52 protein-coding genes and 11 pseudogenes (2 of these 63 only partly in view) are annotated in these 55,996 nt (G+C 59.9%); 36 read left to right on the forward strand and 27 right to left on the reverse strand.

All coding sequences use genetic code 11. The features are described from left to right. From ACTGJ9_RS16965 to ACTGJ9_RS17015, 11 genes and pseudogenes are all read left to right on the forward strand, one after another. A protein-coding gene (locus ACTGJ9_RS16965) for a (2Fe-2S)-binding protein (protein ID WP_038950124.1) crosses the window boundary here: on the forward strand, positions 1-195 show its 3' end. The gene continues 294 nt to the left of window position 1, outside the view; the window shows 195 of its 489 coding nt (coding positions 295-489); its start codon lies beyond the left edge, outside the window; it ends in the stop codon at positions 193-195. Between the two features lie 37 nt (positions 196-232). Continuing rightward, entirely contained in the window at positions 233-1,444 is a 1,212-nt protein-coding gene (locus ACTGJ9_RS16970; RefSeq protein ID WP_456677973.1) for an FAD-dependent monooxygenase, read from the forward strand. Between the two features lie 63 nt (positions 1,445-1,507). Next, positions 1,508-2,194, forward strand: a complete 687-nt coding sequence (locus ACTGJ9_RS16975) for an isochorismatase family protein (protein ID WP_283017173.1) — start codon at positions 1,508-1,510, stop codon at positions 2,192-2,194. Next, positions 2,191-3,081 carry an alpha/beta fold hydrolase gene (locus ACTGJ9_RS16980; protein WP_456677974.1) on the forward strand — a complete coding sequence of 297 codons (891 nt, stop codon included), beginning with the start codon at positions 2,191-2,193 and terminating at the stop codon, positions 3,079-3,081. The genes ACTGJ9_RS16975 and ACTGJ9_RS16980 overlap by 4 nt, the downstream gene beginning before the upstream one ends. Positions 3,082-3,196: 115 nt before the next feature. Then, on the forward strand, positions 3,197-4,114 hold the full coding sequence (locus ACTGJ9_RS16985) for a leucyl aminopeptidase (protein WP_456677975.1): 918 nt from the start codon (positions 3,197-3,199) through the stop codon (positions 4,112-4,114). A gap of 114 nt (positions 4,115-4,228) precedes the next feature. Continuing rightward, positions 4,229-5,578, forward strand: coding sequence for an MFS transporter (locus ACTGJ9_RS16990; protein WP_247495136.1), 1,350 nt, complete (start codon positions 4,229-4,231; stop codon positions 5,576-5,578). Between the two features lie 225 nt (positions 5,579-5,803). Next, positions 5,804-7,492: a methyl-accepting chemotaxis protein gene (locus tag ACTGJ9_RS16995; protein WP_456677976.1), complete on the forward strand. Its 1,689-nt coding sequence runs from the start codon at positions 5,804-5,806 to the stop codon at positions 7,490-7,492. A gap of 261 nt (positions 7,493-7,753) precedes the next feature. Continuing rightward, positions 7,754-8,209: an aspartate 1-decarboxylase gene (gene panD, locus ACTGJ9_RS17000; RefSeq protein ID WP_456678555.1), complete on the forward strand. Its 456-nt coding sequence runs from the start codon at positions 7,754-7,756 to the stop codon at positions 8,207-8,209. 25 nt (positions 8,210-8,234) lie between these two features. After that, a complete protein-coding gene (gene panB / locus ACTGJ9_RS17005) occupies positions 8,235-9,119 on the forward strand; it encodes a 3-methyl-2-oxobutanoate hydroxymethyltransferase (RefSeq protein ID WP_456677977.1) in 885 nt (294 codons plus the stop codon). A gap of 2 nt (positions 9,120-9,121) precedes the next feature. After that, positions 9,122-9,960: pseudogene (gene panC / locus ACTGJ9_RS17010) on the forward strand (pantoate--beta-alanine ligase). A gap of 24 nt (positions 9,961-9,984) precedes the next feature. Further along, positions 9,985-10,350 (forward strand): hypothetical protein, encoded by a 366-nt coding sequence (locus ACTGJ9_RS17015; protein WP_456677978.1) that lies wholly within the window; start codon positions 9,985-9,987, stop codon positions 10,348-10,350. An 887-nt stretch (positions 10,351-11,237) separates the two neighbouring features. On the opposite strand, the gene ACTGJ9_RS17020 is transcribed toward ACTGJ9_RS17015, so the two are convergent. Then, on the reverse strand, positions 11,238-11,453 hold the full coding sequence (locus tag ACTGJ9_RS17020; protein ID WP_456677979.1) for a hypothetical protein: 216 nt from the start codon (positions 11,451-11,453) through the stop codon (positions 11,238-11,240). A 564-nt stretch (positions 11,454-12,017) separates the two neighbouring features. Between ACTGJ9_RS17020 and ACTGJ9_RS17025 the strand changes: the two are divergent. The 7 genes and pseudogenes from ACTGJ9_RS17025 (at position 12,018) to ACTGJ9_RS17055 (ending at position 16,624) form a co-directional block, all read left to right on the forward strand. Continuing rightward, a pseudogene (locus ACTGJ9_RS17025) lies at positions 12,018-12,952 on the forward strand (NADP-dependent oxidoreductase). Positions 12,953-13,033: 81 nt separating this feature from the next. Next, positions 13,034-13,678, forward strand: coding sequence for an HD domain-containing protein (locus tag ACTGJ9_RS17030; protein WP_456677980.1), 645 nt, complete (start codon positions 13,034-13,036; stop codon positions 13,676-13,678). A 14-nt stretch (positions 13,679-13,692) separates the two neighbouring features. Next, complete coding sequence (locus ACTGJ9_RS17035) at positions 13,693-14,193, forward strand: cupin domain-containing protein (protein ID WP_456678556.1); 501 nt, start codon at positions 13,693-13,695, stop codon at positions 14,191-14,193. A 94-nt stretch (positions 14,194-14,287) separates the two neighbouring features. Further along, positions 14,288-15,262, forward strand: coding sequence for a GlxA family transcriptional regulator (locus ACTGJ9_RS17040; protein ID WP_456677981.1), 975 nt, complete (start codon positions 14,288-14,290; stop codon positions 15,260-15,262). A gap of 177 nt (positions 15,263-15,439) precedes the next feature. After that, complete coding sequence (locus ACTGJ9_RS17045; RefSeq protein ID WP_456677982.1) at positions 15,440-16,081, forward strand: HD domain-containing protein; 642 nt, start codon at positions 15,440-15,442, stop codon at positions 16,079-16,081. Between the two features lie 41 nt (positions 16,082-16,122). Next, positions 16,123-16,303, forward strand: a pseudogene (locus tag ACTGJ9_RS17050) (carboxylesterase); the annotation flags it as partial. A 99-nt stretch (positions 16,304-16,402) separates the two neighbouring features. Continuing rightward, positions 16,403-16,624 (forward strand): hypothetical protein, encoded by a 222-nt coding sequence (locus tag ACTGJ9_RS17055; protein ID WP_456677983.1) that lies wholly within the window; start codon positions 16,403-16,405, stop codon positions 16,622-16,624. 181 nt (positions 16,625-16,805) lie between these two features. On the opposite strand, the gene ACTGJ9_RS17060 is transcribed toward ACTGJ9_RS17055, so the two are convergent. Together ACTGJ9_RS17060 and ACTGJ9_RS17065 are read right to left on the reverse strand one after the other, a co-directional pair. Then, complete coding sequence (locus ACTGJ9_RS17060; protein ID WP_456677984.1) at positions 16,806-17,570, reverse strand: ABC transporter permease; 765 nt, start codon at positions 17,568-17,570, stop codon at positions 16,806-16,808. Beyond that, positions 17,560-18,390: an ABC transporter ATP-binding protein gene (locus tag ACTGJ9_RS17065; protein WP_456677985.1), complete on the reverse strand. Its 831-nt coding sequence runs from the start codon at positions 18,388-18,390 to the stop codon at positions 17,560-17,562. Before ACTGJ9_RS17065 ends, ACTGJ9_RS17060 begins: the two co-directional genes overlap by 11 nt. A 418-nt stretch (positions 18,391-18,808) precedes the next feature. Between ACTGJ9_RS17065 and ACTGJ9_RS17070 the strand changes: the two genes are divergently transcribed. Next, on the forward strand, positions 18,809-19,816 hold the full coding sequence (locus ACTGJ9_RS17070) for a helix-turn-helix domain-containing protein (RefSeq protein ID WP_456677986.1): 1,008 nt from the start codon (positions 18,809-18,811) through the stop codon (positions 19,814-19,816). Positions 19,817-19,888: 72 nt separating this feature from the next. On the opposite strand, the gene ACTGJ9_RS17075 is transcribed toward ACTGJ9_RS17070, so the two are convergent. From ACTGJ9_RS17075 to ACTGJ9_RS17105, 7 genes are all read right to left on the reverse strand, one after another. After that, the gene (locus ACTGJ9_RS17075; protein WP_456677987.1) at positions 19,889-20,899 is read right to left on the reverse strand and encodes an ABC transporter substrate-binding protein; all 1,011 of its coding nucleotides are present in this window, start codon (positions 20,897-20,899) and stop codon (positions 19,889-19,891) included. Between the two features lie 229 nt (positions 20,900-21,128). Continuing rightward, complete coding sequence (locus ACTGJ9_RS17080) at positions 21,129-21,314, reverse strand: hypothetical protein (protein ID WP_456677988.1); 186 nt, start codon at positions 21,312-21,314, stop codon at positions 21,129-21,131. 404 nt (positions 21,315-21,718) lie between these two features. Further along, complete coding sequence (locus tag ACTGJ9_RS17085; protein WP_456677989.1) at positions 21,719-22,186, reverse strand: cysteine rich repeat-containing protein; 468 nt, start codon at positions 22,184-22,186, stop codon at positions 21,719-21,721. A gap of 107 nt (positions 22,187-22,293) precedes the next feature. Next, a complete protein-coding gene (locus ACTGJ9_RS17090; RefSeq protein WP_456677990.1) occupies positions 22,294-22,779 on the reverse strand; it encodes a DUF992 domain-containing protein in 486 nt (161 codons plus the stop codon). Positions 22,780-22,876: 97 nt separating this feature from the next. Further along, positions 22,877-23,293, reverse strand: a complete 417-nt coding sequence (locus tag ACTGJ9_RS17095; RefSeq protein WP_456678557.1) for an outer membrane protein — start codon at positions 23,291-23,293, stop codon at positions 22,877-22,879. Between the two features lie 426 nt (positions 23,294-23,719). Next, positions 23,720-24,406, reverse strand: a complete 687-nt coding sequence (locus tag ACTGJ9_RS17100; protein WP_456677991.1) for a hypothetical protein — start codon at positions 24,404-24,406, stop codon at positions 23,720-23,722. 179 nt (positions 24,407-24,585) lie between these two features. After that, entirely contained in the window at positions 24,586-24,936 is a 351-nt protein-coding gene (locus ACTGJ9_RS17105) for an HdeA/HdeB family chaperone (RefSeq protein ID WP_456677992.1), read from the reverse strand. A gap of 288 nt (positions 24,937-25,224) precedes the next feature. On the opposite strand from ACTGJ9_RS17105, the pseudogene ACTGJ9_RS17110 reads away from it, so the two are divergent. Beyond that, a pseudogene (locus tag ACTGJ9_RS17110) lies at positions 25,225-26,200 on the forward strand (HAD family hydrolase). A gap of 147 nt (positions 26,201-26,347) precedes the next feature. On the opposite strand, the gene ACTGJ9_RS17115 reads toward ACTGJ9_RS17110, so the two are convergent. After that, on the reverse strand, positions 26,348-26,755 hold the full coding sequence (locus tag ACTGJ9_RS17115; RefSeq protein WP_456677993.1) for a hypothetical protein: 408 nt from the start codon (positions 26,753-26,755) through the stop codon (positions 26,348-26,350). A 190-nt stretch (positions 26,756-26,945) separates the two neighbouring features. Here ACTGJ9_RS17115 and ACTGJ9_RS17120 point away from each other — a divergent pair, with 190 nt between their 5' ends. From ACTGJ9_RS17120 to ACTGJ9_RS17135, 4 genes and pseudogenes are all read left to right on the forward strand, one after another. Further along, entirely contained in the window at positions 26,946-27,227 is a 282-nt protein-coding gene (locus ACTGJ9_RS17120; protein WP_456677994.1) for a hypothetical protein, read from the forward strand. Between the two features lie 116 nt (positions 27,228-27,343). Then, positions 27,344-27,964 carry a helix-turn-helix domain-containing protein gene (locus ACTGJ9_RS17125; RefSeq protein ID WP_456677995.1) on the forward strand — a complete coding sequence of 207 codons (621 nt, stop codon included), beginning with the start codon at positions 27,344-27,346 and terminating at the stop codon, positions 27,962-27,964. 177 nt (positions 27,965-28,141) lie between these two features. Beyond that, a pseudogene (locus ACTGJ9_RS17130) lies at positions 28,142-29,861 on the forward strand (arylsulfatase). Between the two features lie 161 nt (positions 29,862-30,022). After that, positions 30,023-31,630 carry an arylsulfatase gene (locus ACTGJ9_RS17135; protein ID WP_456677996.1) on the forward strand — a complete coding sequence of 536 codons (1,608 nt, stop codon included), beginning with the start codon at positions 30,023-30,025 and terminating at the stop codon, positions 31,628-31,630. 560 nt (positions 31,631-32,190) lie between these two features. Here the strand turns inward: ACTGJ9_RS17135 and ACTGJ9_RS17140 are convergent. Continuing rightward, entirely contained in the window at positions 32,191-32,361 is a 171-nt protein-coding gene (locus ACTGJ9_RS17140) for a hypothetical protein (RefSeq protein WP_456677997.1), read from the reverse strand. Between the two features lie 35 nt (positions 32,362-32,396). On the opposite strand from ACTGJ9_RS17140, the gene ACTGJ9_RS17145 reads away from it, so the two are divergent. After that, positions 32,397-33,317 carry a formylglycine-generating enzyme family protein gene (locus ACTGJ9_RS17145; RefSeq protein WP_456677998.1) on the forward strand — a complete coding sequence of 307 codons (921 nt, stop codon included), beginning with the start codon at positions 32,397-32,399 and terminating at the stop codon, positions 33,315-33,317. 122 nt (positions 33,318-33,439) lie between these two features. Here the strand turns inward: ACTGJ9_RS17145 and ACTGJ9_RS17150 are convergent, their stop codons facing one another. The 4 genes and pseudogenes from ACTGJ9_RS17150 to ACTGJ9_RS17165 form a co-directional block, all read right to left on the reverse strand. After that, entirely contained in the window at positions 33,440-33,856 is a 417-nt protein-coding gene (locus ACTGJ9_RS17150; protein WP_456677999.1) for a helix-turn-helix domain-containing protein, read from the reverse strand. Between the two features lie 427 nt (positions 33,857-34,283). Continuing rightward, a pseudogene (locus ACTGJ9_RS17155) lies at positions 34,284-35,410 on the reverse strand (PAS domain-containing sensor histidine kinase). Next, positions 35,410-36,201, reverse strand: a complete 792-nt coding sequence (locus ACTGJ9_RS17160; RefSeq protein WP_456678000.1) for an alpha/beta fold hydrolase — start codon at positions 36,199-36,201, stop codon at positions 35,410-35,412. The pseudogene ACTGJ9_RS17155 and the gene ACTGJ9_RS17160 overlap by 1 nt, the downstream one beginning before the upstream one ends. Positions 36,202-36,427: 226 nt before the next feature. Next, positions 36,428-37,621: pseudogene (locus ACTGJ9_RS17165) on the reverse strand (sensor histidine kinase); the annotation flags it as partial. Between the two features lie 225 nt (positions 37,622-37,846). Here ACTGJ9_RS17165 and ACTGJ9_RS17170 point away from each other — a divergent pair. From ACTGJ9_RS17170 to ACTGJ9_RS17180, 3 genes are all read left to right on the forward strand, one after another. Then, complete coding sequence (locus ACTGJ9_RS17170) at positions 37,847-38,041, forward strand: hypothetical protein (protein WP_456678001.1); 195 nt, start codon at positions 37,847-37,849, stop codon at positions 38,039-38,041. A 296-nt stretch (positions 38,042-38,337) separates the two neighbouring features. Beyond that, complete coding sequence (locus ACTGJ9_RS17175) at positions 38,338-38,757, forward strand: CopG family transcriptional regulator (protein WP_456678558.1); 420 nt, start codon at positions 38,338-38,340, stop codon at positions 38,755-38,757. A 4-nt stretch (positions 38,758-38,761) separates the two neighbouring features. Beyond that, positions 38,762-39,949: an extracellular catalytic domain type 1 short-chain-length polyhydroxyalkanoate depolymerase gene (locus ACTGJ9_RS17180; RefSeq protein WP_456678002.1), complete on the forward strand. Its 1,188-nt coding sequence runs from the start codon at positions 38,762-38,764 to the stop codon at positions 39,947-39,949. Between the two features lie 120 nt (positions 39,950-40,069). On the opposite strand, the gene ACTGJ9_RS17185 is transcribed toward ACTGJ9_RS17180, so the two are convergent. Both ACTGJ9_RS17185 and ACTGJ9_RS17190 read right to left on the reverse strand, forming a co-directional pair. Further along, on the reverse strand, positions 40,070-40,279 hold the full coding sequence (locus ACTGJ9_RS17185; protein WP_456678003.1) for a hypothetical protein: 210 nt from the start codon (positions 40,277-40,279) through the stop codon (positions 40,070-40,072). A gap of 474 nt (positions 40,280-40,753) precedes the next feature. Then, a pseudogene (locus ACTGJ9_RS17190) lies at positions 40,754-41,058 on the reverse strand (PRC-barrel domain-containing protein). Positions 41,059-41,218: 160 nt separating this feature from the next. On the opposite strand from ACTGJ9_RS17190, the gene ACTGJ9_RS17195 reads away from it, so the two are divergent. The 4 genes and pseudogenes from ACTGJ9_RS17195 (at position 41,219) to ACTGJ9_RS17210 (ending at position 45,172) form a co-directional block, all read left to right on the forward strand. After that, positions 41,219-41,557 (forward strand): hypothetical protein, encoded by a 339-nt coding sequence (locus ACTGJ9_RS17195; RefSeq protein ID WP_456678004.1) that lies wholly within the window; start codon positions 41,219-41,221, stop codon positions 41,555-41,557. A gap of 127 nt (positions 41,558-41,684) precedes the next feature. Next, a complete protein-coding gene (locus ACTGJ9_RS17200; protein WP_456678005.1) occupies positions 41,685-41,927 on the forward strand; it encodes a hypothetical protein in 243 nt (80 codons plus the stop codon). 867 nt (positions 41,928-42,794) lie between these two features. Continuing rightward, positions 42,795-43,875, forward strand: a pseudogene (locus ACTGJ9_RS17205) (IS5 family transposase). A gap of 982 nt (positions 43,876-44,857) precedes the next feature. Continuing rightward, complete coding sequence (locus ACTGJ9_RS17210; RefSeq protein WP_456678006.1) at positions 44,858-45,172, forward strand: hypothetical protein; 315 nt, start codon at positions 44,858-44,860, stop codon at positions 45,170-45,172. A 43-nt stretch (positions 45,173-45,215) separates the two neighbouring features. Here ACTGJ9_RS17210 and ACTGJ9_RS17215 read toward each other — a convergent pair whose 3' ends face one another. The 4 genes from ACTGJ9_RS17215 to ACTGJ9_RS17230 all read right to left on the reverse strand — a co-directional run bounded on the left by ACTGJ9_RS17215 (position 45,216) and on the right by ACTGJ9_RS17230 (position 48,745). After that, positions 45,216-45,650: a DUF2721 domain-containing protein gene (locus tag ACTGJ9_RS17215; RefSeq protein ID WP_456678007.1), complete on the reverse strand. Its 435-nt coding sequence runs from the start codon at positions 45,648-45,650 to the stop codon at positions 45,216-45,218. 92 nt (positions 45,651-45,742) lie between these two features. Further along, positions 45,743-46,099 (reverse strand): DUF1214 domain-containing protein, encoded by a 357-nt coding sequence (locus ACTGJ9_RS17220; RefSeq protein WP_456678008.1) that lies wholly within the window; start codon positions 46,097-46,099, stop codon positions 45,743-45,745. Next, entirely contained in the window at positions 46,068-47,252 is a 1,185-nt protein-coding gene (locus ACTGJ9_RS17225) for a DUF1254 domain-containing protein (protein WP_456678009.1), read from the reverse strand. Before ACTGJ9_RS17225 ends, ACTGJ9_RS17220 begins: the two co-directional genes overlap by 32 nt. 53 nt (positions 47,253-47,305) lie before the next feature. Next, a complete protein-coding gene (locus tag ACTGJ9_RS17230; protein ID WP_456678010.1) occupies positions 47,306-48,745 on the reverse strand; it encodes a DUF1254 domain-containing protein in 1,440 nt (479 codons plus the stop codon). A gap of 311 nt (positions 48,746-49,056) precedes the next feature. Between ACTGJ9_RS17230 and ACTGJ9_RS17235 the strand changes: the two genes are divergently transcribed. The 3 genes from ACTGJ9_RS17235 to ACTGJ9_RS17245 all read left to right on the forward strand — a co-directional run bounded on the left by ACTGJ9_RS17235 (position 49,057) and on the right by ACTGJ9_RS17245 (position 51,218). Further along, the gene (locus ACTGJ9_RS17235) at positions 49,057-50,040 is read left to right on the forward strand and encodes a hypothetical protein (protein ID WP_456678011.1); all 984 of its coding nucleotides are present in this window, start codon (positions 49,057-49,059) and stop codon (positions 50,038-50,040) included. Next, a complete protein-coding gene (locus ACTGJ9_RS17240; RefSeq protein WP_456678012.1) occupies positions 50,003-50,398 on the forward strand; it encodes a hypothetical protein in 396 nt (131 codons plus the stop codon). Before ACTGJ9_RS17235 ends, ACTGJ9_RS17240 begins: the two co-directional genes overlap by 38 nt. Positions 50,399-50,546: 148 nt before the next feature. Beyond that, complete coding sequence (locus tag ACTGJ9_RS17245; RefSeq protein ID WP_456678013.1) at positions 50,547-51,218, forward strand: alpha/beta hydrolase; 672 nt, start codon at positions 50,547-50,549, stop codon at positions 51,216-51,218. 9 nt (positions 51,219-51,227) lie between these two features. Here the strand turns inward: ACTGJ9_RS17245 and ACTGJ9_RS17250 are convergent. The 5 genes and pseudogenes from ACTGJ9_RS17250 to ACTGJ9_RS17270 all read right to left on the reverse strand — a co-directional run bounded on the left by ACTGJ9_RS17250 (position 51,228) and on the right by ACTGJ9_RS17270 (position 55,265). Then, positions 51,228-52,027: pseudogene (locus ACTGJ9_RS17250) on the reverse strand (LssY C-terminal domain-containing protein). A gap of 81 nt (positions 52,028-52,108) precedes the next feature. After that, positions 52,109-53,070, reverse strand: a pseudogene (locus ACTGJ9_RS17255) (SphA family protein). Positions 53,071-53,333: 263 nt separating this feature from the next. Continuing rightward, positions 53,334-53,732 (reverse strand): helix-turn-helix domain-containing protein, encoded by a 399-nt coding sequence (locus tag ACTGJ9_RS17260; protein WP_456678014.1) that lies wholly within the window; start codon positions 53,730-53,732, stop codon positions 53,334-53,336. A gap of 152 nt (positions 53,733-53,884) precedes the next feature. After that, positions 53,885-54,523 carry a response regulator transcription factor gene (locus ACTGJ9_RS17265; protein ID WP_456678015.1) on the reverse strand — a complete coding sequence of 213 codons (639 nt, stop codon included), beginning with the start codon at positions 54,521-54,523 and terminating at the stop codon, positions 53,885-53,887. 472 nt (positions 54,524-54,995) lie between these two features. Then, complete coding sequence (locus ACTGJ9_RS17270; RefSeq protein WP_456678016.1) at positions 54,996-55,265, reverse strand: hypothetical protein; 270 nt, start codon at positions 55,263-55,265, stop codon at positions 54,996-54,998. 346 nt (positions 55,266-55,611) lie between these two features. Between ACTGJ9_RS17270 and ACTGJ9_RS17275 the strand changes: the two genes are divergently transcribed. After that, positions 55,612-55,996, forward strand: partial view of a hypothetical protein gene (locus tag ACTGJ9_RS17275; RefSeq protein ID WP_456678017.1) — the 5' portion only. The gene runs 260 nt beyond the window's last position; 385 of the gene's 645 nt are visible here — the first part of the coding sequence; its start codon is at positions 55,612-55,614; its stop codon lies off the right edge, out of view.

The raw sequence follows: 55,996 nt of genomic DNA on the forward strand, positions 1-55,996 counted from the left end.
GGCCTTCAGTGCGGCTTCTGCACGCCGGGCTTCATTATGGCTGTGACAGCGTTGCTGAAGGCGACGCCGCACCCGACTGACGAAGAAATCCGTCACTACCTGCACGGCAACCTCTGCCGCTGCACCGGATACACCAAGATTTTCGAGGCCGTAAGGAGCCTTGCCGCCGAGCAAGTCTCCGAAGACGCCGCCTAGCCCGTCGCAAGATAGCGCAATCTCGTTTGGAGATATCATGATTCTTGAACAGGTCAGTAAATCGAGTGTCCTCATTGCCGGCGCCGGCATCGGCGGCTTGGCGATGGCGCTTTCGCTGCTTCGTCGCGGCATCGATTGTGACGTATTTGAGCAAGCGTCCGAGTTGCGCGAGGTCGGAGCCGGCCTTTGGATCTCCATGAACGGCGTGCGCGTTCTTCGGGATCTCGGCCTCACCGAACAGGTCGAGCAGAACTGCATCGCGGCCGAGCGACGCTCGATCCGGCTCTGGAACACCGGTGATAGGTGGCCCCTCTACAACCGCAGCTCCGACGCGGCGCGCAATCAGCCCTATCTGCTGCTCCGTGCTCACCTGCTGAAGATCCTCGTCGACGGCGTGCGCGAGTTGAAGCCGGGCGCCATTCATCTGAGCGCCCACGTTGTCGGGTTCAGTCAAGACGACGAAGGGGTTCGGGCCAAGCTTGCTGATGGCTCCGAAGTCGAAGGACGCGCGCTGATCGGCGCTGACGGTGCGCATTCGAAGGTCCGCCTTGGCCTCATCGGCAACATCGAGAGCGAGTACACGAAGGCCATCGCCTGGCGTGGTCTCGTGCCCGTCGACCGCCTTGCGCGGCATCAGCGCGAACCCGAGGTGGCAACCTGGATCGGACCCACCGCTCATGTCACTGCCTATCCGGTCCGTTGGCAGAACACCGTCATGATGACCTTTTCGGGCCAGGTCGACCATGACGACTGGCTCCTCGAATCCTGGTCGGAGAAGGGTTCTGTCGAGGAATGCCTGAAGGACTTCGAGGGCTGGCATCCGGACATCATCGAACTGGTCGGGAATGTGGATACCCTGAACAAGTGGGGACTGTTCGTGCGCCCGTCGCTGGGTACGTGGTCGAAGGGATGCGTCACCCTGCTCGGCGACGCCTGCCATTCGATGCTGCCGTACCTCGGGCAGGGCGTGAACATGGCCCTGGAGGATGCATCCGTCCTCGCCCGTTGCTTCGAGGAGAATCCCGATGACATCGCGGCGGTATTCAAGACGTATCAGGGCCTGCGGCTCGATCGCACCACCAAGGTCGCAAAGTCGGCGGCCGGCATGCTGCCGATCTTTCATAACCAGGCGCTGTGCAAGCCGGAGACAGCGGGTGACTACATCAAGACCCAGTGGGCACCGGACGCGACGGCTGCGCGATACGATTGGATCTACCAGTACGACGCGGCCACCGCGCCGCTTCACTGACATGCTCACGATTGTGACCTCTGGAGCGCAACCGTGACTGGCACCAGGCACCCCTGGGACGACGTGATACCGCTGGACGAGCGCGAAACCTATGCCCTCGCAGGGCTGGGTGGTGCGGCGGGATTCGGCAGACGACCGGCGTTGCTGGTCATCGACGTGCAGTATCGTTCGGTCGGCGACCGGCCGATGCCGATCCGCGACGCGATCAAGCAATACCCCACCAGCTGCGGCGAGGCCGGTTGGCATGCGATCGCACACATCGCCGAATTGGTGCTGCTGTTTCGCGAGAAAGAACGGCCGGTGATTTTCCCGCATGTCGCGCGGAAGGTAGGCCAGGACCAGGGCGCGTTCTCCGCGAAGATCCCGGGTATCATGCGGATCCCGTCCGAGGGCTACGACTTCGTCCGAGAGGTGGCTCCGGAGCCCGGCGAGTTGCTGCTGCCGAAAACTCAGGCAAGCGCGTTCTTCGGCACTCCGCTTGCGACCTATCTGATCGGTGCCGGCGTCGACTCGCTGGTGGTGACGGGCTGCACGACCAGCGGCTGCGTGCGGGCTTCGGTTGTGGATGCGTGCGCGCTGAACTTCAAGTCAATTGTGCCGAGCGATGCGGTCTACGACCGCTCGCCCACGTCTCACGCCGTCAACCTGTTCGATATCGCCAGCAAATACGCGGATGTCATGCCGACGCAGGTCGCCATCGAGCGGCTTCGCGCGCTGTCGGATGACCACACAAAGGATCAGCAGACGTGAGCGGCGCCGCGGCATCCGGATTGCTTTACGGCGCCAATGTGCACGCCAACGGCATTCGGCAGCATTATTTGCGGTTCGGCGGGGCCGGGCCGGAGATCATCATTGTCCCTGGCATCTCGACGACTGCGGCGCAATGGGCCTTCATCGCAGAACGCCTGTGCTCCGGACACGACGTTTTCGTGCTCGATGTCCGCGGTCGCGGCCTTTCCGAAAGCGGCCCGCATCTCAATTATTCGCTCGACGCATGCGCATCCGACCTCATCGGGTTCGCTGAAGCGCTTGGAATGGGCCCTTATACGCTGCTGGGCCACTCGATGGGCGGCCGCATCGGGATCCGCGCCGCGCGTTGGCGGCCATCGTCCATGGACCAACTGATACTAGTCGATCCGCCGGTCTCCGGTCCCGGACGCCGCGCCTATCCGATTCCGGTCGAACCGCTTCTCAAATTGCTTCAAAGCGCGAAGCGCGGAGAAGCCGACGCGGCGCTGCGAAGCCCCTCTGCTCCGTGGTGGCCCGAGCTGCACATCCGCACTCGGGCCGAGTGGATGCATACCTGCGACGAGCGTGCTCTCATCGAGAGCCATAACGGCTTTCATGAAGATGATATCCACCGCGACCTCGCCCATCTCGGCGTTCCCACCGCATTGATCGTCGCCGGGCGGGGAGGGGTCATTCGACCCGAAGATGAAGCGGAAATTCGCGGATTGCTGCCGTCGATCGCGATCAGGACGCTGGAAAGCGCGGGTCACCAAATGCAGATCGACGATACCGAGGGCTTCCTTTCGATCGTCGAAGAGCTTCTAGCGCGACCACGCGATCGGTTCGACGGCCGCGTGTCTACGTTCGGCAAACAGGAGATCAGTGAAGATGTCCCGACAAATCGTTGATGTTGAAATGCTCGAGCTCTTCAAGGCCGAGCTGACACTCTGCAAGGTGAAGAAGGGCGAAGTCGTTGCGGTCCTGAGCGGCGGCGAGGATCAGCAGGAATACGCCCAGGCCTTCATGCTGGCCGCGCAGAGCCTCGGCGCAACGACCTTTCATCTCAACGTGCCCAAATACGGCCAGGGCAAGGTCGCAGGCCTGCAGGGCCGGCATGCGCTCACGGGCAACCAGCCGGCGATCGATACGCTCAAGCGCGTGGACATGGTGATCGATCTCCTGGGGTTGCTGTTCTCTCGCGAGCAAGCCGAAATTCAGGAAACGGGCACGCGCATCTTGCGCGTGATGGAGCCGTTCCACATCCTCAAGAAGATGTTCCCGACCGAAGATCTGCGCCGGCGAACGGAGCTTTCTCGAACCCTCCTCCAGTCGGCCAGCAAAATGCGGATCACGTCGCCCGGCGGAACGGACGTAACTTATGGCCTGAAGCAATACCCGGTCATTTCCGAATACGGATACACGGATGAGCCCGGGCGCTGGGATCATTTCCCGTCAGGCTTTGCCTTCACTCAGGCGACCGATGGCGACGTCAACGGCACGGTCGTGCTGATGCCCGGTGACATCCTCTGCGCGTTCAAGCGTTACATCCAGTCGCCGGTCACGCTGACCGTGAAGGGCGGTTATATCGTCGACCTCAAGGGCGAGGGCACCGACGCGCTCCTCATCAAAAACTATATCGACAGTTTCGGCGATCCGCGCGGCTGGGCGATCTCGCATATCGGCTGGGGATCGAACGAGCGTGCTACCTGGCACCACATCGCGGCCTCCCAGGTAGTCGCGTCGGAGCACATCATGAATGCGCTTTCCTTCTACGGGAACGTCCTGTTCTCGACGGGTCCGAACACGGAACTCGGCGGTACGAATGACACGCCGTGTCATTTGGACATCCCGCTTCGCGGCTGCAGCCTGTGGCTCGACGATATCCACATCCTCGACAAGGGCGACTTTGCTTATCCGGAATTGAGAGCGCCGGGCCGCTAGGCCCCCGCGCATCAAAATCGGTGCCCGGAGCCGCATTTGCGACTCCCAACGACGCGGAAAGCGTTTCGATAACGACCATCAATTGTCCAGTTCTCTCAACGGGAAGCGCACCACATGTCTACGGCGATCGGAACTTCGGAAGATTACACGGCGAGGCAACGGTATTCGATTATGATCTCGGCGATGCTGGGCTACATTCTCGACTTCTACGACGTTCTGATCTTTCCGTTTCTTTTGCCCGCGATCCAACGGTCGATGTCGCTATCGTTGGCCGAGGTCGGTTCACTGCAAGCTCTGACATTGTTCGGATCGGCCATTGGCGGCGCGCTGTTTGGCATCGTTGGTGATCGACTTGGCCGAAAGACCTCGCTTCAACTCACAATCGCGCTGTTCTCGGTTGCCGCGATCATTTCGGCCTTCGCATGGAATTACTGGTCGCTTGCCGTGCTGCGGTTGATCACCGGCATCGGTCTTGGCGGCGAGTATGGCGTAGGCATGGTGCTCTTCAACGAGGCCTGGAAAAAGAGCAGCCGAGGTTTGGGCGCGGCCGCGCTCCAAGGCTGTGCCGTGATCGCGTCATCCACGGCTTCAATCGTTGGCATCTGGCTGATTGCGACGTTCAGCGACGAGTGGAGCTGGCGCATCGGCCTACTGAGTGGCGGTGTGCCCATCCTGCTGATCATCTTCATTCGTTTCTTTATGCCTGAATCCAAGATCTGGCTGGAGTATGAGGCGCAACGCAAGGCCAGTCAGGTCACCGCAGAAGCCCGCACACTTCCCCTTGCGGATCTCTTCCGCAATGGGCTGGCACGGCAGACCGTCATCGCCTTCGTATGGCTGATGAGCTACATGCTCTGCTACTACAGCGTCGTCTCCTTTATTCCGACACTGCTGCTGCGCGATATGCATACGCCAGGTGATGTCGTTCGCACGACAGCCGTTCTGCTCTCGGTGGTCAGCGGCATTTGCTACCTCGCGAACGGCTTTTTCAATGACAGGGCTGGCCGCCGCTTCGGAGCCCTCGTGCCCGCGCTGTTCTGGGTCGGGTCTTTGGTCGGTATGGCTGTGTGGGGGAGCCAGCTCTACGTGGGATCGAAGACTGAGTGGCCGATGTTCTGGCTCTACATCGGCTTCGGCATTGGCAACGTCGCGCTGGGTGTGACGGGCGTCTGGATCTCGGAACTCTATCCGGTCAACCTGCGTGCGACAGCGGTGTCTACATTCTATATGGGAGGTCGCGGGCTCGGCAGCATAGCCCCTGTGATCGTGCCACTTGCGGCCGCCCATTTCGGCGGAAGCCTTCTCAACGGCATGGTTGCGGTGGCCCTTCCCGCTGCGGCCGTCTTCATTCTCGCCTCTCTTTTGCTGCCCGAGACCCTCGGCCGGGATTTGTCCGCGAAGGGCTTCAAGGTCGACACGGAAACGGAGGCCACGATGAAGGCTGCGTCGGTGTCGAGCGTTTGACGCTGGTGGAAGGGCTTGACCGGCGAGATGAGGGTTGTCGACCTGCTCATCTCGTCGATGCATGCGCAGTGGAAAGGAGCTGGCACTCCGTCGTCCGATCCTGGTCAACATGGCGCAAGTGTTGGCCGACTTGTAGCGGCCGTAACGAAACCTAAACCGATCACTTGTATACAAGCAATAATCTATGCGCCTGAGCCCGCCGGGCAGTTGCCTTGGAGACGTTCCTTGAAATCACTCAATAACATGCCGATCACTCCCAAGATCAGCATTATAGTTGCGATCTCGATGCTGGGCCTCTTCTCAGCTGGATTGCTTGCGGGCTATTTGATGCAGAAGGAAATGATCAATTCGCGTGTCGAACAGACCCGCGCCATCGTCGAGATCGCCAAGAACTTTGCATTAGGCTTGCAGAAGCAAGTCGAGGCAGGCCAACTCACCAAAGAGGCTGCAATTGCTGAATTTTCCCGCCGTGCTCAGACGATGACGTATGACAAGGGCGCGGGCTATATTTTTGCAAGTACGATGGAAGGTGTCGCGGTCGCCTCTCAGGATCCAAAGACAATTGGGGTCAATCGTCTTGACGGCAAGACCAACGGACGTGCGCTGATCCGCGAACTGCGGGACGGCGTGGCGGCGAACGGCGATGTCGTGCTGCGTTACGAGTTTATGAGGCCCGGCGAAAAGGAGCCGATCAGGAAGCTGTCCTACGCGGTAGGCATTCCCGGATGGGACATGTTCGTCGGTTCCGGCGCGTATCTGGATGATCTTGATGCCAAGCTGCAACCGATCATGTGGTCGCTCGGGGGTGCCATCATCGTGATCGGACTGGTCTCGGGTGTCATCGCCTGGTTCCTCGGCCGCAGCATCACTAAACCGTTGGCAGCACTTGGCACGTGCATGAGGCGGCTCGCTGACGGCGAACTCGAACAGGACATTCCAGGTGTAGGTCGGAAAGATGAGATCGGCGCAATGGCCGCGACCGTCCAAGTGTTCAAGGACAACACGATTCGTATTCGGGGGCTGGAGCTGGTCGAGGCCGAAGCTCAACGTCGCACGGCTGCCGAGCGCCGTGCCACCTTGGAGAGCATTGCGAATGATTTTGAGCAAAGCGTCGATGGCATCGTTCGTGCGGTCGCCGCTTCAGCCGCCGATATGCAGGGCACAGCGGATATTATGACCACGACCGCCAGCGATGCCGGTCTGCGCGCGTCCACCGTCGACGCTGCGTCAGAAAAAGCGTCCGGGAACGTCGAAATGGTAGCCGCCGCCGCCGAGGAATTATCTGCGTCGGTAAGGGAGATATCGCAACAGGTGTTGCAGTCGACCGAGGTCGCGCGCCAAGCTGTTGGTGACGCTGAGCGCACAAACGCTACGGTGCAGGTCCTGGCAAGCGGAGCCGAAAAGATCGGCGAAGTTGTCCAACTCATCCATAGTATCGCCACGCAGACCAATCTCCTTGCCCTCAACGCGACGATCGAAGCGGCACGTGCCGGCGACGCCGGACGCGGATTTGCTGTCGTGGCAGCCGAGGTTAAAGCGCTTGCCAATCAGACGGCAAAGGCAACGGAGGAGATCTCCACGCAGGTCGAGACCATGCAGGCAACTACAAACGACGCAGTTCTCGCCATCAACGGAATTACGCAAACGATCGTCAGGATGAGTGACATCACGCTGAGCATTTCCTCCGCGGTCGAAGAGCAGAGTGCTATGACAAGCGAAATTGCGCGCAACATCCAGTCCGTCGCCGCGGGTTCCAACGAAATCAGAGTGCATATAGGCAACGTCAGCACCGCAGCGGCCGCCACCGGTACAGCAGCCGGCGAGGTTCTCACTAATGCGCGTGGGTTGGAGAATCAGTCGGATATGCTGCGTACGGCGGTAGACCAATTTCTGACCAAAATGCGAGCCGCCTGACCGGACGTTCCTGCCAGCGGCGCATCGCTCGCGGGTACTTGAGACGTCGGCGCCCAGCTCGAGGCAACTCCGCCTTTCACATGGCGATTGGGTGGGAAGTTCTTACGTGATGATCGCGCGACCATTGGACGTTTTTATGCGTTGGGTCGCCATTTTTGAGAGATATGTTTCATTTTGCTCATCGAGGTTGACAGTTTTATCTCGTGCTCCGTAGGAATGCCCGGCTTTGGGGATGCGTGCGAGGTTCGACGGGACTTTCAGATGAAAAAGGTGCTTGCCGCCAAACTTCACGGCATCCATGTCACGGAGGCCAATCTTCACTATCACGGCTCGATTACGCTCGATCCGGATCAGTGCCATGAGGCGGGGATTCTGCCGATGGAATTCGTGGAGATCTGGAACAAGAATTCCGGCGCGCGAATTTCGACCTATGTCATCTTTGGCGAACCCGGCTCACGTTGTTGTGTCCTCAATGGTGCCGCCGCGCGCACCTGCCACGTCGGCGACCAGATCATCGTCTGCAGTTCGACGTACGTGGATGGGGCGGAAATCGTTCGGCTGAAACCAAGAATTCTCGCCTTCGATCGCGACAACCACATTACCGATCGCATGACCTATTCCGTCACTCGGGATGGTGCCAAGCGCTATTGCTTCGAAATCCTGGGCGAGGCAGGCGACGCCAAGACCATACCACTTCGTGCCGCAGAATCGAACTGATGTCAGTCTTACGGTAGGAGTGGATATGAGCCACAGGTCCGAAACGGCGTTCGAGCGGGTCACGCTTCCAAGGCTGCAGCTGTGGAAGGAGGAGGGGCGGCGCCTCGTGATGACGACCGCCTATGATGCGGTCACCGCACGCATCGCGGATCCCATCGTGGATATGATCCTTGTCGGAGACAGCGTCGGCAACGTCTGCCTCGGATTCGACAATACGCTGCCGGTCAGCATGGCGATGATGAATCACCATCTTGAGGCGGTTGCGCGTGCGAAGCCTCGAGCCTTGCTCGTGGCCGATATGCCATTTCTGAGCTTTCACCTCAGTCCCGAGGACACGATACGTAACGCCGGAGGTTTCCTGCAGCGTGGCGCTGACGCCGTGAAGCTCGAGGGCGGATTCAAACGCGTCGCAATGATACGTGCCCTGGTCGAGTGCGAGATTCCCGTGATGGGTCATCTCGGCCTGACCCCGCAGAGCGTCAATGCAATGGGCGGATTCAAGGTGCAGGGCCGCAAGGCCGATGACGCCTTGCGCCTGCTCGACGACGCCCATCGCCTGCAGGAGGCCGGCTGCTTCGCTCTGGTCCTGGAAGGCATCCCGACCGAGCTCGCTGCGCGAGCGACGGAAACGCTGACGATACCGACCATCGGGATTGGCGCAGGTCCTGGTTGTTCGGGGCAGGTGCTGGTGTTCCACGACGTGCTCGGCTTGATTGAAGGCCATGTCCCGAGATTCGTTCGGACCTACGCCGACGGCTTTCGGGTGTTGCAGGAGGCGCTGTCGCGTTGGGTTGCCGATGTCCGCAACGGTACATTTCCGGCACCGCAAGAATCCTATCGGCTTCCCGAAGGCATAGGTGAGACGATCGCAAACTGGGCGCCTTCCAACCGAACCCGATGTGAAGCGTAGAAATGCAGACAATCACGATGGTCGTCGAGCTTCGCCGCGCGCTCGCGGACGCTCACAGAGCCGACAAACGTGTCGGACTTGTACCGACAATGGGCTATCTGCACGACGGCCATTTGGCGCTGATCGAGGCCAGCCGGGCGCAATGCGACGTCACCGTGGTCAGCATCTTCGTCAATCCCACCCAGTTCGGGCCACGCGAGGATCTAAGTACGTATCCGCGCGACTTCCAGCGCGATGAGAAGCTATGCCGCGATGCCGGTGTTACGATCGTCTTCGCGCCGGTTTCACAAGAAATCTATCCTGCTCAATTCGAGACCTTCGTCGAACCGGGCGAGCTCGCGAAACTGCTTTGCGGCGCTTTCAGACCGGGACATTTTCGTGGGGTCGCGACGGTTGTATGCAAGCTGTTCAATATGGTGCAGCCGGACGTCGCGTTCTTCGGGCAAAAGGATTTTCAGCAGTGTGCGGTCGTGCGTCGGATGGCCATCGATCTGAATCTGCCGATCGAGATCGTGACCGTCGGGAGGCGGACCGTCTCGCAATGAGCAGCCGTAACCGGTATCTCAGCGAGGAAGATCGGGGGCAGGCCCTCGCCATCAGTCGTGGACTGTTCGCCGCAGCGGAGGCGTTCGGCTTGGGAGAGCGGAACGTGGACAAGCTGGTTGCAATCGCCAAGAGGCATTTGGAAACGGTCGATCAGCTGCAATACCTCGAGCTCGTCGACGGCGACACGCTCAAGCCCGCGTCAAGTCCGCTGCACCGCCCCGCGGCGCTGTGCGTGGCCGCCTATGTCGGCTCGACGCGGCTTATCGACAACGTGATACTTCAGCCAACTCCATAGTGCGACAGAGGCGAAAGAATCGTTTTGATTGAAGCTGTCCGACGCGAAGCGCCTCAGGCAGGCCGTCCTCACTTTCGTAGGGCGGCTGAACGGATCATCTTCGAAGAAGTGCAGTTTCGGCGCGCGGACCGTCAGGTTCTTGCCATTCCCGAGCTTCGCCTGGACGAGCGCCGGATCGGCCTGGTTGGTGACAATGAGAAGGGGCGCGCGGTGCTCGAGCTCATGGAAGCTCGGCCTTCTGAAGCCGAGGCCGGAAGGCAGGCAGCTGGAGCCGAGCCGCCGCCACCACACCCGCGGCTCGTCTTCCTGCCTCGACCCGGCTCGGCCGGGATCAACGCCGCCGAGCCGCCCGCGAACGGGCGCGCGCGAAGGCTCCCTGACTCCTCCTGAGCGGCTTCCGTCGAGCCTCTGGTCATCCCGGAAAACCGAAAATCGTTTGCCCAAGGCTCGAATCGCAATGCTCCCTTGGCGAGCTGATGCTACGGTACGTCCAGCAGGGGGACTAACGCTGGGCCATCTACCGAATATTTCAAAACTCACCTCTTGGGCCTGAATAGATAACGCGGCTTTCCAGCGCTTACGAGAAGGCCCTCCGTACGATTGGCGTACAGGATCGAAACGATCCGCTCACCGAAGTGATACCGCCGGGAAGATCATTGAGATCGGGCAGACGGGCCTCAAGGACCCCGCCAAGATCTGCCTCCGGGCCATCGAGGAGTTAGGCCTACCGAAAGGATAATTGCGAATAAAAAGGTCCGAGGTTCCCGCTGCATGTCAGGGCGCGGACAGGTACTCAGACACATCGCCGAATTACAGATCAGCTCGGCGTCGCCGAATTCACCGGTTCCGGATCGCCCGTGGCTGAACGCGACCGCCTGCGCAGCCGGGTTTTCGCGAGAGCGCTTCGGCTCGCATGACGGCGACATCCGCTCGCGGGTGGCTCGCTCATCCCGTCATGAAACGAGTTCGAGTCTTTCCCGGGGGCCTTTTCCGCCTCATGCGACCGGAGAAGCGCCCTTCGCGCAGAGAAATCGGACGAGGTTTGTAGCTGTTCTCGCGGTAAACGCCCGCAACGAAATCGCAATGAATTGGGTGAAACGACAGTGAACAAAACGGGACGGGAACGACTGCCACACCAAGAAATATCAATAACTTAAAAGATACTCACTGCGTTCGGGACGCAGGTCATGGGGCGCGGTGCAATTTCGGCGGAGAAATGCCGAGACACGGAAAGAGCTAAGGGAGCCGCGTGTGCTGGTGGAAGTAGCCGGTGCCGTTCAGAAGGTAGACGGCTCGTTGAAGGCGGAGAACATTTCGCGGACGCCGACGACGCGACCGTCCCGGGTGTAGTCGAACTTGACCATGCCGAGCTCGATGATCTCGTCCTCGGCATGATCGAGGCAGATCGTCTCGGTGTCCAGCAGGATGCCGGTCCGGGTCTCCTGTCCTGGGCCGGCATGGAACATCGGCCGCGGCGCGAGATGCCGCAGCACCCGGTAATCCGTCGATGGCTCAAGGCCTCGCCCATCGCCGCCAGATCCTATAGGTTTTGAAACATCTCTTCTCGTGGTGTCCCCAACCGATTGGCCGTGAGGCCCACGATACCGGAGGCGCCGGTCGGGAGGTATCCGAAAGACAGGCAATTCACCGCCTAGTGTCGTGCAATTCCAACCTGTTGGGGATGAGCTCCTAGAGCGCGGCGCTCCTGCGGCGGTCCGAGTTGTCTTGCCACCTGTTCTTGCTTGCCAGGCGTGCCCTGATCGGTCCTCCGTTGGATCGCCTCTCGGGCGATCTCGGAGCCCGGCGTGTCGAAACCTATTGCGATGAACTCTCCGGCGGCCGTTTGTCGAAAGGACGTTCGACTGTCCTGATCCGTAGGATCTTGTTCGTTGTCCAAAGCAGGGCTCCATGGCGACATACGGACGATCCCGGCCGGCCGAGGAGACAACCGGCGAAACTGCAGCAAGGCTCCTGACAGTGGTCGGCGTTACTCGCGACGAGCTGAGCGCAAGGAGAGTGAGATGACCTCGGGTAGGGAAGCGCGGACAGAATCGACGATGATGGCGTGGCGCGTGCATGAGTTCGGGCCGCCACAGGTCATGCAGTTCGAGGCCCTTTCCCGTCCGGAGCCCGGGCCCGGCGAGGTCCTGGTCAAAGTTGCAGCTGCCGGAGTAGGGCCATGGGACGGCTGGATCAGAGCCGGCAAGAGCGCTTTGCCGCAGCCGCTCCCGCTCACTCTGGGGTCGGATCTTTCCGGTGAAATCGTGGCTGTTGGGCCCGGGTCTCGCAACGCTGTGCGGGAGAGCAGGTCTACGGTGTTACCAATCCGCGGTTTATCGGGGCTTACGCCGAGTACGCCTTGGCTTCCGCGGAGATGGTGTCCGGCAAGCCGACGTCGCTAACGCACGTTGAAACCGCCTCCGTTCCGGTCATTGCCGTCACTGCATGGCAGGCGCTGTTTGATCATGCCCAACTCAAAGCAGGTCAATCGGTGGTCATTCACGGGGCGGCCGGTAACGTGGGAGCCTACGCCGTTCAGTTGGCCCATCATGCGGGTGTGCAAACCATCGCAACAGTATCGACGGCCGACGCTTCCTTCGTGCGCAACCTTCGCGCAAACACGGTGGTCGACTATCGGAGCCAGCGCTTCGAGGAGGAAGTGCGGGATGCGGACGCCGTCATCGATCTCGTCGGCGGCGAGACGCAAAGCCGCTCGTTCCAGGTCCTTCGTCGCGGCGGCAAGCTCATCTCGGCAGTATCCCGCCCGGATCAGGATCTCGCAAAACAGCACGGCGTGGAAGCCACCTTCTTTTTGGTCGACGTCACGAGCCGGTATTTGACGGAAATCGCTCGCCTCCTCGATGGTGGAGAACTGCGGACAAACGTCGGCGTGGTCTTGCCTCTCGCGGATGCGCGCGAGGCTCACTTGATGCTGGAGGGCGCGCGGCCCCGGCCAAAAGGAAAGATCGTGCTTGCGGTCGGTGCGAACTGACCGATCTCGGGCCTGCTCTTGCGCTCTCAGGCGCCTGAATGCGCCAGCCAAGCCCATCGTATTTCGTTGAAAGGACAAAAAATGTGCCCCCGAACTCCCGCCCAAGCCCTCGTCATTCCCGATTCTTTGCTGGCGAAAGAGGCGACAGACGTCCTGCGCGAGCATTCCACCGATCTGCTCTTCAACCACTCGATCCGCGTCTTCCTGTTCGCGGCGGAGCAGGGCCGTCGGAGGAAGCTGCGTTTCGATACCGAGCTTCTGTACGTGGCCGCCGCGTTCCACGATCTCGGTCTCATCAAGAAGTTCTCCAGCCCGGACGAACGCTTCGAGGTCGACGGTGCAAACGCCGCTCGACAGTTTCTGATCGCACACAACATTTCTGAAGACCAGGTGCAGACGGTCTGGGAAGCGATTGCGCTGCACACCACACCCGGCATCCCGAAGTACATGGGTTCCGAGGTCGCGCTCCTCAATTCAGGGGTTCTGCTCGATGTGATCGGGGTAGGGTTCGATCAGTTTCCTGCGGAGCTTCGCGAGGAGATCGTGGCCAAATATCCGCGCACAGATTTCAAGGAAGGCTTTGTTCGGGAGTATTTCGCCGGCTTTGCCCACAAGCCGGCGACCACGTACGGCACCGTCAACGCCGCAGTCTGCGAACGCTTCATGCCGGAGTTCAAGAGCCCGAACGCCTGCGACATGATCGCGGGTTCGCCCTGGTCTCATTAGAAGAGGAGGTCATGATGTCGATCAGTGCATTCACCAATCGGATAGCCGCGCTGTCACGCCGTTCAGCAATCACGCCCAGACAGGGAATAGAACTGCTACGAAGGACGTTCTTGGCGATCGTAGCAGCAGCCATTGCGGTAGCTTCGCCCGCGATCGCTCAGGATCGGGAGCAAGTCAAGCTCGTCTTCGAGCACGCACTGCCGAACGTCGAAGGAAAGAGAATAGCTGCCGTCCTGGTGAGTTATCCTCCCGGCAGCAAGTCGCTGCCTCATCGCCACGCAGCGTCGGCCTTTATCTATGCCTATGTCCTGTCCGGGGCCATCCGCAGCCAGGTCGGCAATGACCCTGCGCAGGTCTATCACGCAGGCGAGGGCTTTTACGAAACGCCAGGCTCGCATCACAGGGTCAGCGAGAACGCGAGCGACACCGAGCCGGCCAGCTTGCTCGCGGTCTTCGTGGTCGATTCCAAAGACGGGGCATTGACGATCCCCGACAAGAACGCAGCACCGAAATGATGGCGCGACAGGCTCGCCTGTCCAGACAGCGCCCGGCCTTTGCACTGTGTGAACGACATGCATAATAAGGCGCCTGACTGGAGAGGCAGCAAAGGTGCCGGTACAAGCTGTCGCGATCGTCGTCTACGAGGGGGTCCAGGCCTTGGACGTGGCCGGGCCGATGGACGTGTTCAGCGAGGCGAACACTTTTCTCGACAGTGCCGACCGCTATGAACCCGTACTGGTTGCTGCTCACCACAATCCGCTGCGCGCCTCGAACGGCATACGGCTTATTGCGGATCTAACGCTTGAGCAGGCGACGGGTGGGTTCGACATCGTTCTGGTGGCCGGCACGCCCACCCCACCTGAAACGGAGCCCGAACCGCACTTGCTTCAGTGGGTCAAGGAGCTGCCGTGGCGGTCGAGCCTCTATGGATCGATCTGCACCGGGGCTTTTGTCCTTGGCTACGCCGGTCTGCTGGACGATCGGCGTGTCACGACCCATTGGCAGGATGCACAGGCGCTGGCGGCCAGGTTCCCCAGAGCAAAAGTCGAGCCGGATTTGATCTATGTCCGCGATGGGCGGCTGATCACCGCCGCGGGTGTGACGGCGGGAATAGATCTCGGTTTGGCGCTGGTCGGGCAGCGTCACGGCGCGGAAACGGCGCTCAAGGTGGCCAAGCGGCTGGTCGTGGTCGCCCAGCGCCAGGGTGGACAGTCACAGTTCAGCCCCTATCTCACGGCGCCTGCCGATCCGGAATCGCCGATCGCCCGTATCCAGGACCATGTGATGGCGAACGTCGGGGATCGCCACTCGCTTGACTCCCTTGCCGCTGTCGTCGGGATGAGCGCCCGAAATCTTGCCCGCCATTTCGTGCAGGCGACTGGGATCACACCGCACGAATTCATCGAGCGCGCCCGCATCGATGCGGCTCGCATGATGCTGGAGGGAAGCGACCGGCCGCTGAAGGCGGTTGCATTCGACTGCGGCTTCGGTTCGGCGGATCGGATGAGGATCGTGTTCACCGCCCGTCTTGGCGTGAGCCCCATCCAATATCGCGCGAGCTTCCGGCGGGCGACACCGGAATAGATCGCGCGCTCCCCAGCAAGACAACGCTCACGATCCTGCTTTCGATACGAACCGTCATGTCAGGAAAAGACGTACGGCTGTCCTGATCCGCGGGATGCCCTTCCTTGTGCGGAGCGGTGCTCGGTTGGCAAATAGGGACAAGCAACCAGCCCGCTACGCAAACAAGGAGTTTGCTCCATGTCCGAGATCATCGCCGGCATCCGCCTGCCCGACAGTGCCATCGCCCGCGCCGCCACGCAGCTCGTGCGCGATACCGAGGACGACCTGCTCTACAACCACAGTCGCCGCGTCTTCCTTTGGGGCGCGCTCACCGCCGAGCGCCACGGCCTTAAGTACGAGCCGGAGCTGCTTTACCTCGGCGCCATGTTCCACGACATGGGCCTCACAGAGAAGTATTCCAGTCCCGACCTGCGCTTCGAGGTCGATGGTGCCAATGCTGCGCGCGATTTCATGAGAAGCTACGGCCTGCCGGAGCGTGAAATCGAGGACGTCTGGACCGCGATCGCGCTCCACACCACCCCCGGTATCCCTGAGCATATGCGCCCCACCATCGCGCTGGTGACCGCGGGTGTCGAAATGGATGTGCTTGGGATCGCCTATCACGACTTCACGCATGAGCAGCGCGACCATGTCTGCGTCCATCATCCCCGCGAGACGAACTTCAAGGAGAACATCATAGATCACTTCGCCAAAGGCATCATCAAGAAGCCGCTGACCACGTTCGGGAACGTGAAGGCTGATGTCCTGGCGCTGAAAGACATGACCTATGTCCGCCAGAACTTCTGCTCGATCATCCTCGGTTCGGCCTGGCCGAACTGACCTTCGTTGCTGCGAAGCGGAGTAAAATCGAGATGAGCGCCAAGAAGCCGGACGACGCCTGTTCGATCAACAGCATCACCGGAAGAAGGGTGCGGACGGTTCGGTCGCCATCCAATTCGGCGGTTGCGACGGTAAGATTCGAATTGCCTGCCGACCACGAAAGGCTGGAACCATACGGTTCGGCTATACCGGCCGCAGCCCGAAATCCTGAACGGCGATTGAAAGTTCGCAGAGCCGCAGCTGGCGAGCTGAAGTGGAGTGCACGAGGGCGCTTGTCCACGGTAGGCGCCGACTAATGCACCTGCCCAGCAAGGGATCGCCATGAGCGGCTTCGACGTTTTCGCTTGGATCGTACTCGTCATCCTCCTCAGCAGTGCGTTCGAGAGCCAGCAGAATGGACATGACGCGATCTGGCTGGAGCAGCTGGTCAATCAGAGCCTCCACCACGAGCTGCTCGATTCACCGGACGGGAATCTTGCGGTTGACGCACTCTGCGTCTCTGTCTCGCAGGCGCCCTGCTTGGCCGACTGGATGCACTTATAGTACAGGTGATTTCGCCAACCCCGCGAGGTGCCGGTGGCGATCCTCAAATCGCACGAGGTCTTACGTCGCAGCGCACCAGCCCGCCCATAGTGACGGCATGAGAGCCTGAACTTCCTCGAAGCTGCACACGCTCGATGTTCGCCGAAATCTCATAAATCGCTCACGACCCGTCAGTACGAGACTACTGCCACGCGAGCAGGCTCCGCTCTAGCCTGCTCATGAGGGCTGACGCTCCGAGGCCAAGAACGGCTAGCAGGATCAGGATTGCCATCACGCCATCCACGTTGAACGTGGCCTGAAGATAAGCCACGGTCTGACCCAGGCCATGCTCAGCGGCGATCAATTCCGCGCCGACGACCCCAAGTAAGGCGAAAATCGAGCCTAGCCGTATGCCTGACGAAATAATCGGTACTGCGGCCGGGAGCGTCACCTTGAAGAATATCTGGCTCGGATTCGCGCCAAGTGCCCGCGACAAAAGAACGTGGTCCCGATCCACGCTTCGCATTCCGGCAATTGTCGCCGACAGCACGATGAAGAAGGTGAGACTGAAGCCAACCGCGATCTTGGAGCCGATGCCGAGACCGAACCATAACAGGAACAGCGGGACCAGTGCGATCCTGGGCATCGCATTTAGCAAGGTTATATAGGGCTCTGTTGCGCGATGTATTCGCGGAAAGTTCCCAAAGACCAAGCCGACGGCAATGGCACATAAGCTCCCGCCGACGAATGATATGCCCGCGCCAAGCACGGTGTAGCCGAGCTCCACCCAGAGCTGGCCTCCGGTGACGAATCCCTTCCAAAGATAACGAGCCATGCCCGATGGGCGACCAAAGAAGGTCGGATCAAGCATCCCCCTGGCGGCGGCTTGTTCCCAGACCAGAACGAAGGCCGCAACGAAAAGCGCATGGCGCAACAAGCGCGGCACTCTGGCGCGTTCAACTGCCATTGGCCTTCGTCTCCCGTTCGAGTAGACCCCAAAGCCTCGCGCAAAGCGAGTGGAAATGGGGTTGTGTCTGGAGCGCGCGTACGCTTCGCCGTCGTGGCAGATCGATCGCAACGTCGGCGACGATCCGGCCTGGACGCTGCGTCAGAACGACGACCCTATCCGCCAGCGCCACTGCCTCGGCGAGATCGTGGGTTACGAACAAGACGGTTCTTTGCTCGGCCGACCAGAGCTCCAGCAGCAGCTCCTCAAGTTGAAGTTTGGTCTGAGCATCGAGCGCACCGAAGGGCTCGTCCATGAGGAGAAGTCGGCTCTCAAGCGCAAACGTCCGTGCCAAGGCGCAGCGTTGGCGCATTCCGTGCGACAGTGCCTTTGGATATTGGTGGACGAATTCGCCGAGCCCAACGCGCCGCAGAAAGCCCGCTGCGCGTTCCTCTCGCTCGCTTTTGCCGACATTGCGAAGCTCCATTCCATAGGCGGCGTTGCCCAGTGCGGTGCGCCACGGCAGCAAGCTGTCTCGCGCCAGCATGTAGGCAATATCGGTATTCCCGGCGAACGGCTTCTTGCCGAAGACACTGACCTCACCCAGGGTGGGCGCGGACAGCAGTCCCGCAAGCAAATTCAGAATGGTGGTTTTGCCGCAGCCGCTTGGACCGACGATGGAAACGAACTCGCCCGGCGAGATGGCGAGCGATACTCCGTCGAGCGCAAGCACCGTATTGGCGGTCGCAGCCTCGAACTGAACCTTCAGGTCTCGCAATTCGATTGCAGGGAAACCCTCGCAGCTCCCCAACAAGGGTTTACCCGGAAGCAGCGCATCCATTTCCGATCCCTGCTGAAGCTCCGTGGCGGGGAGCGACGGTATTCGCAATTCGTTTCAAATCTGGGCTGTTGCCCCGATCGCACAGCAAGAGCACAATACTTCTGGTTGCGCCGACAAACAAGCCGGCAGGCGTTTTGCGCTGGTCTGAAATATTTCAGAGTTGTGACGGTGTTTTCTCGCCCCGCGCACCAAACAGACCTCCTCGCCTCCGCGGTTGTGCTGCGATCGTACGAAAACATAATAACGCGCTCGTGCGTCGTCCTGACCGTTCAACTCACTTTGCAACTTGCGGAGTTTTGATAAACTCCAGCAGGCAATTTCTCGATCTTTTGCCGGTATTTCCCGGTTCGGCCTCCGATGAGGCATGCTCTCCCCACGATGAGCGCACAGAAAAAACGCCGCCTGACGGAGACTGGAAGTGGTTTTCACGAGAGCGCTTACCTTCACCGATTCATTTCAATTTCAGAGCGCCATTCGCGCTGCCGAGATTGAAATAATCCCCACCGCGAAGGGACAATTTCGGGCTGAGCTGATACAGGCTACTTTGAACAGGCTGTGGATGCAGCGTCTCAGCGAAGAGCTGCCGCGCGTCCACAAGGGTTCGATAAAGCGCGGACGCAAAATATTCAACTTCCTCACGGAAGAGCAGCCCGAAGTGTATCACTGCGCCAGGCTGTTCGAGCGGGGTGAATTGATCGCAGACGACTTCGACATGCAGCATGCAATAACGGCGGGAAAGTACCGCCTTGGATCGGTGTCTCTGACCCCTGAAGATTTGGTTTCCGCGTGCTACGCCATCACCGGTCGCGAGTTCGATCCAGAGCGCAGCAAGCTCTTCATTCGACCAGACCCGCAGCTTATGGGCCGGTTCATGGAGCTGCATGCGATGACCGGAGAGATCGTCAAGAAGACGCCCGAACTGTTTGAAATACCGGAGGTCGTCCGCGCACTCGAGCAGCAGCTCATCCATGCGTTGATCAGATGTCTGACGGAAGGGGCCGCTTCGCCAGTAAGCAGGAGTGCTCTTCACACCGGGACTATCGTCGCGCGCTTCGAAGAATTTTTGGAAGCAGATCCAAATACGCCGCTGTATCTGGCTGAAGTTTGCGCAGCCGTCGGTGCGGCCGAGCGAACTCTCCGGGCTGCCTGCGAGCAACACCTTGGAATAGGACCGATCCGTTATCTCACCTTGAGACGAATGCATTTGGTCCGCCGTGCGCTGCTGCGGGCGACATCTTCGACCGCAACGGTAACGCAGATTGCAACCGACCATGGTTTCTGGGAACTGGGCCGCTTCGCGGCGGCCTATCGAGCTCTTTTCGGTGAGACGCCTTCGGTCACCCTGAAGAGACCGCCCGAGGATGTTCGAGCGGCCTCCAACCGTCCATCGTCACTTGAAGGCACAGTGCGGTACATGGCCCGATAGGGCGCCAGCCCGTGTATTCGATCCTCTCCGGCCATCAGACCACGACACACGCATATCCTCTCGTCGGAGCCGTTAGGGCGCCTTGGTATAGACAAGTCGCGTGGCGTCAAACGGAGCATCGATCTGCTTCATCGTCAGCATGTTAGTGGCGATCTGGCTGAGCGCGGACCGGTCGATGGACGTTCTGAGAGTCGGGAGGGTCCGCCTGAATGATGCCTCCATGATCTCGTCTCCTCTCGGAAGATCAAACCTGAAGAACGTTTTTGCTATCTGGAGCGCTTCATTGAAATTCGCCGGATCTTGCAGGAAGAGTTCAGCCTCCTTTGCCGCTGCGATCGAGGCGTCGACGACTTGTGGCCTTTGCTCGGTCATCTCCTCTGTCACCACCGCGTTCGTCACGCCTCCATTGGTGCGGGCAATCTCGGGAGGATCGCTGGCCTGGCTGAGGTCGAATAGCACGGCACAGGTGCGGAGAACCTCACAGATCGAGCCAGACGGCTCGTATGCCATGCTGGCATCGATCTGCTTGGAGATGAGCGCGCCATAGGAGGTGTCCGGTGCGCCGACCGCGACGTAGGTAAAGTCCGCCGGCGCAAGGCCGGCCTTGTTCGCGAGCAACCCGAACTGAAGCTCCGCGCTTCCTCCTCGGGAGGGTACGCCAATCGTTCGTCCCTTGAGGTTCGCCATAATGTCCGGGAATTGCTTGCCGGCAAGGTGGATATCGAGGTCTTTGCGAACGACGATCGCGAAGGGGTTAAGTCTCGCTCCGCTCAAGATCGCCTTGAGCTTCGCGCCGGCGATCATGGCGCTAATTTGCACTTCGGCCGGAAAGAAGCCGACATCGATGCTCCTCGAGAGCAGGGCTGACGCTCCCAGCGGGCCCGAGGAGATCATCTTGAGTTCGCATGTTATCCCATGTTTTTCGCAGAACCCTTTTGATGCGGCAATCCGAAACAGCATATTTCCCGTACCGGGATAGTCCTGAATTCTGACTTTGGTCGGCGCTGCTTGAGCAAACGCAGGAACTGATGAAAGCATGCTCGAAACAAGAACGATGACTAGTGGGGTCTGCATTCGTACCATGGTGACCGAAAAGCTCCCTTGGAGAAGCCCCGCTCGTGGGGATTATGTGCACTACTCGCGTCAGCAGTGCATCTCATAGCGGGATTTCTACCTGCAATCAGGAGTGGTGCATAGAGTCCGAAGTAGGGCCTGGAATGCGTGGGCCCTTTGTCGCAGAGGTGTAAGACCAAACTTTCTTAAAGATCTCGACATGCCGTCGCTGGCTCCGCCCGTCGACTCGAGCAACCCATCAATTCAGCTTGCGCGCTATCATGCTCTTCATCGCTGCAAGCAGACGATAGTTCTGTGCCAGCCTCAACAGGTCGTCCTTCTTCGGACCCGGCGGCAGCAGTGATGCGTCCTCAGCCAAGGCGGCCGCCAGTTCCTCGCATTGCTCGACCGTCAGATCCGACGATTCGTTGTCTTCAAAGTTCATAGATCGGTCTCGCCATAGGGTCGCTCTCGTGCTCACTCCGATGGCGCTGAACTGGTTGAGTGTTTTGATGATGTCCGTATTGGACGTGAGTTGAGGCGGCCCGGTACGTCACGTGCGGCCATTCCCAGCCGCGGCCTGCACTCGCATGCGGGCGTGCGCGTGTAAAATTACATTTTGTGCATGTCTGGCGAGTTTGCGTGATTGCTAGATCGCTCTCGGGCCAGGCGCGGCGAGTCAACGCGTCGCGCGGGTGGCTCAGTGGGGGATCACTGGCGGCAAGCGACGCGCCAAATGCATCGTGTGCAAGCCTATCCGCGCACTCTTCGCGTGGCCGGGGACTTCCGCTCCACCCGATCAGTTTGTGTCAGCGAGCGAACGGCGCGAGCTACGTCAAACGGCAATATCTATGCGCTGCCGCTGCTATTGAGCGGCCATCGCTGGATCTTCTGAATGGCATCAACGCAACCTGCCGAGGCCGTCGATTTGTTTGACAGCAGGCAAGCCGCGATTCGGCCCTGGCCCGGGAGCACCTTTCCGCATGCGCCGCTTATCTCGGCCTTGCATGCAATCACTGCATCTTTCAGGGCGTCAGCCGCGGTTTGCGCACCCGTTGCGGCTTCCTCGAGCTCGAACGCGCATTTGGGACTGATCTTGTCCTCGTGGGCCTGCATGCAGTAGATCATGCGCCCTTCGCCCGGCGTCACCGTTTTACAATACTTCTTGATGTCGCCGGCGCAAGCGCTTTCGAGCTTGGCCACCCTGGCGGTCAGCTTCTCCAGAAGCGCCTTCCCGAGGTCCGCCTGTGCGGAAGCGGCGCTCGCCAACAAGATGGCGAGCACGGGCAACACTCCAAGCGTAACCAGCGATTTCACTGTGATTCTCATCGAAACGTCCTCTGATGACTGGTTCCGAACCAGGCGGCTTCGTTGAAGTGGCCGCAGGTCCGCGGTGGAAGCTGGGGATGCACTTCGCTAGACCTTCATTGTGCCAAAGCAAGCGTAAGACTCGAAACTCCGAGAGACAGATTGACCCCGACCGAACCTTCGAGCGAAATCGGCTGCAACGCAATCGAACGGCCCGATCCGCCGAACAGCAAATTGGCACCGACGCCCACACCTACGCCAACCGCGCCGCTCGCGCCTACGTAAGTGCCCGAAAACGCTCCGCGCCGCCGTCCTGCCGTCGGTGCAAAGACGCTCCACGCCATGGCCCCGCCTGCCGTGATCCCGATATCGAGACCGAGCGTGCCCATCACGCCGACATATGCTTCCGGCGGATATGGACCGTTGGGTGTGAAACGACAGGCCATGCGCTGGCGGGACCCGAAGATCAAGCCGATCGAAGGCGCCATTTTGCAAGTCAGGGTGCCGACGCTAACTCCGGGGGGCGGTTGCTGGGCAACCGCGGGCGATACGAACGCGGTGGCGAGCGCAACGAACGACAGCTTAAGGAGATGTTTGAGCATGACGAAAAGTCCCGCTTTCTGGAAATATTCCTGTTGGCTCGGCCATACGATCCGGTGTCGAAACGGTTCAGCACTTGTAGCAAATGCGTGCCGTGACCTAATTTTTGCTCAGTTCCTGCTTGAGACCGACGATGCCGAGATTGAGGACCGGTATGGGATAGACGAAGGATTGGGATTGATACTGCGAGTAGCGGTATTCGAGCCCTGTGAACCAGTTGCCCGTGAAGGCGTAGTCCACGCCGGCTCCAGCCGTCCAACCCACGCGCGTGCCGTCCCAGCCGACCGAGATGCCAGTAAAGAGAATCGAAGTCTCGATCGATGCGAACGCCGCCCCACCCGTGACATAGAGCAGGGCACGATCGGCGGCGTAGCCGAGCCGCGCGCTTATCGAGCTGCCCCATTTGCTGTGCGCGGTGCGGGAAATCCCCGGTGATTGCCGTGGAGCGGATTTCGCCGACCGTCGATCCCTGGAAATCGACTTCGACGCCCAGCACGAGCTGGCCCGCCTGGTAATTGTAGCCGGTCAGAATTCCGTACGTCACGCCGTCCTTGCGGGATCCAGACGTTCCGAGGAAGGGTGCCCCAAACAACAGCGCACCCGTCGTGTATTTCGGGTTCGTCTGTATCCAGCCAAGCTCTCCTCCGAGGTAGAATCCTGTCCATGAAAACGCCGGCACGTAAGCGACCGGCGCAACTGGCTCCATTCGGGCCGGGACGTCGGTAGCCGACGCCGCAACGCTGACGGCGGACGCGGCAGTGGCGAGCAGAGTGATACGCGCGTGGCGCCACATGAGCTGGTCTCCTGTCGGTTGAAGCGCCGCTTTTTCGGGAGCTGGATTCGGGAGAGCGCGGATTTTTGACACTTGCCGCTTCGAAAGCGGATCTGGGCACGTGACGTCCAGATCCAACGTGGGGCGTGCCGCTTTCGCGACTCGGGTCTTCAGTAGCAAGGCGGGTAGGGATAGTAGCCGCAGGCCGGCGGCGCATAGGGATGATAGTAGGGAGCGGCATAGGCGGCAGCTCCATATGCAGCGGCCCCGACGGCGCCGGCGTACATCGCGCCGCGGAACGCGGAGCGGCGAGCAACGCCTGCAAACGATAGCGGCGTCAGCGGCCGCCCGATGATGTCGATGAACACGGCTGTCGGTCCGTCGGCGCCAGTGAGATCGCCTTCCAGGACCTGCACGGCGAAAGTCAGCTTGTCGCCCTCGAGCTTCGGGTTCTTCAGAACAAGGACCGCATCCTTCACCGAGCCGTCCTTGCCCAGGACCGACACGGTCGCGTTGGGCGGGTTCTTGGCGAAGCTGTCCTCCCCGGAGCCCCATTCAGCGATCACATCGGCGGTGGACTGATGGCCGGCGGCTCGTACCGGACGATCGGCGAAGATGATCGAGCTCGGCGTGACACCGGTCAGAACGAGGGTCTCGCCCTGCAGCGTCGCGCCGCGGGAATTTATCACGAAGAGTGACGGGACGATTTCGGGTTTGGCAGCCGCGCTAGGCGTGCCGATCGTCTTCATCGACGGCGACGTCGCGGCGCCCTGGCCAAACGCGCCGGTGACGCCGGCCAATGCAATGGAGGCAACGATAATACCTGCAAGCGCGACAGCGTTGGTCTTGCTCGTCATGTTTGTCCTCTCCTTCGTGTTCGGCGGCGTTGTTGCCCGAGATTTGGCCAAGAGGTCTCGCTTACCCCGTGACCATGAAAGAGCATTGCGGGTTTGACTATGCAATTTCGGCGGTCGAGCGGATTCTCTGCGCCGCCGCCGCCACGCGTCGTGACGAAGGTTCGCATTCAAGAGCGGCGTCATTTGAACCCGCCCGAGAACCTTTCCTGCTTGAGTATGACGTCGATCGCTTCAATGATGCGAATTTGCGGATTTGTCTTGCAATGGACGATCACCTCATGCTCGAGCTCTTTCGCCCTGGCGATGTTAAAGAAATGCTTCTTGGCGAGGCCGTTGTACCAACCGCTGTACCAGGTGGTCAGCCGGTCGGCGTCGCCCTGCCAGGTGCCCGCAAGCGCGCTACAGCTCAGTGTCTGCACATCGACGTACCCGTTGGCGTCTGCGTATGCGGTGAGGTCTGTTTGCGCCCGAACGTGCGAGCTTGCAGTCAAAAGCAGGATCGTCGTCAGAACAGGCAATGTTGTGCGCATCTGACTCTGCAAGAACGTGATGAAGCGGCATCGCTCGATCTCGAGATCACGACAAACTGGGGCTCTGCGCTATGCACTTTCGGCTGGTCGGCCTTCTATCCGCGCGGCCTGTGCGGCGCACCGTCTTCTCTTGCCGTGAGAGTCCGCTTCCCCCACCCTGGCCATGCGAAGTCTGCCGAAATCGCATAGACGGTGATCGTCCTCTTCGTCCAAATTTGGTGCTCAGCGCGCGTGATTTCGCATCGAATGCAGCTGGAGTTGAGAAATATGAAGCGCAAATCTCTGGGTATGATCCTCGGGCTCGCGTTAGGTTTGGGCTGGTCGCTGCCGGCGTTTGCTCAAGTCGATCCATTACCCTCGTGGAATGCCACCCCGACGAAGCAAGCCATTATCGAATTCGTCGGTCGGGTGACCAGAGCCGGCGGTCCTGATTTTGTGGCGCCCGCCGAGCGTGCCGCGACCTTCGACAATGACGGCACGCTTTGGGTCGAGCAGCCGATGTATGTCCAACTGGCATTTGCGCTCGATCGCGTCAGGGTGATGGCCCCCAGCATCCCGAGTGGAAGCACACTCAGCCGTATCAATCCGTGCTGGAGGAGACCTCGAAGCACTGGCCAAAATGGACGAACACGATCTCGTTGAATTGGTCATGGTGACCCACGCTGGCATGACCACCGATGAGTTCTCAAAGATCGTGACAGACTGGCTCGCCACGGCGCGCGACCCGCGCTTCAAGCGGCCCTATACCGAACTGGTCTATCAACCGATGCTCGAATTACTGGCCTATTTGCGGGCAAACGGCTTCAAAACCTTCATCGTGTCGGGTGGCGGTGTCGAGTTCATGCGTCCATGGACGGAGAAAGTGTACGGCGTTACTCCTGAACAGGTGATCGGATCTTCGATCAAGACCAAATTCCAGATGCGCGACGGCATCCCCACGCTGTTCCGCTTGCCGGAATTGAATTTCGTCGACGATAAAGCGGGCAAGCCGGTCGGCATCAACGAGGCTCTTGGCCGCCGCCCGATTGCAGCGTTCGGTAACTCGGACGGCGATCTCGAGATGCTCCAGTGGACGACGATCAGTGACGGTGTGCGCTTCGGGGCCATCGTTCATCACACCGACGCCGTACGCGAATATGCCTATGATCGGCGATCGCATTTCGGACATCTCGACGTTGCTCTGGATGCGGCCGCTGCCAACAAGTGGACCTTGATCGACATGAAAAACGATTGGAAAGTGATTTTTCCATTCGATGCGCGCTGAATCGCCAGGCGATAGTTTTGGGCCGATTTGCGAAAGTGATGGCGCGCCGCAGCTTGTTACTCTGCTGGCGCGTCATGCGCGTTTCCGAGGAAAGTATCCATCGCGTCGGTCCGAAGACGTGAAGTGAAGTCCGAACCTTCAAACAAATCACATCGGGCAACGCGAATAGCTCAGCGTGAATTCCGGCATTCCCGGAAAAACTCGTGCGATGGTGTTGTTGTCGATGATCTTTGCGCTGAATTGAACATTCGATGTCATGATGTCGTCCGCACACTTGGCGATCATATGGATGACATCGCCGTCCTCTTTCCGCCTGCTGATCGTGCAGGTTTGCATCTGACCCTGAATCTTGTCTCCCTCCAGGATGAACCCGCCGCCGTACTGGTCGGAATCCTGCCGAAAGGAAACCGCGCCATTCTTCTTGATGAAAACCTGACCACAGGAGGATGGGGAGGTGGCCCACGAGCCGTCTACTTCGAGCGCATGCGCTGGACTCCCAAAGGCAATCCAGCCGGCCGCCAGCATCGGAACGAGGACCTGTGCTCTGGGCTTCATCTGTTTCTCCGGGGTTGGCAGAGGTACCCGCCATTCGGCAGCGGATTGCTATGATGATAGAATAAGGATGACCGCTGCACCCCGCTATGCAATTTCGGCAAAACAGAGGGGCAAGCAGAGAAATAGAGTTCATCCGGCTCCGGGGCGTTCCGCTTCCGAAGTTGCATAGGCGGATCGCGGTCGATCTCTCATGCTGCGCGCCTGCGCCGGACAGAAGGCGACGGCGCATGCCTCGAACGAGACAAATCGGATGGCAGAGAACGGCACGGCCACATTTGCCAGCCCCGACGAATACTGCGCGGCAATCGGAGCAGCGAATGTCGACCTCTTTGTCACGGCAGGCGGTGAGTTCAACGCACGCCTGACTTGGCTGCATCTAGGCGGCCTGCACGTGCTGAGGGGGCGAGAGAACCTCCCCCGCATCGCGTTCGTCGCATTATCTCCTGCTCAGGTGCACATCTCGATTCGGTGAGGGGGCATTCCGGTTTGACGTATTGCGGGCTTGCTTTGAATCCGGGTGACCTGGTTCTCCACTCCCTCGGTGAGCGGGCGCATCAGCGGACAGCCGGAAAAGGGGACTGGTGTTTCATGTCGCTGGCGGCAGAGGACCTCGCGCGATGCAGCAGGAGTTTGACCGGTGAAAGTATCAGTGCGCCATCGGAAGGCCGCGCGATAGTACCTGCGCGCGCCGCCGCCAGATCAATGTTATCTCTGCTTTCTAAGGCCTGTCGGCTCGCTGAAACCAGACAAGAACTGATTGCGATCCCCGAAGTTGCTCGATCCCTCGAGCAGGAATTGTTGCATGCGCTCGTGAATTGCTTGTCTACCGAACAGACCGACAAGCTTTTGACGGGGAGAAGACGCCACGCCGACATCATGGTTCGCTTCGAGGAGGCCCTGGCGGCACGACGGGAGGCACATCTGAACCTGTCTGAGCTTTGCACCACGATCGGCGTGCCGGAGCGGACCTTACGACTTTGCTGCGTTGAATTTCTGGGGGTTAGCCCAGGCCGGTACCACCTATTGCGGCGATTGAATCGGGCGCGATCGGCGTTGAGACGCGCTAACCCGGAAACGACAAGTGTTTCGGAGATTGCCCGAGATCATCAATTTACCGAACTCGGACGCTTCGCCGTGGCTTACCGCGCCATTTTTAATGAAAGCCCATCATCAACACTACGCCGCGTTTCAAACAAACAGGATGGTTGAGAGATGCTCTGCCGAATTCGCATAGCGCTCTCAAAGCAAGCTTGGGAAGGTTGGCCTCGAAGGGAGCGTCGACCCGGGCGCGTGCCGCCAGCCGATGACATCCTTTTGCAGCAGCCTGCCGGGCTTCGAAAGCCTGCCTGTTCACCCGTCACGGTTTTGAAGATAGGAGCTGAAGCGATGAAGATCAGTAAAAATCTAAGAAAAAAGCTGTTTTCAACCGCCGCGCTGGTCGCGGCCAGCTTGCCGGCGATCACGTTGCCGGCCGTTGCACAAGGATCATCTGGCAAGCCCAATATCCTCTTCATCATGGGCGACGACATCGGCATCATGCAGCCGAGCATCTACCATCGCGGTTTGATGGTCGGAGAAACGCCAAACATCGATCGTATCGGAAACGACGGTGCGCTCTTCATGACATATTATGCCGAGCAGAGTTGCACCGCCGGACGAAACGCCTTCTTCACCGGCATGCATCCGCTGCGCACGGGCATGATACCGCCGCAGCTGCCGGGCAGCCCGTCCTGGCTGCGACCCGGTACCCCCGCCGTGGCCAAGTTCCTGCTCGACCTCGGTTACAATACCGGCGAGTTCGGCAAGAATCACCTTGGCGACAATCCCGAGGCGCTACCGACTGCGCATGGTTTCCAGGAGTTCTGGGGTTATTTGTATCACCTCGACGCGATGCAGGGGTGAGCTTCCCGGACATCAACAAGAGCCCGACCGTGCAAGGCATTGCGCCGCCTTGCAAGGCAACGCCCGTCCGGGACTCGCGGATGTCCCAGGTGCCGTTGATCCTCGAACAACGACGTGCCTGACGCCGCCGCGGCCGGTCATTGCGTGCAAGTCGTCGGACGGCTCGCAAGCAAACCAGACCTGCAAGGACGAAGGTCCCTTGACGCTCGACCGATCGCGAGGCGTGGACGAAGAAATCTCGGCCAAGGTGATCGACTATCTTGATCGCAACGATCCCAAGAAGACCAACAAGCCGTTCTTCGTCTGGTACAACCCGGCGCGCATGCACATCACGACCGTGCTGCCGCCGAAATACGAGGCGATGATCGGCGAGCCGGGCGGCAAGGACTGGGGCCTCAACGAGGCCGGCATGAAGCAGATGGACGACAATATCGGCTATGTCCTCAAAAAGCTCGAGGACATGGGCCAGCTCGACAATACCATCATCGTCTTCACGACCGACAACGGTGCCGAGAACATCACGTTTCCTGACGGTGGCACCACCCCCTTCAAGGGCGGCAAGCTGACCACCTGGGAAGGCGGCATGCGCGCCCCGCTGGTCGTTCGCTGGCCGGGCCACATCAAGCCGGGCACGGTCAAGAACGAGATGATGTCGGCACTTGATTGGCTGCCGACGCTCGTCGACATCGCCGGCGGGCCGAAGGGCGACGCTTTGAAGAAACAGATCGAGGCTGGAAGCTATCCCGGCATCGTCAAGACGACGCTCGACGGCGTCGATCAGCGCGCCTATCTCGAAGGCACGGACAAGTCAGCGCGCGACGTCTTCTTCTACTACACCGGCGCACAGCCGTCGGCGGTACGCTACAAGAACTGGAAGATGTACTACACGATGGTGCCGGACACCGGGACCGGCGGATTGTTCGGAGCGCAGAGCTTCCATTGGACGCAGGTCGCCAACATCAAGCGCGACCCATTCGAGCAGACGGTCGGCTCCGATGCCAAATCCTTGCTGGGCTATGCCGGTTCGATCGGCTCGCCGAGCACGGCCTACCTGTATGACTGGAATATCCTGCCCCTCGGTCAGCTGCTCTGGGAAAAGGAGCTCTTCTCGTACAAGGACTTCCCTCCGATGCAGGCGCCGGAGACCTATAATCTCGACGGCATCCTCGCAGAAATGAAGAAGTCCGGTCATCAGAGCGAGTAACTGAGAGCGCTGCGGCGTCCAACATCGATGGCCGGCCCAAAGGCCGGCCACTTTCAGCAAGATCTGACCGGCGGGATATACGGGTCGGGCTGCGCGCGACCAGAAGGTAGCCCCTCGTTCGAACACAATCCCGTCCGATGAAGAAGTAGGGAAAATACTCGATGACCTTTGCAAGCAAGCTTCGATCGACACTGCTCAGTCTGACCGCACTGACCGCGATCGGGTCAACGACCGGGGGCTATGTTCTGGCTCAACAGCCGCAAAAGCCGAACATTCTCGTCATCATGGCGGACGACATAGGCTACTGGAACATCAGTGCCTACAACCGCGGGATGATGGGGTACCGGACGCCTAACATCGACCGCATTGCCAACGAAGGTGCGATTTTCACCGATTATTATGGACAGCAATCTTGCACCGCCGGCCGGGCTGCTTTCATTACCGGCCAAAGCCCGTTGCGGACGGGGCTTCTGAAAGTCGGCCTCCCTGGAGCAAAGGAAGGATTGTCGGGCAAAGATCCGACCATAGCCGAGCTGCTCAAGCCGCAGGGATATGCGACTGCTCAGTTCGGCAAGAACCATCTCGGCGACCGAAACGAATTTCTGCCGACCGTCCATGGCTTCGATGAGTTCTTCGGCAACCTCTATCATTTGAATGCCGAGGATGAGCCGGAACACCCGGATTATCCGAAGAACCCAAGCTTCAAAGCGATGTTTGGTCCGCGCGGGGTGTTGAAATGCATCGCGACCACCACCGATACGCCCGGTGACGACGCTCGATTTGGCGCGTGGGGAAAGCAGAAGTGCGACGACACCGGACCACTCACCAAAAAGCGGATGGAAACGATTGATGAAGAGTTTCTGACGGCTTCAACCGATTTCATCGACCGGGCCAACCGCGACAAGAAGCCCTTTTTCGTCTGGTTCAATCCAAGCCGGATGCACATCTGGACCCGGCTCAAGGCGGAGTCCCAGGGCAAGACAGGTTTGGGCATCTATCCTGACGGCATGGTGGAACATGATGGACAAGTTGGACAACTGCTCAAGAAACTCGACGATCTCGGGATCGCGAACAACACGATCGTAATCTACACGACCGATAACGGTGCGGAGACTTTCACTTGGCCGGACGGCGGTACCACCCCGTTTCGGGGCGAGAAAAACACGAACTGGGAGGGCGGATATCGCGTCCCTGCGATGATACGCTGGCCCGGGCTGGTGCCGGCGCGCACCGAGATCAACGACGTCTTCTCCGCGGAGGACTGGGCAACGACACTAGTCGCGGCGGCCGGCGAGCCAGCTGTCAAGGAGAAGCTTCTGCAGGGCTATGATGCAGCCGGGCAAACTTTCAAGGTTCACCTCGACGGATATGACCAGCGCGATCTTCTCAGTCACAAGGGACCGGATAAGCGCCGCGAATTCTTCTACTGGACCGACGACGGCAATCTCGCTGGCCTGCGCTATGATCAGTGGAAGGCAGTGTTCCTGGAGCAAAAGGCTGAGGGTTTGAGTGTCTGGCAGCAGCCGATGATTCAGCTCCGCTTGCCTATCCTGTATAATCTGAAGTCCGATCCGTTTGAACGCGCCCAGCATGAGTCCGGCGACTACGTCCGATGGTTCATTGAACATGCCTTCGTCGTCGTTCCCGCGCAGGCGATCGTGGGCCAGCACCTTGCGAGTTTCGTGCAATTTCCGCCGCGGCAAAGACCGGGCTCGTTCTCGGTCGAACAGGCGATGGAACAACTGCGAGTGCCGCCGGCCAACAATTAGCGGTAGGAGCTCTCGTCATGACCAACACCGCGTTGCTGCCTCAGCAGTCAAATATCTGGTGGGTTCTTCTGCAAGGTTTGCCGGAGTGATCCCGGCTCTGATGCTCGTGACCCAGCCCAACGCCACACTCGTGGCGCTGACGTACTTCCTCGGATCTTAATGGCTCACTACGGGCCTGCTCGGGCTGGTCCAGGCCGTCGTCGACCGCTCAACTCCATGGATATGTTCGCTGCTTAGCGGTATCGTGGGCATCCTCGCAGGCTTGTTCGTTTTGAGACATCCGCTCGTGCCCGCCCTCACGGGGCCTACCATGTTGTGCTTATCCTGGGCATTCAGGTTCGCGATGGGCGCGTTGCAGATCGTCGGGGGAAGGGGGTGGCATCGGGCCGGTCAGCTTGGGCGCGATCAACGTTCTGGTTGGGCTATTGCTTTTCGGATCACCAATCGCGGCAGCGTTGGCTGTGCCGGTTGTATTTGGCGTGCTGCTCCGGAGATGGGACTCGTTAAGTTGGCATTTCGGGTCCGCACCTGAGCCGCTTGCTGTGAGGGGTCTAACCCAGTTAATCTTCGGCCAAAGGCACGCGAAGCGATTGTGATAGAGCCGCATCGGCGTTTCTGCCGAACTCGCATAGTGGCAAGGGGCCGAGCTCGGGCAGTGGACCATCGAAATCATAGGCACTGATTGAAGACAGCCGGAGTTTGCAATGAATTTCACCGATACGAAATTCCATCCAGCTCAATCGCTCACGCATCCCGCGGATGCGGGATGGTGTACGTGCCAGGCGGCACGTTTCGCATGGGGTCGGACAAGCACTACCCGGAGGAAGCGCCGGTCCACCGAGTGAAGGTAGATGGCTTCTGGATGGACCGGACGCCCGTCACCAATCGCCAATTTCGCGAGTTCATCAACGCGACCGGCTACGTCACCTTCGCCGAGCTGACGCCCGCCGCGAAGGATTATCCCAACGCCTTACCCCACATGCTCAAGGCCGGTTCGCTGGTCTTCACTCCGCCCAAGAAGGCTGTTGATCTGCGTTACTGGGGCGAATGGTGGACGTTCGCATTCGGCGCCAACTGGCGCCGGCCTTATGGCCGCCACAGCAACATCCGCGGGCTTGACGACCATCCCGTCATTCACGTCGCTTACCGTGACGTCGAAGCTTATGCCAAATGGGCCGGCAAGGAATTGCCGACCGAAGCGGAATGGGAGTTCGCTGCGCGTGGCGGATTGAACGACGCTGAATTCGCGTGGGGCGACGAACTAACACCTGCTGGCAAGCACATGGCAAACACCTGGCAGGGCAATTTCCCGCATGAGAATCTCGCAACCGACGGTTTCGAACGAACCTCGCCGGTCACTGCATTTCCGGCCAATGGCCACGACCTGTACGATATGATTGGCAACGTCTGGGAGTGGACGACCGATTGGTATTCGCCGAAGCATGAAGCGGATGCGCCGAAGGCCTGTTGCATTCCGCAGAACCCCCGCGGCGGCCCGGAAAACGCGAGCTATGATCCGCGTGACCCGAAGATCAAGATTCCTCGCAAGGTGCTCAAGGGCGGCTCGCACCTGTGCGCACCGAACTATTGCCGCCGTTACCGGCCGGCGGCGCGCCATGCCGAGCCGATCGACACATCGGCCAGCCATGTAGGGTTCAGGTGCATCTCCAGGCGAGCATCGTCCTGAGCATAGGCGACATCGGTTTATCTGGCTCTCGCCGGGCGATGCTCGCGACTGAGCCTGGTCGCCGCATGGAGGTTGGTCAATTTCCGGAAGTCTATGCACGACACGGATCGCTTGCCCGTAAGCTAGGTGCGATCCGCCAATGATAAGAGAGAATTCGGCACCGCTGGCCGATCGTCTGAAGAGTGTCGCAAGGAATCCGATGGCGACTCGCCGAACAGGGCGCGGTATGCGACCGAAAAGCGACCGAGCTCCCAGAATCCATGATCGGTTGCAATTCGGGTAGCAGAGGCTTTCAAGGGATTGGCAAGCAAGAGTGTACGACGTGCCAGATGCATTCTTCGCAAAGCCAGATAGCGGATCGGACCCATCCCGATATGCTCCTCGCAGCCGCCCCGAAGAGTACGCTCAGCAACTCCGATTGCCGCGCAAATTTCTGCCAGATACGGCGGCTGATCAGGGTTTGCTTCCAGGAATTCTTCAAATTGCGCAACGATATGACCGTGGCGCCGATTTCCGAGCCTCGTCGTCGTCGAGGACATGCTGTCAGTCAGGCAGCGAATCATCAGGTGAATTAATTAACTGGCGCTCCAGCGAACGACCTACCTCTGGCAGCGCCAACATATCGGGTCGCCAGCATTCCGACAGTCTCATGCACCTGGAGTAAGCGCGCAGAGTAGCGCGGTGTTCGGGCTGTTAAATCCCTGTGGAAACACCGGAATAGTGCCTGATTGGCGGCTGATGATCGTACAACCGATCGAAATCGCTGCAGGCGTCATCTTGATCGCCCTCGCCGGCGGAGCGACAAGCGAGATCGAAGGCGTCCTCGCGGGCGCTGCGGGTCCGCTCGGGACCTGCACCGATTGTGTCCTCATTTGCGGATCGCGGCGGATCGTGCAGCACGGAGATAGCCCAGCGGCGCAGGGTCGGATGGCCGGCCTTCTTGAACGTATCGACCAGAACCGCTCTTCACATGGCTTGAAGAGGCATGGAGAAAGTGAAGCGGGTCTCCTCCGAACTTGAGGTCACGGTCAATTTGCCCTTGTGAGCTTCTGCGATCTGGGACGCGATATAGAGACCCAACCCGAGACCCTGACGGCCAGGGCGGGCCTTTCCGCGAAAGAACGGCTCGAACAGCTTGTCCATAGCCTCGGGCGGAATGGGGTCTCCGCGTTGGACACGCAGAGTTCGAACGTGATCGCGGTCGTCTCGGCATGGACCACAACTGGTTTGTTCGACGAGCCATGCGTCAGCGCGTTGCCTACCAGGTTCGATAGAAGCTGACCTATCCTGGTGCGATCGCAATTCACCGGGCGATCGATCTCGAATTCGGCTTCGATCATCCGGCCGGGCGTGGCCAATCTGAGCTCATCGACCACCTGGGCGAGAGTCCGCTCCAGCGGTTCGGACACGTTGCGGTCGAGAGAAATCCCACCGCCGAGCCGGCCGCGCGCGAAGTCGAGCACGTCGTCGATCAGCGCGGACATCCGCATGACCGTCGTCTGCATCATCGCGATGATCTGGCGCTCCTTCTCGCTCTGGACGGTGCGGTCCAGTATGCGGGCACCGGCGCTAATGGAGGCGAGGGGATTGCGAAGGTCATGGCCCAATACCGCGATGAACTGCTCGCGCAACTCGGAGGCCCTCGTTCTCGCGCTGCAGGCGCTCCTCGATAGCCTTTTCGGCTGCCTTCGCCAGTTCGCGCGCCGCAAGCAGCTCCTGTTCGTACCGCCGCCGATCGGTCGCCTTGATCAGCGCAAGGCGTATCAGCAGCAGCTTGCCATCCGCATCCCGACGCTCGTTTGCGTTCGCGATCATCTGCAGCGGAGTGTCGTCCGCAGCCAGCATGTCGATGGCGAATTCCTGGAAGGATCCCTGCATACGCAAGAGGGCGCGATGTGGGTCTCGTAGTAGATGCGGCCCGGCATTGTCAGGAAATCGCTAAAACGCTTGCCGATCATCTGCTCCGCCGAACGTCCGCTCCAGTCCAGGAAGGTCCGGTTCACCTGATCGACGCGACCGTTCGCCTGCAGGGTGATGTACCCGCACGGTGCGTTCTCGACCAGATCCTGGAAGTCGGGGCGGGAGACGTCCACTAGACGAATGTCCGCATCGCCTCAACCACTTCATCGGGCGCGCTGAGGTTGGGACAGTGGCCGGTCGCCTTCAGGACGATCATCCGGCTCTTGGGAATGTTGCGGTTCACGTAGTCGCCGACCTCTTGGGACGCGATGATGTCTTCGCTGCACTGCAGGACCAAGGTCGGGACGCCGACGCCCGGCAGATCCTTGCGATTATCGGATGTGAAGGTCACCCGCGCGAACGCTTTTGCGATCTCGGGGTCCGTTCGGCAGAAGCTGTTCGTAAGCTCCTCACCAAGCTCAGGCCGATCCGGATTGCCCATGATGGCCGGCGCCATCTGGGCCGACCAGCCCATGTGGTTGGATTCCAAAAACTGGAGCAGTTCCTCGATCTGCTTGGCGCTAAAGCCGCCCACGTAGTCCTCGTCGTCGATGTATCGGGCCGAAGGACCGATCAGCACCAGCTTTCCGAACATGCCAGTCGACTTTTGCTCGGCGAGCACGCCGATCATGCTGCTGACAGAGTGCCCCACGAAGACCGCGTCCTTGAGATCCAATTCGCGGCCAATCTCCATCACGTCGTCCGCATAGCCGCCGAGGCTGGAATATTTGGCTCGATCGTAAGCCGACAAATCTGATCCGCCTGCGCCGACGTGATCGAACAAGACGGTCCTGAATTCCTTCTCGAATGCGGGCGCAACGAAGCGCCACATGTTCTGGTCGCAGCCGAAACCGTGGGCGAAGACCATGACCCGATCGCCCTCGCCACGGACATGTACGTTGTTGCGTTCGATAACGCCTGACATGTGCACTCCTGACTTGTTTTGGGCTGCGGTCGCACCTTAGCCATGCTCTTTGCAGAATTGCGAGTGCCGAGGGCGCAAAAGGAGATGTCCAAATTGGCTGATCTAGCGCGAGATGTCTCGGGTTCCCGTCGCCATCTCTAACCGCGCTGACGATCGCGCCGGGATGGTACGGCTTCTGCAAGCATCGGCTGCCCGGGACTGGACGGGCCGCAAAACCCGTTTTCTCATCCAAGGGCACCTCAAGCTGGACCATGACGCCTTTTGGCGAGTTGGAGGTCACTGCAATGCGTCCCTCAAGTTGGGCGATCAGGCTTTTGATCACCTTGAAGCCAAGACTCGCCCGTGGCTGGTCGATATCGAACTCCGTCGGCAGGCCGACACCCTGATCTGATATTTCCACCCGCAAGTCGGTGCCGTGCCGGGCGCCCGAAACGCGGATATCACCGGATCCGTCCGGGTAAGCATGCTTGGCGGAGTTCGTCACGATCTCGTTGATCAGAAGACCCAGCGGAATGGCTTTGTCGGCTGAAATCATCAGAGGATCGAAAGCACAGCTTACCTTGTGCGCCATGGTTTCTTGAAGCTTCCGGCAAAGCTCGCCCGCGAAGTCCGCGATGTCGACAAACCCGATCCGCGTGCTGCGCCATAAATGGTCGTGGACCTGGGCGATCGTGGTGATGCGCGAAGCTGCATCCTTCAGGGCATTCCGGACGTCTTCCGACTCCGCGTTGCGACCCTGCACGTGGAGGAGGCCCACGACCGACGCCAGGCTGTTCTTGACGCGGTGGCTCATTTCGCGCGTCAGCATAGCCTGGTGGTCGAGCGCTTCCTTGAGGTCGGCGTCGGCATGCTGCCGCTCGATGGCGATGCCGAGCAAGCCGGCAAAACCGGCCAGGAAATCGGCATCCGCGCGATCGAACTGTCCGGGATCCGGGCTGTCGGCCTCGAGCACGCCGAAGGGCAGATGGCCTTCGCCGCCCCTTGCGATCAGGACATTGATCGCCCGCTTGATCCCGTGATCCGACAGCAGCTTTGGCGCCCGGAATCGCGTTTCCTCCTGCAAGTGATTGGAAAGTACCATTTGGCCAGTATGGAAGGCGTAGCCGGCCGGGGATTCCATATCGATCCCGAGCGACACCTCGCCGACCGTGCCGGGCCCCCAACCGACGCCGGCCCGCACCAGCAGCCGCTTGTCCTCGGGCATGTACTCCAGCACCTTGGCAAATGGTGTTTCGAGGCCCTCGGCGCAGAGCTCGGTCGCGCGCTGTAGGATGTGTCCGATGTCGCGGGTCTGCATGGCGGAGCGGCCGAACTCGCCCAGCAGCGACTGCTGTCGCAGTCGGTACGGCAGCTCCTGTCTGATGACCTCGGTGGCGGGGCTGGGAGCCGATACCGACTCCTTCCCCGGTGCGATGGGCATTGCCAACTCCTGTCAAATGAGATGGCGGCGCAGGCCGCTCGGAAACCTAGCATGCCGCCGCCGGCAGGACAGCGATTTCAAGCAAAGGTTCTTGGACGATGAAAAGGTTCTTGGACGATGAAGAAGTCCCGTTCGCCGTTGGGACGGTTCGCGTTTCGATGCCGCTCCGGCAACAATATCGGCCGCCGTGCATTGGACGTTGGCAATGAATCGAAAAGATGAGCCATGCCCAGCGGTAAGCAGTTCGTGATCGAGCAGATCGCCCGTGCGCAACACTTCGCGCACGCAGTGAACAGCAGTACCGACCGGGAGCGCTTCGAGAAGATGGCGAGGGACTATCGAAGCGAACTGCAGGCCGCCGAAGCGGCGGAAGGTCTGTCGGCTCGGACCCCCATCGAGGGACGCGGCCGCGCCGGGTGATGCCGCGGCGGCTCAGCAGCTGGGCGAGCCCTAATGTGACCGCGCCCGCAACCAGTTCGACAGATGAGCAGTCGCCGATGACGGACTGACGTCCATTGCGGCCAATGCTGGGGCTAAGCCTCCGTGCAGGCCGGCGGCTCCAACGCATCGTGGGGAAGCCGGGCGGCAGCAGATCGCATCGATTTCGAAGTCCCCAGCGGCGGCTAGGCAGGTTTGCCGCCGGCCTTGAAAAGGCACGACTCGCACCCATTTACCATCTTTGTACCATCCAGCCGGATGGTAGAATGGATATGCCCATGGTCGATAATGTCCGCGAATTGCGATCCCGAGCCCCTGATACCGAGAAGATCACGATCAATCTGGGTTATGTCGACCTCGGCCAAGTCGATCTCATGGTGCAGGAAGGGTTCTACTCGAACCGCACCGATTTCATCCGGACGGCGATCCGCAACCAGCTCGAGCGACACGCGGATGTGGTCAAACAGTCGACGGTCCGGAAGAGCCTGGACCTCGGGCTGCGGAATTATACCCGCGTCGATCTCGAAAGGGCGCGGCGCGCCGGCGAGATGCTGCACATCAACGTTCTCGGCCTGGCGAGCATCGACCAAGACGTCACGCCCGAGTTGGCCTGCGCCACAATTGCCTCGGTCTCAGTGCTCGGAGCCCTTCATGCCACTCCCGCGGTCAAGGCCGCTCTCGCCGACAGAACGAGGTGAAACGATGCTGAATCCCGACGTGGTCCGCGAAGCGACCCGCCTCACGCGTGCCGGCCAACTCGTCGAGGCCACGGCCCTCCTGCAGCGGATGCTGCGCGGCAATGGCGCCCCCGCACCGATTAGGGGCGGTGCTGTGTGTGTCAAGCCCGCGAAGCTCGAGCCGCCGACACTCGACCTGAAGGCCAATGTCGTCGAGGAGAGGGAGAGCAGCCCGTCCACGCAAGCGACGTCTGTCAAACGGCGCAAAGGCCTGGCGCCATTCGCCGGCATGAAAGATCTTTCCCGATTCAGCCTGCCAGGTCCGGTCGGACGCGCTCCGCCGTCCAAGGCGGATATCGCACCTGACGGTACAAGGTTCGTCACTGCCACCTTCACCAACGCGGCGGGAAGCCGAACGTACAAGCTGTTCATCCCGAGCCGCGCTGATGGAGGACCGCGTCCCCTTATCGTCATGCTTCACGGCTGCACCCAGTCACCGGACGATTTCGCCGCCGGCACCCGAATGAATTTTTTGGCGGAGGAGCGGAATTGCTTCGCGGTCTATCCGGAGCAGCCGCGCGGAGCCAACCAGTCAAAATGCTGGAATTGGTTTCGCACGGGGGACCAGCAGCGGGATAGCGGCGAGCCTTCGCTGATCGCGGGCATCACTCGCAAGATCATGCGGGAACACCCTATCGACCCCAAGCGCGTCTACGTCGCAGGCCTGTCCGCCGGCGGGGCCGCCGCCGCCATCATGGGCGCGACGTACTCCGACCTCTATGCCGCCGTCGGCGTCCACTCGGGCCTGCCCTGCGGGGCTGCCAGCGACCTTCCGTCCGCCTTGGCCGTTATGCGGCAGGGCAACGCTGGAGCAATCCGGACGGCCGGCGCGCCGGTGCCGACCATTGTCTTCCACGGCGATCGCGATACGACTGTGCATCCGGACAACGGTGAACGGGTTCTCGATGGGCCCGGCGAAGCTCAGGGCAAGAAAGCCAGTGTGGTTCGCGGGCGAGTACCTGAGGGGCATGCGTACACCCGCACCATCCTCGCCGATGGAGGCGGCTGGGCGACGTCCGAGCACTGGAGCGTCCACGGCGCCGGCCATGCCTGGTCAGGAGGCAGTCCCGCCGGGTCCTACACCGATCCGCGCGGGCCGGACGCGACCAGGGAGATGCTGCGTTTCTTCCTCGAGCGTTCGCTTGCTGGTTAGGCGAGCTTCACCGTGGAAACCGGGAATTCGGCGTTCGCCGGATCTTCGGTTTGACTGAAGGCGGCGGAGCGGTCCGCCGCTCGGAGACCTGCGCTCATCGTGGCTTCCGCCGCCTGGCCCTCAGGCCTCGCCCGATCCGGAAAAGATGGAAGCCGGCGGCGTGGTGCGCGGGACCGGCAGCGGTCGTTCGGTTGCTCCGGATCGCCCGGTGCCGCCCTTGGCGTCGTACCGCTTGGCGAGATCCAGCAGACGACGTCGGGTGAACGGATCGGCCCTCTCGGCAATGGCCCGGACCCGCTGCGCGAGACCTCGGTAGAACTCCTGCTCCACTACGCCTGCAACAACATCACATGCCCAGAGTTGAGTAGCCCAAGCTCTCGGGTCAAGAAGCGCCGGCACGCACATGCATTTCCCGCAGGGTCTTGAGATCGCGAGATCGGCAGGAGTAGACTGGCTATCGCAGGGGAAATCAGATGGCAGTTCAATCCGGCCGCCGCGTGCGGCAGGCCGATGAACGCTATGCCCGACGAAGCTCGGGAGGGGCCGCCGCGGTACGTCTGCACCGATTGCGACGATGACCCGCTGTACCTGACTGCGCGGAAGTGGGCCGAAAGCCCGTTGCGTCCGCCGGCGAAATGAGCGGACGCCTTTCCGCCGCGCCGCACCTGGTTGCACGGCTACGTCCGCGTGCCGAGCGGCGCCGCTGCGCGATCGGCAATCGCCTCCGCCTTGGGCCACTCCAGCCTTAGGAGCCGGAATGCCCCGGTAGTAGTCGTCCACCGTGCGGGTGACCGAAGGGTCTGATCAATTCCAGCTACTCTCGTCGCTGTACTTTGGCGCGCCTCTCAGCTGATTATCGCTGATCCCAGTCACGTAGCCGCGAAGGTTGGTGTCGTATTTCAGCGATTGCCACGGAAGCGGGTAATGGTCGTCTCCGATTCGAGGAAGCCGCCAAAACCCAGCACCGCGTAAGCGACTTTGCCGTTGATCTTGTCGATCATCACCCGTTCGATCGATCCGATGCGCTGACTGTCGGCACCATAGACTGCGGTCCCTTCGACCTTGTCACTGCCGATCAGATTTCCGGCTTCCCGTTCTTCGTAGGCCATGCGAGATCTGCTCTCATGAGTGGGATCAACCGGGGGCAGTCTCGCTCGTTCCTAGCCGAGCCTGTGTGTCGTCGGGCGCTGCTGCAGGATGCCTACATGCGATCGGGCGCGGTCTGCACGCCGATTGGCAACCTGGCGATTGATGGATCTTGAAACTTAGATGGTCACACTTGGTCTTGGATCGTTCTTTTCGCTCGTGGTTGGCTGCGGACTGATGGACCTGTGTATCGCGATGTTTCTACGCCTAATCTTCGGCAGTTTGCCCTTTGCCGTCGCGCAGAGCAATTCGGGAGGGTCAGCAGCGGGACAAACGACGACCAATTCTTCGAGCGTGCAGGGTACCGCCGGCACAAACGCCAGCGGCACCGTCAATACGAATGAGGGCAACAGCTACGGCAACAACGCGACGGGCGGGGTCAGTCCCGGCAGCGGCCGGACGGGCCAGCCCGCGACCAGCAAGGCCACGACGGGCTCATCGGGGCAGGGCAGCGACAAGTAGTTCTTGGCGAAGTCGAATGAGAACGCGGCTGAATGTGCGTCCTGCTCTTAGATTGGATACCGGCTCTCCCGCTTCCAGGTCGTGACGTCCGACAGAAGTATCCTTGGTCGGAAAAGGAGTGAACGACATGAAATTCTCCCGCATTGCTCTCGTCTTGGCCGTCCTTGTTCCCTACGTCGCGTTCGCCCAGGCGGAGGCGGCGGTGGAGCCGGGGGCGGATTCGCCAGCGGCGGCACGGGTGGCGCTGCCTCTTCAGGTGCTGCAGGCACAGCTTCGACATCCCCAGGAGCAGGAGGAATTGGCAACTCTGCTACCGGAGCGAACGGAAGTGGGGCGACCGGGGCAGCGACTACAGGAAACACCGGACTAAATGGAAGCACGGCGACCGGCAACACCAACAGGCCGGCGACCGGCCGGCTTCCAAACCAGCAGACCGGTAGCGGCAATGGGCTCAGCACGGGATCGACGCCGGGCACCAATACGGCTGGTACTGCGGCTCCGTCAGGCTCCGCGGGTGCCAACGCGCAGAATACCGCCGCTGCGGGCGGCATCGGTAAACCGACGACCACGAACGAACAGGACAGCGACGCCAAAATCAATCAGGAGAACAACAAGGCCGTTAAGACGGTGGGGAAGATTTGCAAAAATTGCTGAACACTCTCGCGTCGATATCGATCACCTTCGCCGCAACTCTGGCGACAGTTCACCCGGTGCAGGCTACGGGCAAGCCGCATAACCATCGTCGAGCCCAGTACCAGTGGAGCCGTGCGTGGATCGCGTAAGAACGGCGTCTTCTAGCGGGCTATCAAGGCGCGAGATCGGGAGTTAAGCTGCCCTCCGGTAAGAAAACAGCGCCTCCAGGGTAGTGGGCTTAAACATGTAGCGGTCTCCCGACTGGACCCCCCGGCGAGGACGATGGGCTTTCTCCTGTCCGGTCAAATTGAGACAACAAGTCATTCCGACACGGCGAAAACGTACTGAAAGTTCAACGCAGGTCTAGCGGTCCAGTTGCCGGAATGGGCATTGATTTTCTTGGCAAATCATACGCCTCTTAATCAGCGGGTCCCAGGTTCGAGCCCTGGTGCGCCCACCATCATTCCATCAGCGAAATCAAGTAGCTAGCCTCCCAGGCTCCAAGCACAGAGTGAGAACGTCTAGCTAGCAGTCTGCTGAAGAACCCCTCGCCACGGAGAGGGCTTGATGATTCACTTATCATCTCGAATCGGCGGAGGCGATCATGCGCGGCAGGTTTACGGATCAGGGCGGCCTGTTTTCGTACATCGCGCCGGATAAGCGTGTGCCAGCGAACCACCCGCTGCGGAAGGTCCGGGAACTTGTCCGGGATGTTTTGAGTGATTTGAACCGCAGCCTTGGGAGGCTCTACGCCAGCGAGGGACGTCCTTCGATCCCTCCGGAGCAATTGCTAAGTGCGCTGCTGCTGCAGGTGTTCTACGGCATCCGCTCGGAACGTCAGTTGATGGAGCAACTGGACTACAATCTTTTGTATCGGTGGTTTGTGGGACTGTCGCCGGACGATCCGGTTTGGGACCCGACCACCTTCACCAAGAACCGGGAGCGGCTGCAGAACGGCGATGTATTCACGAAGTTCATGACCAGGCTTCTCAACCATCCACAGGTCAAGCCGCTGCTGTCGGACGAGCACTTCTCGGTGGATGGAACGCTGATCGAAGCCTGGGCTTCACAGAAGAGCTTTCGTCCCAAGGACGGCAGCGGCGACGATGATGACGGCGCGAACTTCCATGGCCAGAAGCGCAAGAACGACACCCATCGCGAGCACCAGTGACCCCGACAGCCGGCTTTATCGCAAGGCGGCCGGACGGGAGGCCAAGCTTTGCTATATGGGCCACGCCACCATGGAGAACCGGCATGGGCTGGCGGTGGCCGGCAGGGTCACGCATGCCAATGGCACCGCCGAACGCCGGGCTTCGGAGACCATGCTGAAGGCGAGACGCAAAGCCGCAGGCCGCCGCATCACGGCCGGTGAGGACAAGGCGTACGATACCGCCGATCATGTCGCCAATCTTCGCGCCATCGGCGTGACGCCGCATGTGACACAGAACCAGGCCGTCACCAAAAAGACCCGCAACAGCGCCATCGACGAACGAACCACGCGGCATCCAGGGTACGGCATGTCGCAATCGCGCCGGGCGATGGTCGAGTGCATTTTCGGATGGGGCAAGCAACACGGCACCATGCGCAAGACCAAACATCGCGGCATCGCTCGCGTCGCCGCCGACTTCCTGCTCAATCTGATCGCCTACAACCTGATCCGCATTCCAAAACTGCTTGCCCCTTAGCCACCCAGCGTCAGGGTGCCCCCAACACCAGGCTAGAAATCACATCCAACTCCGCCACGCCGCCCCAACAACGACCGGACAGAAGAAAACTCTCCATTTCAAGATTTTTCAGCAAACTGCTAGACGCGTTTTGACGTCATTTTGACGCTCTCGTGCGACAAATGTCCCGCTCAGTAATCGATCCCGTTTTGTGCGGCGTCGCTTCCGGCGTGCCCTGCGTCCAACTAGCTTTGTGTCCGGCACTACATGAGTGGCGACAAACGCTCCTCATGGCGAGAATGCGTGTTCAGGGCAGCCTATGGATGCTCAACGTTCCGTCCATTCACCTCTTTGAAGAGCGCAAGCACCTGTGGCCCGTTCAACAACTCGTTGCTCCAACTCAGAGGCCTCAAGTCGATGTCTTCCCAATCGAATGAAATGAAATCGAGTTCGAACTCTTGCCTTGATAAAGATTGACAGAAGCGCCTGAGAGGGAGAAAGCCAGAGCGAATTGCGCAAGCTGCCACGGCCTCATCGACCGCCTTTCGTTGTCTTGGCGAACGTAACGCTTGCCGCTGGCCTCGCAGACTGCAGGCCATCGTTGCTCCCGGCCGTGCGAGCCACTGACCGGATGGAAGTTTTCGATCGGGCATTTTGAAATTGGTCTTGAAGCCGCCAGCCCTCATGGACGATAGGACCAGGAACTTGACCGGCGAACTCACCCGTCTGTGCCAGGGTGATTGTGCTTGAGGCCAACAGCAAAAATATGAGTATCGCCGAATGTGCAATTAGGGTTCGCATGTCCGCATCTCCTGATTGTCCGAGAGATTTTCAAGGAGGCCGGACTTCCTTGTCTATGCAAATTCGACCCCCGCCGCCCGTTGCTCTTTGACAAACGTCGAGCGTCGACCTGTCGGATTTTGCATAGACGAAAGCCCACGACTGGATACAGGCTGCGCAAGGAGCTGTTGAGAGAGCGACCTCAAACAGGCAGGGTGCCATCATGCCAATCTCGATCTCGATGATGATTCTGGGTTCCCAATTGCTCATGCCAGTAGCCGATAGCGTGCCGAAGTTCGACGTGGGCCGGAGTTGCAAGCTCGATCTTGCAGCTACGGCCGGGCTCACGGTCGATCAGTCTCTCAAGAATTGCATCAATGATGAGCAAAGGGCGCGGCGCCAGCTTGGTGCGCTGTGGTCGAAAATGTCGGTCGCGCAGAAAGAGAGCTGCACCGGCATGGAGACCGTCGGTGGTACGCCAAGCTACCTTAGTCTGCTGACGTGCCTCCAGATGGATCAGTGGGTCCGCAAACCCTGATCTTCACGTCGGCCTGGCAGCCGGGTGGTCCTAACCACCTGCATCAACCGTAATGATCGAATTCGCTCAGCGCAATCCGCACCTCGCGCGCAAAATCGACCAACGCTATGGCGAATGCGGCCAGAGCGACTATAAAAAGAATGGCCACACCGTGCTCGTGCCGTATCTGAAGCAAGGCGCTTGCGAACGCGACCATCACAAGCGCTGTCACTGCTATACTGCCGATGACCGCCCAGAATATTGCCCGGTTCAGCATCACCGCGCGGCGCATGAGGCGCGGAAGATCGAGTTTTAGCCTGGACCTTACCTGGTCTTGCTCGTCTATCCCGTTCAGGACGATCGTCCTGTCGATGATCCTGTTCAGGCGGGAAATCAGGACAGCAATGAAAGCTGCCAAAGCTCCCAGGAGAAACGCTGGAGCCGCCGACTGAGAGATCACATGCGATAGCTGGATGACGGTTGGCGTATCTTGATACATTGCACTCAGTCTTTTGCGTGCGCGAGAGACATCTGAACGCTGTCAACCCGTGAAGGGGCCGCATCGTCCGAGCCCGAGGAGATATTCCATGCTCAGTTGACGAGTTCGATCTCGCCGGGCCGCCAGGTCTTGTTGAACCATGGTTCCAGCGGGCCATAGAGGCGCAGCAACATGAACCAGCCCTTGCCCGGAATCGTCTGTACCCAATTGTTCTCCATTCCCGCGGGAGCCTTCGGTCCGAAGTAGACGTCCACCGAGCCATCCGCATTGGTCTTGACGTCCTTACTCTGGCTGCTGACGCTGGGAGCCTGTTGGTCGGTTTGCACCATCGAGCGGGTCTGGTTGTCGTAAACGATGACCGACCAGAAATCCTTGACCGGGACGTTGCGCGGCAGCCGCAGCTTGTAGTTCTTGCCGTCATCGAAGGGACTGCCCTTCGCGTCCTGCACCGACCAAGGGTACTGAGACCCGCGGCCCACCATCTTTTTCTTCCATTGCAGGCGTCACGGCGATGGCAAAGTAATAGTAGAAGACTGCGCCGTCGAGATTGCTGACGCCCGGCGCCGTCTCGAACTTGTACCCGCCCAAAAACGGCAGGCGCCATGCACTGTCTGGATAGAAATACGCATCCTTCGGACGAATTTTGAAAGCGATTGTGCGTGCCGTCACGGCGCCGATGTTGGCGGCATCAGTGAGGATCTTCTTCATCCTTTCGTCAGGGTTGAAGGGCTTTCCCTTCACGATGCCGATCGAGGCAAACAGGCCCAAGGTGGTAGGATCGGAACCCTCCGCAGGCTCCTCCTGGATGACCTGGTTCAACAGAGCCCAGAACGAGTAGTTGCCCGGTGAGACAAAGTTCGACGGAATTCCGGAGGCATTGACAAATCTCATGGGCGGCGGGCTGGCGGCCTCGGCCAACGGATAAATAAGCAGGTCTTTCTTGACCGAATCGACCGCCGGCTTGGTGGAGCCGTCCACAACGAAAGCGCGAAAGACAAAGTAGCTGCCGAAAGTGCTCGGCCGCAAAACGTGATAACCCGGCGGGATGTCACCGTTGAATCCGGGCGGCAACAGGAGGTACTTGCCGCCTTGGCCCTTGTCGGCCCCGGTGAAGCCGATGTCGCCCACCCACTTGTACCAGAAGTCGTCCACTGTCCCGAGCACCTTGGGAGGGATCTCGGCCACGACCGGACCCTTGCTCGTGTCGACCCAACTGAAATTGTAGACCGTGTTGTCGTTGCCAGTGAGCGCAACGGTCTTCGAATCCATCAAGCCTTCCCAAATCACGTTGGTCTGGTTATCAGGTCCGAACTTGCGCAGCGATTCGCGCATGCCGGCCTGATTTACGATTGGGATCGCGAGTAGATAAGCCTGAAGGGCGCGCGAGCGGTCCAGGTTATCGTAGATCTTTTCAACGGTGTGGGCTGACGGGTAGCCGTAATTGAGATTCAGCGTCCCGATCGAGGACTCGATGTTGTCCGGCACGGCGACGCCTGGTGCGAAAGGCGTCGTCATCTTGTAGGTCTGCGCGGATGCAGCCCCCGCACCGATCATGAGCACCGCGACCGTAGTGCAAAGCAGTCTCGTCGTGCGCATCATCATTCTCTCCTTGTCAGCAGCCGACAATCGCATCAGCACACGACCGAAATAGATTCTTACGCCAACGTGATGCCGGGCGGCTGCCAGGTGCCTGAGCCTGGTGGCAGGATCGATGGGGCTTCGGTCTTGGGCCAATAGAGCCGCATGACCAGGTAGATTTCGCCATTCGGCGCTGGCAACCAATTGGATTCCTTGTCGGCGCCAGGCGACTCCTTTTGGAGGTGCAGTGTGAGAGACCCATCTGCATTCTTCTTCATACCGGGCAGCATTGGCGAGTTGATCAGATATCGGTTGATTGGATTTTCGATGAGCAGTTGTGTCTTGCCGTCATACATGGTCACCGACCAGAAGGCTTCCACCGGCGGATATTGCCCGGCGGCGAACGTGATCGAGTAATTGTGCTTTGAGCAATCGAGAACCTCGCCGTTGGCAAGCGTTCTGGTGAGCGGGTAGACGGCCTCAACGGCGTCGTTGCCATATATGCCGCCCTTGGCTGCGGCAGCCCGTTTCAGCCAGTCACCGCTATAGAACAATCGGTCGCCGAACAGCGAGCCGACTTTCCAGCCGTTGATGTTCTTGCTGCCCGTTGCGAGATACTTCTCGACCTTCTCCTCGCCGTCCTTCATTCCGATGCCGATTTCAAATTTGTGGGTGAGCGGAAGCTCCTTGAAGGCGAACGTCTTGCCCGCGCCGACACCGATCCGCGCCAGTTTCTCGCGGATAGTGCGTTCTTCCGGCCCTGCCGGCGCGAATTGGAGCGCGAAGTCCAGATACTCGAAGAAATTCTTTTTCACGAGATCCGCGTCGACTTTGGGAAAATCGATCGTGGGTGCAGTTGGTGGCGCGGGCTGTTTGAGATAGGTCGAAAGCGGCTGCGCCTTGTAGCCGGCCTGAACCTTCTCGACGTTCGGCATGTCTGCCGGGTTGAATAGTTGGGTGCGAATGGCAGCGAAAGCAAACTGGGTCGAGGATTGGAACACTTTCTTGATTCCGGGCGGATTAGCTCCCTGCCAGTTCGGCCCGACGACCATGTAGTCGCCGGGATCGTTCCCGGTCGCGCGGCTGCCGATATAGCCAAAATTGAAGGTATTGCCGTCGATCAACTGGACCGTATAGTAGCGAGTTTTCTCCACGGCCGGAACGGAAACGACGAGCGGCTCGGCGCGCAGATCGAACCAGAGAGTGGAATATGGCGTGTCGCTGTTGGGCGTCACGACAGCGGTGTCCTTGTAGGTCGCGACGTGCGCCAGGTTCTTGATCTGATTGAACGGCGCCTTGAACTGGCTGTTCGTGCTGTCCACGGAGAACTCGTACATGACCGCGTAGTTCATCACGATGGGTAGGCCGTAGATAAATCCTTCCTCGGCGATGGCTTTGGCCTCTCGGATGTCAGGCCATTCGGGCTTGCTCTGCGCACTCACGGGGGCAGACTTCACCATTGGCACGGTAATCACGGCTACCGCAGCGGAGCGAAGCAGATCGCGTTTTGTCAACATGTGAATATCCTTCTCAAATGTATTCGGGGCTGCCGTGCCAGCTTGAGCAACTTGACGCCAAGCCTACCGGGCGCATACCTGCGACGGCTATGCAAAAACGGTCGTCGTGTAACGCGTGAGCGCGCGGGCGCCGATCGGCTCAAAGCCCGAGAACGACTGCGGAAACCCCTTCACAACTCAAGGCATGTCTCACGTCCGATTTTGCATAGACGGACAGTCCAGCGTGTTCGTATGAAGGGTGTGGCCGTAGCTCGTTGGGCATGAGGCCTGTTGCGCGTCTCCTAAGGGACGTCGGTCACGCGGGGCATGCTATGGCGAAGCTCGTCACCAACCTGCCGCGATGGCTGCGGATCGTGCTTGTCGGGGTTGCAACTGCCGCCGTCCTTGGCGGTGGCTGGTTCGTTTATCGCCATTTTGCCAAACCCGTTTTTCTAACAGTTGCCACAGGATCGTCTGATGGCGAAGCCCAGTTGCTGATCTCGGCGATCTCGGCCCGCCTCACGGCATCGGGCGCTCATGTCCGACTGAAGGTCGTCAATGCGGGCACGTCGGCGGGGGCGTCCGAGATGCTGGTGGGGGGCAGAGCCGATCTTGCCGTAGTTCGTGGCGATACCGGCGGTCTTTCAGACGCGCGAAGCGTGCTTCTTCTGACCCACGGCGTAGTTCTGATCATGGCTCCGTCGGCCGGGAGCGCCGACAGCCTGGGCGATCTGCGCAACACAACCATCGGCGTCATCAGTGGGGACGCTAATGGGGAAGTCGTCGAAGCCTTGAAGCAAGTCTATCCGTTCGATCGCGCCAAGGTCAGCTTCCAGAACGTTGCCATTGGGGAGGCGGCGGCCGCGCTGTCGTCGAGAAAGGTTCACGCCCTGCTTGCTGTTGTTCCTCTTACCGAGAAATACCTGGCGAAAGTCCGCGAATTTTTTCAGCAGAATGGCGGAAAGGGGTCGGCTCCGAAGCTCATCGAAATCGAGTCGGCCGGGGCGGTTGCCAATGTCGCGCAATCCTATGAGAGTTACGACATTCAAAGGGAACTTTGCGCGGAGCGCCGCCGGTGCCGTCAGATGATCTTACGTCGCTGCGAGTCCTTTTTATCTTGTCGCCAACAAATCGGTCGATGCCGACACGATCACAGACCTGACGCAATCGCTGGTCGACGTTCGCAGGGATTTGCTGTCCCAGTATCCGATTTTGGCGCAAGCCGGCGCTCCCAGCACGGATGCCGATGCGCTCATACCGATCCATCCGGGAGCCGCCGTGTACTACAACGGCAACCAGCAAAGCTTCCTCGATAAATATGACGACAAGCTCTATTATGGTTCGCTGCTGCTCGGCTCTCTGATCTCGATTGTCGTAGCAGCCTGGCGCTTCGCCGGCTCGGACGTTGCAACCAAGAGCATGCTTGAACCGCTGTACGAACTCGGCCGTGAGATCAAGGGTGCCGAGAGCGAAGCCGAATTGCAGGAGATCGAGAAGAAGATTGACGACATACTGAAAGTTGAGCTTGCCAGGAACGCGAACGGCGAGGGTACCGACAACGCCGACGTTGCCGCTCTGAGCCTCGCCGCTCACAGACTGCAATATCTGATGGGCCACCGCCGAACGCTGCTTCGCAAGGCACCAGCCGTTGAAGAGTTTGCGAAGGCCAAATAGGCGCGCGGGCGCTCGGCTGGGGATCGTACCCGGAGTTGTGTTCTCGTGGGGCGGCATTGGACAGGGGTCTGCAAGACAGATATCCCCACTGGCAAGCTATAGGTCGAAGTCGCATATTCATGGCTACACCGAAGGCGCCGTCATCCCGGTGCTGTTTACTTGGCCTTCCCGCGGCGAACTGCGGTTGCGGGCCTATACGTATGACCGGGAAAGTGCGAATTACTCACGCGACGCTCTTGAAGAGTTGCTCGGCTCGTTGACGGGCTACCCCTCCGTCTCGGAAGGTTCCCTGTTGGCCCACTCGATGGGAAACTGGGTGGCTTTGGAAGCTTTGCGCGGGCGATCGATACGTGGCGAACTGGCCGCTGCTCGTTTGAAGCCGGACAAGTTGAAGAGTGTCCTGCTTGTGGCCCCGGACGTCGATGTCGACGTCTTTCGCGCACAAATCCAACGCATGGGATCTGCGCGACCGCGGATTGCCTTGTTCGTGTCCCAGGATGACGAGGCACTTGGTCTCTCCAAGACAAATTTGGGGAGATGTGCCGCGACTGGGGACATTGATCCGAAGCTGGAGCCATATCGAAGTGAGCTTGCTCGAGATGGAATAGCTATCTTCGACCTGACAACTCTTGCGAAGGCTGGAGACGATGCTCACGATAGGGCGTTCGAGGATGTCACTTCGGTGATGGGAATGATCAAACAGCGTTTCGCTGACGAACCAGCGTTCTGGGGCCGCCAACTCATTGGGCCTCACAACCGATCAGGCAGGTGCCCCGGGCAAATAGCCGAGGCGAGACGTGACAGTTCACCGCCGGGCTGATCAATTGTCTCAGCCGCCTGCGAGATACGAGAACAATGCGTCCTTCGTCTGGATCAACACGGGCGGCGGCGCCATTGTGGCAAGCTTCTCGGCCTTGTCTCCGTTGCGAACAAGCGTGGCTACCCATATCTCTCCATCTGTGTAGTAGGGGTCACCTTCACCATTCCGGCCATTCAGAGTGGGACCAATTCCTTTCATTTGGTAAATGGCAGTGAGCATAAGAGCATTGTTGAGTGAGCCGATCAGCCGGCCTCGCTCCTTGTCAATGTCTGGAGCGATGCGGTGCGTCACTTGGCCAGTATCGCGGCTGAGAGTGACTCCGTTGTCGAACGTGACCGCCCCGAGCCAAACTGGCCTCCCATCGGTTCCAACGTCGAGTATAGCCCATAAGCGGATATGTTGGCGGCGATCCGCGCTGACACCGTCGGGCTTTTCAAACGCCAGATCCTGTTGGCGTCCTTCGAAGAACAGCGGACTAACAGGCGCATCTCTATAAGGCAGATCGAGTAACACGCTGCCTATGATGTCAAGCTGCTCCGCAAAGTGATGGAATCTGCAGGATTCCAGCCAGCAGCGTGAAAGGCGCGGATTACGTCTTGATGACTTCCGATGAAGCCTACGTTGATCGGACCTCCAGGTATTCCTTGTGCCGTCGACGTCAACATTGCTCGTTTTGCGAGTCCAGGCTCGTGCTCGATCCGCGACCATGTCGCGGGCAAAATCAGGTAGCTGAGCGTGACGTAACAAATGATCAGTGCAGCCAGAAGCAGCACGATTGGACTTCCACGGCGCCTAAAGCCAACATTCATTGGATATGTCCTGCACCACCAAGTCCTGTCGCGACAGTATACGGCAATTTCGGGCGAGCCCGGTAGGATCGCCCAAGAGCCTCATTTCGTCGCCATTCGCCGGGTCGGCGCCACGGTGCTGACAGGCGCCATGGGCGAGATCGAGAACGTCAGCCAGGTATTCCAACCCGCCGGCCGGTTCTCCGCTGCGAATTCGCCGTATCCCTTCAAATTGAGGTAGCCCTGCAGGTCTCCCACGGGGAATAGATATCCGATCTGTGGGCCAATTGCGACGACGCGAGAGCGGAAGCCACCGAGGATAGGATGTTGGCCCGAATCGTCCGTGATCTGTTGATATGCATATCCGACAAGGCCGACAAAGACCTGCTTCGACAGAAACTGGGATGCACCCCAATCGACGTGGAAATCGATCCCGTTCTGGTATTGGGGTCCTGGTTCTTGAAATTGTAAGTCAACCCAGCGACCGCCGAAAATTCGTGGCCGGTTGCCGGATTGAAATAGGTGTAGCCGCCGCCGCCATCGATGGCGCCATGACCGATGCCGAGGTTGGTGAGGCGGCTGAGATCGTAAGCCCCGACCGGAATGTCTCCAGTCACATACGTCATGAAATTATGCACGCCGGCATTCCATTTCAGTGTCGCTTGCGGATACAGGTCTCCCACCGATGTAAGCAGATCTGAGATGCTTCCCGTGCGGGTCGTGACGAGCGGACCGATAGCTGTGGTGAGCGTCCCGTCCAGACTGGTGCTGGCTCGCCCGAAGATGCCCGTGACACCGACCGCCAGTTGCCCACCCAGAACGGGCGTTGCGAGTGTGTAGGTCGGGTTGAGCAGTACCAGGTCGGCCTGCGCGTTCAGATGCAGATTCAGATTGGCGTTCACCGCCCGGGGGAAATCGACCGATCTGAATCTCCCTGGCCGCGGCTGCGGCACCGAACGCCGATACCGACGTATGATAATAGACCTCCGCCATGGACCATCCGGGCACCTGAGGCGTGGCCGCGAGGCTGCTGAACCGACCCGGGAGCCAGTATGAAACTCCACTTTCGTCAGCGTAGGCTGCCACGTACGCAGATCCGAACATCGTCACAGCAAGTGAGCAAGATGCTACGACTGATTTTTTGTTCGGATACCTTACGTGTCATTTCATGCCCCCGAGAACTGGACTGTGTCGGTCCAGGGATTGAATGTCTCGCCACAATCGCCGCTGTGCAAAATCGGCCCAAACTGATGCTCGAAAATTACGCCGGCCTACACTCCAAATGGAAGACCGGATCTGTGGTCAGCAGCGCCATTGACTGCAAACGTCATATCCGGCGATGCGCGTGCAGTGTCTTCGAGGGACTTTCGCCGAATAGTTTCCGGTATTCGACTGAAAAGCGTCCCAACTCCACAAAACCGAAGCTCGTCGCTATTTCCGTTACGGTGGCGAGTTGGCTATCTGCGGATAAAAGGGCAAGGCGAGCCTCGGACAATCGCAACATTCTGAGGTGCCGGCACGGCGGGATGCCATGGACCTTGTGAAACGCCTTGCGTAGCGTTCGTTCGCTGACTGCAAGACCTCGACAAAGCGCCGCAATGTGAAGCGGTTCATCCAGGTCGGAGAGCGCCAGCGCCTCCGCCTGCCTCACAAGATCATGGCAGGGCCGATTTGTCCTATCGGATGACATCTCCAGCACAGTCGTGACCCACTGATGCATGATCATCGAAGCCCTCGCGTAACGACTGTGGCAACCCGCTCTTCCGGGACAGAAAACAGCACACCGGGGAGCTGGGTGATATTGTCCTTTGGGGCAGACCGTGGGTTGCGGCGCCCGCCGGACGCCGTCAGCGAAAGGTGAGTCTGTTGATATGAGCCTTACGTGCCGGTGCCGGCTGAAGGTGCCGTCAGCAATCCGACGCGCTCCGCAATAGAGACAACTTCGGCGAAGGATTGAACCTGCAACTTCTGCATTACCGCGTGCCGATGCGCCTTGACAGTTCGCTCGGATGTACCCAGCGCGTGAGCAATTTGCTTGTTCAATCTGCCGCGGACCATCAGTGAAAACACCTCGCTTTCCCGGGGCGTTAGTGTCTCGACAAGCGATCTGAGAGAGTGCAGCTGGTCCCTGCTCTCGCGCATCCCTGCATAGCGAACCAGCGCCCGCTCGATCGCGGGTAACAAGGTGTCCTTGGACACCGGTTTGGAGAGAAAGTCTTCGGCGCCGGCCTTGATGGCACGTACGCTGGTGGGGATATCTCCATGCGCGGTCATGAAGATAATCGGCCAGTCCGGCGATAGCTTGGCGAGCTCTTCCTGTAACTGCAATCCGCCGAAAGATGGCATCTGGACATCGAGCAGCAGGCAGCCCGGTTTGGCGTCTTTGATGCTTCGCAGGAAGTAAGCTGCGGATTCGTAATCCGCGACTTGGTAGCCCGAGATCTTTAGCAAACGGGAAATTGCCGTTCGAAACGATGGGTCGTCATCTACAACGTGAATCACCGGAGCGCCGGTCATAAGTTTTCGCCTTCGTCAGGGACTGCCGGACAAATCCGAAAAGTCTTCGATGCGGCGGGGCGTCAAACTGCCATTTGCGGCCGCTGAACCTTGAAAAGTTAAGAAACACGACAATAGCTCGGCGCGGCCCGAGTGGTCAACTCAGCGTTGTGCATTGCGTCAGCGGGCGCTTTGCCGCAGGTCCGCGTAACGACGACACCGCGCTCCTATAGATAGGCGGTATAGGCACTGACCCGGACAAGAATAGAGGCGAGAAGATCAATCACGCCCGCTTTCGAACACGATATCCACTTGAGTGCCGGGCTTAATCGTCTGGAAGCCATTCTGCGAAAACCTTCCAACACTTGTAATCTCATTCTCGACGATGAACGACATCGCGGATTGCAACGGCTTGGCCTGATCGCGCCAATCTCGGAGTCCGTCGCGAGCTTGGCAGTCCGCTGCGTTGCTTTGGCGGCATTGAGTTGCGCGCTTACCGTTTCAAACTGGACCTCGATGTCCTGCTCCATGAGCGCGGTGTTTGCCCCTCCGTCGATAGCGTCTGGGTGTCGGCGAGGCGCTTCGTGTTGTACGTCAGCTGGGCTGCAAGACCGGCAATGTTCGCTGTCGCCTGCTCATAGTTCGATTCCAAGGACCGGATCTTCTGGCGCGCGGCGGCGAGCGACGCCTGCAGCTGCATCACGGTGGACTGGAACGGTGTCGGATCGATTTGAAACAGCACATCTCCTGCCTTCACCAGCACGTTCGGCGTGACCGGAATGGCGATGATGGCGAACGTCTATTCTGCAGAACGCTCATTGGCTGGACTATGCAAAAACGGCGCGGCAGCGTTCTCTCGTCTTGCCGAGCGCTCCGCGGCATTTTCATGTCGGGTCGTTTTTGCATAGCGGATGGTGCCTGGGCTTTCCATACTTGGCAATGAGCGTGATGCCAAGCGACGATGTCGCGACACGTCGCCCGAAATGCAACAGGAGAGACGGACATGATGCGCGCGAGACTGACACAGATCGCAGGACTGCTGGCAGCAGCGATGGTGATAAGGGGGCGCGGAGACAAGCTTCGCTCAAGGTGCCCCGGCACCGTCTGTCATGAAGACGATCGGCACTCCTTCCGCTGCCGCCAAGCCTGAGATCGTGCCGTCATTGTTCGTGCTCAACTCGCGCGGCGCGACACTGCAGGGGGACACGCTAGTTCTGTCGGGAGTAGCCATGAGTTCGATCATCTTTGCGGATCGTCCGGTGCGGTCCGCGGGGCACCAACCGACCTCAGAGGTCATTGCGGAATGGGGATCGGGCGAGGACAGCTTTGCCAAGAACCCGCCCAACGCCACGGTTTCGGTGCTGAGCAAGGACGGTGCAGTAAAGGACGCCGTTGTTGTGCTCAAGAACCCGAAGCTTGAAGGCGACAAACTGACCTTCAATGTGCAAACCCTTGAAGGCGACCTAGCCAATGCGGAGGGAGCGGCAGCGCTGT

It is taken from the genome of Bradyrhizobium sp. RDM12 (assembly GCF_051917485.1).
Lineage (GTDB): Bacteria > Pseudomonadota > Alphaproteobacteria > Rhizobiales > Xanthobacteraceae > Bradyrhizobium.

Bases quoted from the DNA above. Each gene is read 5' to 3' on its own strand.
- ACTGJ9_RS16970 (WP_456677973.1), top strand. From the start codon at position 233: ATGATTCTTGAACAGGTCAGTAAATCGAGTGTCCTCATTGCCGGCGCC.
- ACTGJ9_RS16985 (WP_456677975.1), top strand. From the start codon at position 3,197: ATGCTGGCCGCGCAGAGCCTCGGCGCAACGACCTTTCATCTCAACGTG.
- ACTGJ9_RS16990 (WP_247495136.1), top strand. From the start codon at position 4,229: ATGTCTACGGCGATCGGAACTTCGGAAGATTACACGGCGAGGCAACGG.
- panD (WP_456678555.1), top strand. From the start codon at position 7,754: ATGAAAAAGGTGCTTGCCGCCAAACTTCACGGCATCCATGTCACGGAG.
- panB (WP_456677977.1), top strand. From the start codon at position 8,235: ATGAGCCACAGGTCCGAAACGGCGTTCGAGCGGGTCACGCTTCCAAGG.
- ACTGJ9_RS17030 (WP_456677980.1), top strand. From the start codon at position 13,034: ATGTGCCCCCGAACTCCCGCCCAAGCCCTCGTCATTCCCGATTCTTTG.
- ACTGJ9_RS17035 (WP_456678556.1), top strand. From the start codon at position 13,693: ATGTCGATCAGTGCATTCACCAATCGGATAGCCGCGCTGTCACGCCGT.
- ACTGJ9_RS17045 (WP_456677982.1), top strand. From the start codon at position 15,440: ATGTCCGAGATCATCGCCGGCATCCGCCTGCCCGACAGTGCCATCGCC.
- ACTGJ9_RS17055 (WP_456677983.1), top strand. From the start codon at position 16,403: ATGAGCGGCTTCGACGTTTTCGCTTGGATCGTACTCGTCATCCTCCTC.
- ACTGJ9_RS17060 (WP_456677984.1), bottom strand. From the start codon at position 17,570: ATGGCAGTTGAACGCGCCAGAGTGCCGCGCTTGTTGCGCCATGCGCTT.
- ACTGJ9_RS17065 (WP_456677985.1), bottom strand. From the start codon at position 18,390: ATGGATGCGCTGCTTCCGGGTAAACCCTTGTTGGGGAGCTGCGAGGGT.
- ACTGJ9_RS17075 (WP_456677987.1), bottom strand. From the start codon at position 20,899: ATGGTACGAATGCAGACCCCACTAGTCATCGTTCTTGTTTCGAGCATG.
- ACTGJ9_RS17080 (WP_456677988.1), bottom strand. From the start codon at position 21,314: ATGAACTTTGAAGACAACGAATCGTCGGATCTGACGGTCGAGCAATGC.
- ACTGJ9_RS17090 (WP_456677990.1), bottom strand. From the start codon at position 22,779: ATGCTCAAACATCTCCTTAAGCTGTCGTTCGTTGCGCTCGCCACCGCG.
- ACTGJ9_RS17100 (WP_456677991.1), bottom strand. From the start codon at position 24,406: ATGACGAGCAAGACCAACGCTGTCGCGCTTGCAGGTATTATCGTTGCC.
- ACTGJ9_RS17105 (WP_456677992.1), bottom strand. From the start codon at position 24,936: ATGCGCACAACATTGCCTGTTCTGACGACGATCCTGCTTTTGACTGCA.
- ACTGJ9_RS17115 (WP_456677993.1), bottom strand. From the start codon at position 26,755: ATGAAGCCCAGAGCACAGGTCCTCGTTCCGATGCTGGCGGCCGGCTGG.
- ACTGJ9_RS17120 (WP_456677994.1), top strand. From the start codon at position 26,946: ATGCTGCGCGCCTGCGCCGGACAGAAGGCGACGGCGCATGCCTCGAAC.
- ACTGJ9_RS17125 (WP_456677995.1), top strand. From the start codon at position 27,344: ATGTCGCTGGCGGCAGAGGACCTCGCGCGATGCAGCAGGAGTTTGACC.
- ACTGJ9_RS17135 (WP_456677996.1), top strand. From the start codon at position 30,023: ATGACCTTTGCAAGCAAGCTTCGATCGACACTGCTCAGTCTGACCGCA.
- ACTGJ9_RS17140 (WP_456677997.1), bottom strand. From the start codon at position 32,361: ATGGAATTTCGTATCGGTGAAATTCATTGCAAACTCCGGCTGTCTTCA.
- ACTGJ9_RS17145 (WP_456677998.1), top strand. From the start codon at position 32,397: ATGGTGTACGTGCCAGGCGGCACGTTTCGCATGGGGTCGGACAAGCAC.
- ACTGJ9_RS17150 (WP_456677999.1), bottom strand. From the start codon at position 33,856: ATGTCCTCGACGACGACGAGGCTCGGAAATCGGCGCCACGGTCATATC.
- ACTGJ9_RS17160 (WP_456678000.1), bottom strand. From the start codon at position 36,201: ATGTCAGGCGTTATCGAACGCAACAACGTACATGTCCGTGGCGAGGGC.
- ACTGJ9_RS17170 (WP_456678001.1), top strand. From the start codon at position 37,847: ATGCCCAGCGGTAAGCAGTTCGTGATCGAGCAGATCGCCCGTGCGCAA.
- ACTGJ9_RS17175 (WP_456678558.1), top strand. From the start codon at position 38,338: ATGGTCGATAATGTCCGCGAATTGCGATCCCGAGCCCCTGATACCGAG.
- ACTGJ9_RS17180 (WP_456678002.1), top strand. From the start codon at position 38,762: ATGCTGAATCCCGACGTGGTCCGCGAAGCGACCCGCCTCACGCGTGCC.
- ACTGJ9_RS17195 (WP_456678004.1), top strand. From the start codon at position 41,219: ATGGTCACACTTGGTCTTGGATCGTTCTTTTCGCTCGTGGTTGGCTGC.
- ACTGJ9_RS17200 (WP_456678005.1), top strand. From the start codon at position 41,685: ATGAAATTCTCCCGCATTGCTCTCGTCTTGGCCGTCCTTGTTCCCTAC.
- ACTGJ9_RS17210 (WP_456678006.1), top strand. From the start codon at position 44,858: ATGCCAATCTCGATCTCGATGATGATTCTGGGTTCCCAATTGCTCATG.
- ACTGJ9_RS17215 (WP_456678007.1), bottom strand. From the start codon at position 45,650: ATGTATCAAGATACGCCAACCGTCATCCAGCTATCGCATGTGATCTCT.
- ACTGJ9_RS17225 (WP_456678009.1), bottom strand. From the start codon at position 47,252: ATGATGATGCGCACGACGAGACTGCTTTGCACTACGGTCGCGGTGCTC.
- ACTGJ9_RS17230 (WP_456678010.1), bottom strand. From the start codon at position 48,745: ATGTTGACAAAACGCGATCTGCTTCGCTCCGCTGCGGTAGCCGTGATT.
- ACTGJ9_RS17235 (WP_456678011.1), top strand. From the start codon at position 49,057: ATGGCGAAGCTCGTCACCAACCTGCCGCGATGGCTGCGGATCGTGCTT.
- ACTGJ9_RS17260 (WP_456678014.1), bottom strand. From the start codon at position 53,732: ATGATCATGCATCAGTGGGTCACGACTGTGCTGGAGATGTCATCCGAT.
- ACTGJ9_RS17265 (WP_456678015.1), bottom strand. From the start codon at position 54,523: ATGACCGGCGCTCCGGTGATTCACGTTGTAGATGACGACCCATCGTTT.